This window comes from Bacillus sp. FAU20 (genome assembly GCF_056033865.1).
This window is the reverse complement of sequence record NZ_JBVYHY010000013.1, coordinates 57,672-115,342: the sequence shown is the minus strand read 5'-3', so window position 1 is coordinate 115,342 and position 57,671 is coordinate 57,672. Positions and strand designations below refer to the sequence as shown.

Below are 57,671 nucleotides of genomic sequence, written 5' to 3'. Positions count from 1 at the left end.
TAAAAAGCGTGCTTTAAAAATTGTTATTAAAACACGCTCTTACTATCGTTAAATATTTAGTTATTTTATATTCCTAATCTCATTAAATCATTTGTTACTATAAAAATATAATTCTAGATTGATAATATTTGAATTTTATATATTGTTCAAAGAAGTAATTATCGTGACTCCTAATTTAATGCGCCATCATCTCGTGCGCAATATCATGTCCATCCATATCCGATGGATAGTAGGTAGGCCAGTGTATAACTTCATCGAATAAAGCTTCACGGTTGTCACCCCAATACAAGTGGTAGTGATCAGCTTTATTCGGATAAATGCCATGATCACTGAATTGAACATACTGAGGAACTCCTTCTGTTTTATCTGCTAGTTTAAATATGTATCTTACACCTCTATTCCCTGCATCATATGTCAAAATTTTGTATCCATCATAGATATACTTGGCAGAATATTTTTCTTTGTTTTTGTAGAATGTTACAGTATCTCCTTGAATCACGATACGGTCCACATCTGTTTGATATCCTTCATTATAATACTCCTTGTATTCTTTGGCTGACATTTTACCTTTATGTTTCGCTTTGTGAGCAAATACCTCATCAAGCGTTCCATCTTGTAAATACGGATATACAGATTGCCAGTCTCCTTTCCAATCGGAGAGTGGTCGATCCTTCACTTGACTGTCTTCAAAATATCCTTCATAAATTCTTTCTGTTGCTTTATCATGAGCATGACTATGACTGTGATTGTGATTGTGTTCATTTTCATGTGTATGAATTTCAGTTGTTTGCTCTTGCTTTTCAGAAGGTTTTTCTGCAACCAATGCGAATTGTGTTGCTTCTTTTAAAGAGTTAACATTTTCTTCCATTAAAGTGAAGTAATCTTTATTATTCTTCGCATCGTCTTCAGAAATAGTAGCAAGGTGATTTAAGCGTAAAACTTTTGTACCCGTTTCTTTCTGAATAACTGATGCTACTTTTGGAGTAGAAAACGTTTCGAATAAGATGTATTTTAACCCGTGTTCTTTAACTGTTTTTGTAATTTCACCAAGCTCTTTTTGAGATGGTTCATCAGAAGCTGAAATCCCAGCGATAGGAATTTGTTTTAAACCATAGCGTTGTTCCCAGTAACCATAGGCTGCATGAGAAACTAAAATTTCTTTCGTTTTTGCATTTGCTACAGCAGCTTTGAATTGATCATCTAAATCTGTAAATTTAGTTTGAAGTGCTGCAAAATTCTTTTCGAATTCTTGTTTATGATTAGGCTGTATTTCTACAAGAGCATTTTTGATTTTTTCAGCTTGTTTCATCGCTAGTATAGGATCTAACCACACGTGTGGGTCTTTATCGTGATGATGTTCATCTTCTTTATGTCCATCTCCATGATCATGATGTTCATCTTCGGTTGCTGCGCGCAGTTCGATGCCTTTTGATGCATTTACAATTTTAACATTTTCTTTTTGTAATGTTTTTTCCATTTTTTCAGCAAACGGTTCTAATTCTGCACCGTTATAAATGAATAAATCGGCTTTCGCAATTTTCACTGTTTGTTTTTGGCTTGGTTCAAATGTATGAGAATCTGCACCAGGTGGATATATTGCTTTAACAGTTATATAGTCACCACCGATTTTTTTTGCGAAATCAGCAAGTGGGAAAATAGTTGTATAAACAGAAAGTTTCTCATCTTTTTTTACTGCACCTTCTTTTTTATTAGAACATCCAGCAAAAATTAAAGTAAAAATAAGTAGGAATGAAAACATAGTTAATTTTTTTGGCATGAAATTCTCCTCTTTTCTTTTTTACAAGTTTATTTCCTCCAATTCTATGAAGAAAATATCGTTTCGACGCAAAGCGTAATGATTACGTTTTAGTTTGCGAACCTAGTATAATACATCTTTTCGAAATTCGCAATAAATAATAATCATTACGATTTATGTTTGTTATCAACTTATTAAAAAGAATGGTATTAGTTTTTAGTCTTTTTTAGCCTTCCACATCGCAATTAGGGGTCACCATACATGCCCATCAACCTAAAGTTTTATTACACCCCCAGAACGAAATTTTTAGGATTTCTTGTAACGAAAAAGCTTATTTATCGTTTTGGGGATGAACTGTTTTCTTAGGTTGATGGCAATGGGGTAACACCACATGCCCATCAACTTAAGAAGAATAAACGCCACCAAAACAAAAAAAGCCCCAACTTATTTTTCTTGAAAATAAGTTGGGGCTTTTGAAACAGAAAAGTATATTTTTAACTATGAAAACTACGATAAATTTTTCCTTTTTTCCTACTTGCTAAATTCAGCAAGTAAAATTTTTTTAAAAGGATTAGGACTGTTAGTTCTACCCAAACTATTCCAATTGACGACCAACGTATGCTTGCCTCCAAGTGTACCTCCAACAAGAGTAGTAAACCCTAGAATGCCACCTGTGTGTCCCCATATCGAGACACCGCTTGGAAGCTTAGTTTCATAGATTCCAAGACCATATCCATCGATTCCTTCTTTTCCTGTAGGAACTGTAGTAAGCATTTGTTTTAGTTGCTGTTCTTTCAGTAATTTGCCACCGAGCAAGTAAGAGAAGAATTTGTTTAAGTCGTCAGCCGTAGAAATCATATCTCCAGCAGAGCTAGCTGCACTTGGGTTATAATAAGTAACGTCTTTTAGCTCACTTGCTCCGTCTGGTTGGACATACCCACGGGCATGGTTAGTGCCTGGAATAACACTTGAGTTGCCTGGTAGGAATGTATTCGACAATTCAAGTGGTTCAATAATTCGATTTTCAACCTCTTCCGCATAGCTGTTTCCAGTTACTTTTTCAATAAGGATACCCAGTAATACGTATCCTGTGTTTGAATAAGACCAGCCCTTTCCTGGAGCAAAGTCTGGGGGAAGAGAGATCCCAATCTTCACTAACTCTTCAGCCGTATACGATTTTTTTGTATCCGTAAAATCAACGTCTTTTGACCTTGAGTATTCAGCGATACCACTTGTATGGTTCAATATCTCCCGGATAGTAATCTTGTTACCATCATACCCATTTCCTTGAATGACACCAGGCAACCAGTCTTCGATGTAGTCGTCTAGCTTCAGGCGATTCTCTCCAACTAATTGAAGTACAACTGTTGCGGTGAACGTCTTCGTCACACTCCCAATGCGAAAGCGAAAATCTGTTTTCATTGGTTTCTTGGTTCTCAGATCCGCTATTCCAGCGGCATACCCCCACGTTTTTCCACCCTCAGAAGTTTTAGCAAGTATCCCCGGGTATCCAAGTTGCAATGTATCCCGCATTGCTTGCTTGACGGAAGTACGATCTCGTTGAGTATTTGTTTGTAACGAACTAGATACATTTTGAGTGGGCTCTGCTTTTACAATTGAGGTTGGTGTTGTATATAACAGGGAACTTCCAGCTATTAAAAGGGCCAGACTTGCACATGTAATTTGACTACGTATTTTCATATGGCATTCTTCTCCTCTATTCATATTGTATAAGTGTTTGCTTACTGTTCCTTACTTCCTGACAAAACTTAGGGCAAGGCCCTCACGCATATAGATTAAAGCCCCAGTACAAAGGTATCTATTAATACCAACAATTTGAGCCAGTTAAATCTCCATCCCCTTCTATAACAAAATTATTCAAAGGTATGAAAGTATATTATGTACCCTTAGTTATTGTTAGGATTAACACAACATGAGACATAGCCCCAACCCATATTTTACTTTATTTATCCATGATATGTATTGAGAAAGAATGTAAATTCGAATCCTTTCCGTACCCCAACTATTGATCGTTTTTCTCACCTATTATAATTAGTTATTTAGAATTTCATAATAAAAAACTGTAAAAAAATAACGAGTTCCTTAACGAATAGGAAATGGTTGAAAAATATGTCTAAACGTACAATTATCTTTTTTTGATATGGTGACCCCATCGCCATCAAGCTAAGGTTTTGAAGTACGCACTAAATGAAATTTTTCTTTCTCTACATAACGTGACCTAATTGATACTACGAAATACAAAAACATCCTGCATGTTTGAACCATGCAGGATGTTTTCTAGTCTTTGTTTTTCATAATGTAAGAAACCAGACGAAGGATCTCTAGGTATAACCATACTAATGTCATCATAAGTCCTACTGCGCTGTACCATTCCATATACTTTGGTGCTCCACTATGAGTACCATGTTCAATCGAATCAAAATCTAGTAATAAATCTAGTGCAGCAACAACAATTACAATTGCACTTATGATAATACTAATTGTCCCACCTTGATGAATATATGGAACAGTCACCCCTAAGATGCTCAATAAGAAAACAATAAAATACATAATAAAAATTCCAAGTGTTGCAACCGTTACAACCGCACGAAACTTTTTAGTTACTTTTACTATTCGAGTTGCGTATAACAGTAACATGGAAAATAAAATCGAAATTGTTAGTAATACGGCAGTTAAAGCGATAGAATCACCAAAGCGCATTGTATAATATGATGAAATACTTCCTAATAAAACCCCTTGTAATATTGCGTAAATCGGTGCGCAAATTGGGGATATGCGCGGAACGAATATAACCACAAAAGCGACAATTAGAGTAACTATTATAATTCCAATTAACACGGGTATTTTCATTGTCTCTTGTGTCATCTGTACGTATGAATAGACAGACGCTGCAAGAAGTAAGATAAGCAAAATGAATGTTTTTCCTATCGTTCCACCTATTGTCATCGTAGAAGCGCTTGTCTTCTCTTTATGGAATTTGTCTTTTTTTAACATTGGATTAGATGTTCTCATGCTTTCCTCCCAAAATATCTTTTACTTATAAAGTGATTTTTTATATCTCTAATTTCTTATTGATAATGCGACCTGTAATCGCTACGAGTACAATTATTAACAAGCAAGTAAAACATAGACCCAAAATAGTGAAATCTTCAATAGGGTAAAATGATGTATCAAAAAAATCATTCTTATCCATGAACCCAGAACTTTTAATAGTAACTGCATATTTCTCTAATTTATTTAACACATCCATTACTATTGTTTGTATTGTTGAAAAGATAGCAACGAAAATGATGAATAAAATTATTTTACTCATCCATGACTTCACTGGAAACAGCCTTATAATGGCTATGATAAAATAACAAGAAATAAGGATACTCATGAAATCGATTCCCCATAAAAGAAAGGCAAATATGTGTTGGAAGATTCCATAACTATACAACTTGTGATATTCTTGTCGAAATTCTCCGGTTAATTCCTCACCATAAAGACTCGGATTATAACCAATTACTTTTCCATCATAAAGACTTTGTGAAAAATAATATGAAAAAATTAAGCCTATACCTAATAAAATAATAAACATTAATGTAAAAAATAATAAATTCGTATATATATATATTCTGGTTTGGATGGCTGTATAACGAATCATAGAATTTTTTAATATTTTATTGAAAGAAGGTAGCGCTATTAGAAGAAGTAAAAATGCAGCTATACCAATTATTATTAGGTATATGAGTAATACTAAATCCATTATAAACGGAGGTAGTACTCTTGAGAGACCTATCGTACTAAATAAAAGAAGTAAAGAAATAATAATAAAACCAGAATAAAAGACTGCTATTTTTTTTCTATTGCATTTATATAAATAGAGAAAAAGTGGATTCATTGCTTAAACACCTCCCTAAACAACTCATGTACTGCTTTCCCGTGATGAAAACGAATTTCCTCTACGTTTTCATGTAATATAATAGTTCCGTCTTTTAAAAAGATTACTTCATCAAATATATTTTCGATTTCTTCTATTAAATGAGTTGAAATGAGAATGGTACAATCTTCTCGGTAAAATTTAAGAATTAAATCTAGTACATGTTTTCTAGAAACAAGATCAATTCCACCCAATGGCTCATCTAATATATATAACTTTGCTTTCCTGGAGAAAGTTAAGATAAGTTGTAATTTTTCCACTCCACCTTTTGATACAGCAACTATATGCTCTTCTAATGGCATTTTAAACTCAGCTATTAAGTCCATTGCTTGATGAAAATCAAAATCACTATAAAAATCCCGATAGAAAACTACAGCATCTTTTATCGTCATCCACTCGTCAAAAACAGGACTATCAGGCATAAATGAAACAGTTTTCTTTGTTTCTATTCCTACCTTCTGACCTTCAATTGTGATAGTTCCTTTAGAAGGATAACGCAAACCAGCAATCATTTTTAATAATGTCGTTTTTCCGCTACCATTATCACCAACAAGACCAATAATTTTCCCTTTAGAAATTGTTGCACTTAAATCTTGAAGCACTGTTTTTAAGTTATATCGTTTCCACAGATTTTCAATTTTTAATAACTCTGTCATTCGTTTTCCTTCCTTTTCTTTTCTAATGAAGAATGGATGATTGGAAGAATTTCTTCTTTCGTAAATCCTAAATTGTCCATTCCATTTATAAAATTATCAATCAACTCTGTTGCCATTTCTTTGCGTAGTTCAGTAATCTTTTCTCTTTCACTCGTTACAAATCTCCCTGTTCCTCTTCGTGTCACAGCAATCCCCTCTCGTTCTAGCTCTTGAAATGTACGTTGAATCGTATTTGGATTCACTTGTAATTCACTGGCTAGTTCACGTACAGCTGGGATTTTATCACCCGGTGCTAAACGACCTGTTACAATTTCCTTTTTTATGTATTCCATTACCTGAATATAAATCGGGATATTAGGAGAAAACTCGTTTTCCATTTCTCCCCCTCCTCAGTATTAGTGTACTAGATGAATAATACACTAATACTGATTGTGTGTAAATGGTAATTTTTCCAAACTATACATAATAAATATATGATATATACATATATAAAATATTAGTAAACAATAGTTATGGAGGTGTCCTTTCATGACACAAGATTTATTGTTCATTACAAAACCTACTGTAACGACAAAAGAGGCAGCCAACTTATTAGGAGTAACGGTACAAACAATTTTAAAGAAAGAAAAAGATGGATTAATAGAATGTGTATATAAAGATAACTGGAAGCAATTCGGTAGTAAGATTTTCTATTTAGAGGATATTGAACGTTTAAAAAATATCGAAGAGATTGAGGGTTATAGTACAAAAAAAGCAGCTGAGATTCTTAATGTAGCACCATCTACTGTGTTTACATATATCAAATCTGGAAAACTACCTGCTTCAAAGATTGAAAAACGCGAAAAAGAAGTATATATCATTGATAAAGATGACCTTGAAACTTTTCAACTTACTTATGAAAAAACTACATCAAAAGAGCGAAAAACATTCATTGCTAAGATTCAAGACAAAGATATATATTTATATCAATTATTAACACATCAACATACCGGAAAAATAGCGAGAGTAATAGAAATCAATGGAGCAGACGGCAAGATTCTTACAGAAGACGAAGAAATTTCCCCTCTATCCACGTATAAAGAACATGATTACTCCTTTGAACCTTTCCGTAAGCAAGCTGTGATTACAAAACGGGGGTATTTATCTTTTTCATTTAAAAAACCTCAGCTATTTAATTCCATTATTTATAATCTAATAAATTTATTTTATAAAGAGCTAGGTGTCACAAATATGCGATTGACTGAAGGTGCTTATATTCATTCAGATCAAGGATCCCACTACACAAGCCCTACCTATCAAAAGCTAGTTAAAAAGCTAAACCTTGGACAATCCATGTCAAGAAGAGGAAACTGTTGGGATAACGCCCCACAAGAATCATTTTTTGGTCATCTGAAAGATGAAGCTCATATAAAACCTTGCGTGTCCTTTAATGAATTGAAACAAGAGATTAAGAAATATATGACGTATTATAATCATTATAGATATCAATGGAATTTAAAAAAGATGACTCCTGTTGGATACAGAAATCATCTTCTTGATGTTGCCTAACTTTTTTCAAAATGTCCTTTACAAAGGGTACAGATTAAACCTTTCTACACTTTTTTTTATTACTTAACCAAATCTAATTTCTCTTATTGAAATTTCTAATTACCTTATTCTAAATTTTAAAAATAATATATACATATTTTGTTATGAACAAGATTATCATTTAATTTACCATAATATTATTATGAATAATATTTTAATTATACATTCTATATACTATTAATTCTTTTTAATAAATCATTTTCTTATTTTAGATTTTCTTGTTTTGGCACGATTTTAATAGATCTCTTACTAATCCGTATAAGCATGCCAAAAGAGAGAAAAATAAAAAATACGCCAAATAGAGCAAATACAACTGTAGGCTTAAAATGTGCTAATAATAATCCCGAAACAATTGGTCCGACAGCCATTCCCATATATCTAATAAAGTTAAACATTCCCATTGCACTTCCCCTATTATGTTCAAATTCATTTGCAATCATAGTAGCAAATAAAGGAGTGAGGATACCAATTGATATTCCGTGGAGAATTAAAGAAACTGTTACACCAATTAAAGTATTCGAGTGTGTCACAGCAAATAATATTACGCTTAAAGCTAAGACTACATTTCCAGTTATAAAAAGATTTTTTTGTGAAATTTTTGATTGAATTTTTTTAAAGGTCATACTGCCAATTATTAAACTTATAGCCATTGGTAAGTAAAGTAAACCCACTACCTGTAAACTTAATTGATAATGATCTGTTAATAAAATTGGTAAGTAAACAATGAAGGAGAAATAAAGAAAAAATGCAAAGAAACTTAATATTAATATGGAGCTTCCCACTTTGCTTTTAAATATAGAAGCATAGTGAGATATAAGTGTTTTTCCACTCATTTCTTTTTTACTCCCCATACGATCTTCAGGGAAATATAACCAATTAGTAATGAATAGAATTATAGATACTACTACAAGTAGCCAGAAAACACCTGGGTAATTATATTTTTTCCCCAATAAAACCTCCTAACACAGGTGCAACAGCAGGGGCAATGGATAACATGGTTTGATATGTACCCATTGCACTTCCTCGTTGTTCTCCTTGAAATACAGTACCAATTGTAGTTGCCGCAATAAGTGGTATTGCAGCTGTCCCTACAGCCTGTAAAATCCTACATATTAAAAACACTGTAAAGTTACTTGTAATTGCACAACCAATACTTGCTATAATTGTTAAAATAATACTCGGAATAAGAATGGTCCTAGCACCTTTAAAATCAATTATAGAACCAAAAACAATTTGCATAATTGCCGTAATAAAAATAAATATGGAAACCGAAAGGTTAACCATTGTTACAGATACTTGGAATGAATCCCGGATTATGGGGATTATTGGAGAATATATATTTTGGTTTAAAGAAGCGAAAAAAGCACTAATACACAACAAATATAAAAGAAAAGAAGCACTTGATTTAACACGGTTCATGCTATCCCTCCTAAAGATTATTCATAATTAGCTAATTTATTTAAGTTATAATAACTTTATTTTCCCAACATTTTATCGTTTATATTTTGTAAAAACTTCAATATTGCACTTTGTTCAATTTCAGAAAATGAATCAACGAACTGATAAAATTCATTTTCTTTCTGGTCATGAATTTTCTGATGTAATTCACAAAGTGATTGTCCTGCCGGAGTAAGTTGATAATATACCTCCTTTTTATTATCAATTGACTGAAAACGGGTGATTAAATTTTCTTTTATTAATTTGGTATTAATTTTTGTGATATTCGCTTTAGATAAATTCATTTTCCTTGCAATTGTAATATTATTTATTGGTTGATTCTCACCAATACAGGCAATTACGTGTATACTTGTCATATTTGTCGGTACATGTTCTATTTCATCCATTTTTGCTTGCTTAAAAAAAGTCTCAATATCCTTATCTGCCTTTTGTTCATTGAGGTGTAACAAATGTAGATAATTATCGTAAATTTTCTGTTTTATGCCCTTATTCATTTAAATGCTTCTACCCTTCTTTATCTATTTTTTTCTTTTTGTTTACCGGTAAACTATTTTGATTTTATATCTTCACTTATCAATTGTCAATTGATAAGTTGGAATTTAACTAATTATGTAAGCACCTTTAATGTATACATTTTTCATAATTTAACCTAATAAAGCCCTATTATATTAAAGAGTTAGTTTCAATACATAAAAGTCCTTTTTTAAATTGTTGACCTAATTATTGTTTACTGGTAAACTTTATATTGTTAACTGGTAAACAATAATATTAGATAGGAGAAATTATTATGACAAATTTGGTCCATAAACAAACCTTAAAAGCTATTGAAGACTTTGTCATAACAAGAGAAAAGAAAAAATATGCATCTCAAGAGATGATTAAAGAATTAGTTAGTGAATATGAAAATATAAATAAAAATTGGACTCTAACGCAACTACATATTGTTTCGGTGATTCATGAGAGTAAACAACAAATAAATAACACTCTATTATCTATGGAACTTAATATTTCTAAAGCAACCATCTCCAAAGCTATTCGCGTTCTTATTGATAATAGAATTTTATTGACGCATCAAAATACAGATAATAAGAAGGAAATCTTTTATACTTTAACTGATAAGGGAATACAGTTAGCCATTGTTCATAAAAAGTTGCACAAAATTGCACATAAGCGTTACAGTGAGTTATTCCAACAATTTGATGATTCCGAGTTACAAGTTGTAACTAAATTTTTAGAAGCATGGAAACAATGTATTTAATTTTTTGTTATATTAGCTTAGAAGGTATAAATGTTAACCTTTTCATAAAAATAAAAAACTAAGGGGTTGTAACCCCTTAGCAAAATTGAATTATATTAGTAATTAAAATCGCAATCTTATTTTTAAACTAACTTATCAAAAAGAATAGGCATAGAAATAGGTCCACGTGTATAAAGTCCTTTTTCAATATATTGAAAATCTTCCGCTAATTTAATGTTTTTCATATTATCTAAGACTACATTTACAACTATTTCAATTTCTGATTTTGCAAACGCTGCTCCTACGCAATTATGAATACCTGATCCGAATGCAAGATGTCTTGCAGCACCACTAAATGCCTTTTTAATATCAAGATCAGGACGATAAATGTTGAATTCATCAGGTCTTTCAAATGCGTTGGGATCACGGTTCGCTGCACCAATCATACAAAATACTGTAGTTCCTTTGGATAATTGAATACCATTTATTTCTGTATCTTTTGACAATTGACGAGGAATCAATTGCACTGGTGGATTGTAACGTAAAGTTTCTGCAATAGCTAATGGTACTAATGAGCGATCATTTAATACATCTTGCAGTTGTTTCGGTTGGTTAATTAAATTATAGATTAATAAAGCAAGTGTTTTATCACCAGGTTCTGTTGCAGCTAATAATATATTTAATATCAATGCTAGAATATCAGTATCAGTCATAGCTATTCCTTCATATTTAGCACTGCATAATTTAGAAATTAAATCTTCCTGTGGGTTTAATCGTCGCTCTTTAATAATTGGTTCTAAATAATTAGCCAACTGTTCACTGCACCAAAGAGAATGTTTTTTGGCCTCTGGTGGTTGATTTATACTGGTAATAAACTCAGCTACACCACTATGCCATTCTCCTATCTTCTTATGATCTTTCTTATCTAATCCAATCATATCCATTGTTACATAAACAGCAAATGTTCTGCCAAAATCATTAATTAAATCTATCTTTCCATTTGGAAGGTGTGGAGATAGTAAATCTTCTGCATTCTTTTTAATTAAAGGCATTAATTTTTGTAAAGCATCTCCCATAAAACTCCTTAAAACAATTTTTCTTTTCGCAACATGCTCTTTTCCACGCATTTGTGCTAATACTGGTCCACGCATTACTGGCTCAGCACGTTCAGCTAATGATTTTGTTGTAAATGTTTCAGTATCATTCAATATATTACGGACATCTTGATATCTGCTAATAAAATAACTATCAATCTCTGATTCATAATGTACTGGGTCATTCTGACGTAGGTATGAAAAATATTTATATGGATCTTCTTGAAATTCCTCTGTTAATATATTTACCGTTTGCATAGTATTTGACATATTACTTCCCCCTTGTATTGGTTACTTATCATTTGCTAAGATAAATCTTCTATTTCTTGTACCATTAAATAACCTTGATTTGGTTTCATCTTGATAGAAAAATCATTTCTAACTATCTGTTCACCAAGTTCCCATGGTTTATGATAAATAAGTACAGTTTCTTGAGTTCCTAAAATTTCAGCTCCGCCAATGAAAAATGGAAGCTCTGCAATTACATATTCTACTGCAATATTTAGCATGTCATTTGATATGTGATTAATATCTATATTGGTACCTCTTGCCCTACCTAAAATGGCTGCATGTGACATTTCTAAGCAAGCATTTCGAAAGTGAGTTTCGTTTGAAAAAATATTTTCCGCTTCAGCTCTCATGCAATTATATGCATTGTTATCATTAAAATCAGAAAAAGTATGGATAGCATTTACATTACCACCATGCTCTTTAAGTGCCTTTTCAGCTGATCTTCTATTTCGAGATACTTCTTTTCTAACTTTTCTTTCCGCTTTACCTTTTGGTGTTCCTAAAGCCTCAAGTAAATTTGCAGCTTCTTTTCCAGCTAATAAAACACTAACATCATCAAAAGTATGTAATGCCCATTCAATGAGTCTATTAATATATTCATCAGAAAATCTACTATTAAACGGACTAATACCTATTATTGCATGCTTACTACGTTTTAATATTTCAGCACAATTAGTAGATAAGGGGTGAGAACTAAACTTTCGTACATTTCTTACCGCTATAGCATTTGTCATACAATCATCCCTTTAAATAATTTTATCAATATAAACCGTTTTATTGATTTTAAATAACCAACAATATTTCAAACTATATGCAAAGGAGATAGAATATCTTGATGTTAAAAATAATGAATAAAATGATACTAAACAAAAACCCTATATAATGTTCACCGGTGAACAAAACCAATTCTATATTGGCACTGTTGTTTTGTCAATACGTATTATTCAGAAAAAATAAACAAAACAAAAAAATAAAATAAAATTCTGTTCACATTTGTTTACAAAACAGAGTTTTATTTCACAACTTACAGTAAGTCATAATAAAAAAGTACAAACCTTTAATTAAGAACTTGTACTTTTAGGGGTAGCGCCACATCTCTATCAAGCTAAGTTTATGTAAAATCAATTTTAGATGAGATTGTTTCTTTTTTCTATAGGGCAAATGTAGGTGATTGAAAGATTTGCATACGAAATAAACCCTAACGGGTTTCACTTTTTTGAATTAAGCGGCTTGATTATCAGACAGGGTACAATTGTAAACGACACCTAATATGTCAAAGATTGTTTTCTTTTCATACCTATGAGATTTTCGCCCGTTTTGCTGTAGGAGGTTGAACAGGCGAATGAGAATCTTTGATAGCTCTTGGGTGTCTTTCTGTATAGCTTGGAAAAAAAGAAGAAAGTAATCTTTAATCATATATATGGCCTTATATTCACTCAGTTCTCGTTTCTTTTTCATAAGAAGTAATTGCCGCATTTGAAACATGGTAGAAGAACAGAGTAGAATGGCAATCAATTGCCCATACAAATGGCATTCCAATCGTTCTCGTTTTATCTTTTTACAATGATGAATACGAAAGAATGATTTCCACGTTTTAAATAAAATCTCGATTTGCCAACGTAAAGAATACCAATCATGTACTTGTCCCATTGGGACAATATCTATAGGAGTATTTGTCATATATACATTGATACCGCTAAGTCGTTTACTACGAGCAGAATACTTTGTTCCCTTCTTTTTTTCTCTTATAGCCTGATCTTGTAATCGTTTTTGTTGCTGTTCTTCTGTAAGTCGATGAACAATGACACGAGCGGACACTTTATCAATCATTCCTACATAAGCATCAGATATTTCGTATGTTTGCCCTGGTTGAAGAGAATTCATTAATACCTCCAAATCTATCTGTTTATATTCTGTTTTCTTCTTTAGTTTTCCGTTTTGATAATAATCAGGATTAGGATTTTTTTTATAAATACGTGTATTTGATTTAATACGAGAGATATAGTAAGCCTTTTTATCTTGTATATGTTGAAGATCTTTCAGATGAAAATAGCCTAAATCCCGAATACACAAATCATTTTCTTTCACGGTTGGAACACACAGAGAACCATAGGTTCGATCATGTTGTTTTCCTGGACCTGTATGAATATGTAAAAACTGTCCACTTAATAGATCATACTCCAATTGGATTTTTAATCCTGCTGTATGGCTACATCCTCCAGCACCTGGATAAGCGCTTGAAAAGGAATCAGGTAGTTGAAATGCTGTTGAATCTAAAATACGAATACGCTTAAAAATAGAAGTATATGTAGAGGAAATCGGCATAGATGAAACCAATTTTTTGTTTAAAAGTTCGGCTAATATGTGTTGTAAAAATTGAACAGCTGCTTGATTAAACCGTTGATGATTCTAAACGGCTAGATAACTGAGTTAAAGAAGTCGTAGCGACATTTTGGCTCATCCATACACATAAAGCGACTAAATCTTTTGCTTGGTACTTACTCATTCGTTGGACAAAACCAACATCTCTAGCAAGATTCTGTAAGGCATTTGGAGATAAAAACCTTTGAATCTCTTGAGCAAATAATTGTAATTCATCAGGTATAGAAATAGACATATGAAAACGCCATCCTTTCCTATGATTCTACAAAAAGAATAACGTATTTTTTTCATATTGAGGGTATTTCTTTTTAGTTGACAGTAACGTAGCGTAATACTTTAAGCTTGTAATATGGAGGTGAATTACGCTGTTTACAACGGGGGAAGTTTACAAAGTAACAGGGCTTACTGAACGTTCTATACGATACTATTCTAATTTAGATTTATTAAATGCAAAAAGGAATGACAACGGTCAGTTGGTTTTATTCAAGTCAGACTTAGAAAAAATTGTGCAAATCCTTGCTGCAAAAATAACAGGTTATAAACTTAAAGCTTTAATAGACCGACAACCTTCATTAACCTTTATTAAAAATGATATGACTCAAATGATTGCAGACCTAGAAAATATATTATTACATTTGGAATTAACTGACTCCGAAGAAGATCTTATGAAAAATATAAAGTTACTTCAAAATTACAATACTAGATATTTGCGAAAGAGGTGATTGAAATGAGTATGGACTATAAATTAATTAACACATACGAACAATACAAGGAATTACTTGCAATTACGGATTTAGAAGAGAGAAAAAACTTTTTTCGTTATACTATGATGGCGCCATTAACGGACATGTGGAATTTAATAAATGTTCCTATAAAAGCAAAACAAGAAAATGGTTATGACGTATTAATAGCTACGAAAATGTTAGGTTATGCAGACATTTCTAACGATGAACAAATTCAACAGGGTCTCTCCATCTTAAAAGATAATAATGCCTATGTGGTAGCAGAGAATACTATCAAAACTTGTATAGAAAATGCTAACAAAGCAGGTTTGAAAGTGAATGCAAATGAAATAAAATTTGGATTGTATGTTGCAGACCCATGTAAATTGAAACTCCAGCAGGGATATACGGGATTTGGAGGTATTCCAGGGTATATTACTGTGAATATATATCCAAATGATTACAATTTACCTAAAATTCCTGCTGTTATTGCCCATGAGTTCCATCACAATATTCGATTTTCCTATTTTGATTGGGATCATGGAAATGTAACAGTGGGAGATTACCTTGTCATAGAAGGCCTAGCGGATTCCTTTGCAAAAGAACTGTATGGAACAGAGCACCTGGGACCTTGGGTGACTAGTATGGAAAAAGACGATTTAGAGTATTCGATCTATGTTATTGGAGAAGCGTTAAACATAAAAGGATTTGCAGAAGTAAGTAGCTATATGTTTGGTGATGAGATTGCTAAACAAGAGGGATATCAACCTGTAGGTCTTTCTTTTTGTGCAGGTTATGCAGTAGGTTATGAGGTTGTTCAATCTTTCATGAAAAAGCATAATAAAACCATATTTGAAACAACGTTAATTTCTAGTGATGAGATCATTAATGGGTCTGGCTTATTTTCTTCTTGATGGAACGAGGCTGTTCAATAAGAAGTGAAAAAAGTTCGCCATTTAATACAATAAGAGCATGTTTTTAATAAACATTTTAAAAAACATGCTCTTTCAGTTTATTAATATTTTTGAATCTTGGAGTAGCACGCCATGCCCATCAAGCTGAAATTCTGAGACATCTCCATAACGAGAATTTTACCTTTTTACAATTATTTATGAGAATTCGACTCATTTTTTTCGTTTTGGGGGACAATTAATTTCTTAAGTTGATGGTGATGTGGTGCTACCCCTAATAGATAAAATTCCATGCTTCTTTGTAGGAAACCTATAGGACTTAAATGCTTTTGAATATTAAATACAAATTTATACATGAAAAAACACGATCTATTTTTATGTTTTTATAGAAAGAATAGATCGTGTTTTTTCATTTTAGGGGGGATTTTATTTTGTTAGCTTGATAGCGTTGTGATTATACCTTTTTTAGAGTCATACTATCAGTATATCCAAGGTTAGGAGATTACTTGCAAGAGTCTTGGAAGTATTGCAACTGTGCTGTGTTATAATTCTAAAGTACTAACATTTCATGTAGGATTTATAGATGTCGGTTTGACATATGAAATGTAAAATCAATCTGTTATTTTGAGGGTTCAGGCTACCATTATTTAAACTAACATTCACACTAAAAGAAGTACAAGGAGGAAGGTATATCTATTAAAATAGTGAGGTATACCAAATTAGAAATGAACATTAAATTTAATAAAAAAGTAGTAGCATTCACGGCAGGATTAACGGTATTATCTTCACCATTGGTATCGTTTGCAGAGGAACAACAATTAGTAAACAATAAGCAACCTACAAACGTTCAGGAACAAAGTAAAACAACATCAGATGAACAGGCTTTAAAAAGTATTGAAGCTAGTTTTAAAGAGGTAGACGGACGTGGTGGAGGTACTGTCGACAATAAGAAAGTAGATAGTCTTCAACGTTCAGAAGGTATTCATGAAGAAACAGGTACACTAACTGTTCCTAACAATTCAAACAGAACAAAACGTAGTCTGTCTCCCATATCACCTAGCACCTCTAGTACAATAAATGGTGTTCTATTCACTGAATGGATTGTTCCAGCAGGTAACGATAATATTCGTCCTCAAAACTATATGAACCCAAAGTACATTACAATTCATGAGACTGATAATACAAGTGTAGGAGCAGGTGCTAGAAACCACGCCCAATACCTATATAACCAAGCAGTAGGCAACACAGACCGAGCTGCATCGTGGCATTTTACAGTAGACGATAAAGAGATTTATCAACACCTACCATTAAACGAGAACGGATGGCACGCAGGAGACGGTGATGGTCCAGGTAATAGAGAATCTATTGCAATTGAAATCGCAGTTAACAGTGACGGTAACTATAGTAAAGCGGTAGATAATGCTAAGAAACTTGTAGCTTATTTAATGAAAGAAACTGGTGTACCGTTAAATAACATTGTAAAACACCAAAGATGGAGTGGTAAAATCTGTCCTGCTAATATGATTAATAATGGACAATGGGATGCATTCGTAAATGGTGTTGGTGGGTATTATAATAATCTTTATCAACCAAAAGATGACATTACTGGAGGTTGGTATGAAGAAGCTATACGAGAGTTAAATAGAAGGGGTATTATGATAGGGGAAGGAAACGGAGTTTTCGCACCTAATAGAGCGATAACAAGAGCTGAATTTGCTCAATTAATCTCTAAATCTCTAAACCTGCCAGCTGGAGATGCTTCATTTAAAGACCTAAACGATGCAAACTCAACTTTACGAGATGGTATTAAACGTGCTGCAAGTGCAGGTATTATTCTAGGTAGAGGTGATGGTTATTTTGACCCAAACACACCTATTACAAGAGAAGAATCAGCAATTATTGTAAACAAGGCTTTACAGTATAAAGGTATATGGGGACCGGTTGTAAACCTACCATTCTCAGACAAAGACCAAATTAGCTATAAAGAAGACGTACAAAGATTGTATGGCCTAGGTATTGTAAGAGGTAAGGGTGACAATCAATACGACCCTAAAGGAACAACAACTCGTGGTGAAACAGCAACATTCATTCTAAATATGCTACAAGTAATTGAAAATAGTAGTGTTGAAAAGTTAATTGGAACGGCTCAAATTAATGGTATTGGGGTAAATGTTCGAAGCGGATCAGGGACAAACTATTCTATTGTTAGAAAGACAAGTAAAGGCGATAAAGTTACAGTATATGAAGAAAAGAATGGTTGGCTAAGAATTGGAACAGATCAGTGGATTTATTATGACTCTAGTTATATCGACTATAACAGATTATAAAAGACTAAATAGTTAAAAGAACAGGTCATATTTGTATATATAACTTACTCTCAGGTTGTGAAGAAGACTTTCTCCACAACCTGTTTTTGTGTCTGGTCCCCTCTTTATTACTCCCTTTACGTATAATTCCGCTTTTTTCCGAGCCTCTTCTTTACTGACCGTTATCTGTTTAGAAGCTTCTTCTGCTTTAGAAATAATAGGGTTATTTAGTAATACCCCAGTTGAAAGTACACAACTCGCAAGAAATCTATCCAAAATATACAATACCTTCTCCATTTAGCTGATTAAGTCTACACAAGATTAAATGTAGACTATTGTTTGGGAAAATTATTTTTTATAACATATTATGATACGTGAAATCTAATTTTCTTTATTAAAATCGCCTCCATAGATTTTACACCTATGAGAATTGCCTAAGGATATGTCGACTCTGCACCATACATGGGAATCATAATGAACAAAAAAATGACGATTATAACAAGAATTTTTTTAAACCTTTGCTGAAAGGAAATACAATATTCTTCCATTCTACACGCCCTTTTTGTTGGATTAGAATAAAGTTTTATCAGAACTCATTTAGAAATCTTTAATTAAAGACATAAAGTATTGCGTCTTTTTTATAAACGTCGCAACTTTATTCAAAACTTGTACAAAGACATGAAAATGGATACTTTTTAGACAAGAAAGTAGATACTTCTATTTCTATCATTGTTTTAGGACAAGAAGGTGAGTACTTTTTTATAAAGGAGTTGCTTCAGTTATATATAACTACGTGTATCATTATCATGATTTTCAATATCTGTATTACTAATCTAATATGTATAAGAAAAGAGGATATATGCTCGTATATTGAACATAATACCCTCTTCTTTGTTTATCTATTTAAACGGAATTATGAGACTCTATTTTTATTTTAGAAAGGACAGCATAACTTTCTCTGTTTCTTCTTTACTTAAATCACCTGCAATAATAAAGACTTGAAAAGCGCTATTCTTTCCTTTTGCAGGAACAATCATTTGCATTACTTTATAGGTTTCCTCTGTATCAAGACTTTCAACTAAGGTTATTTTTGTACCTTCTAATTCATAATTTGTTACCTTTTCATTATAATCCGCTTTTTTATTCGAGAATTCTATTCCCTCAGCAGTAACTGCAGATTGGTGCACAATATATACATTATCTTTACTTTCATTTTGATATTCATAAATAAAATCGGGATTCATTTTTCCAGTAGTCATCGGTGTATTAACACCTTCTCCAGTTAATTTAAACCCTTTTACCACATAACTTGGGGTGTTAATTGGAAAATCAACATATTTCTGTGCTTCCTTTTTAGTTAATCTAAAATGCGAATGAATTTTCTCTCTAAATGGTCCAATTTCTTCACTGTTTTTCTCATATTTTTTTTCCTCTTCTGGGTCTAACTTTTCAGGACTTCCTACTTGCCTTACTTTTTTATCTAAAATATGTGCTTCTGTTTCCAATGTAATGAATCGATCAAATTCTTCTTTCGTAAACAGATTCCTCGCCACTCCAATCTCTGTAAGTAAAGTATTATAGTCTCCTTCGGAAACAAAAAATTCTGCTTCTGCTTGTTCTTTTGTACCAATCATTTTTTCTACAATTTGCTGTATAGGAATATCGGTTTGTGTTTTTAATTCTTTCATATTATTTTTCACTTCTATTTGTTGTTTTTCAGGGTTAGTCGGCTTATCAGCACGGGCGTTTAATAAGGATACAGATGAAACTGCAATAACTGCCACAGCCCCTATCGCAGACCAACGATATGATTTTTTTTGGAATTTTTTAATCATTAAAATTCTCCTTTTTAACGCTCTCTTGTTTTTACTAAAATTTGCTATACTTGGTACTTGATAATAACTTGAGTAGTGCTCCAATAGACTAATAATAGTATGTCCATACGCGATTTGTTCCTCTGCATCTATACATGTAAGAGCTAATGCATCGCATGCTAGTTCTTGATCTTCCCGCATACATGAGTAGGCATACCATAGAATGGGATTAAACCAATTTAAAATTAGTAAGCTATGCATAAGCCAGTTCACACCGACATCTCTTCGCTTGATGTGAGCTAATTCATGATAAAAAATATATCGTAACTGTTGCTCATCTAATATTTTTATATGTACAGTTGACAATAACAACTTGGGACGAATAAATCCAAACACTGTTGGACTGGAAACCTTTCCAGATACAAATAGAGGGATATTCCGTTGAATAAACATAGATTGCTTACACTTTTCAAAAATCTGGACAATCTTCTCGTCTGTAATAACAGGTTGTTTTTTTATGTAAAGTAATAAACGCCTGTTCATTATAAAAGTAGCAACACTTAGAAGGATAACGCCAGTAAGCCAAATATACATACAGATTGTATAGAATGGAATCGTCTCATCATCCTGCTTTTCATTCATGCCTGTTTGTGTCTTGTTTGCCTGACCAGTTTTTGTTGAATTTGAGGTATAAGTATCTTCTTTTGTGAGAACCTTTGTATCGTCTACATCTTTTAATTCTTGCATACGTTCTTTTGTAAGAAAATTAGCTACAGGATTTTGACTAGAAATAAATGCATCATCATTCTTGTAAGTAAGAACAGAATAGATACTATAGGGGCTATCTGGCGACCAAGGTAATACAAGTCTTATAATTAATATGATCCATAGCATATACTGCCAGCGTGGAGTTAACTTATTCCTAAACAAGACCTTAATACACAAGATTAGTACCACTAATATACTAGCCATAATGGAAGTCTCAATTATCCAATCAAAAAAAGCAGGTAGATAGATATTTATAAATTTTTCTATCACTATAATCTATCCTTCCTCTGATTTTCCTCAGTTTTCTCATCCAGAATACGTTTAAGTTCGTTAATATCTTCTGAAGACAGCTTTTCTTCTTTTAAGAAATTTACAAGTAAAGGTTTAAATGCTGCACCATAGAAACGTTTAAGTAAAGATTTCGTTTCTACTTGTAAATAACTATCTTGAGATACCAAAGGATAATAAGAGTATAAACGCCCTTTATCTTGATGGTAAGCCACTGCTTCTTTGTGAACTAATCGATTAATCAGCGTTCGAATCGTTTTGGGTTTCCAATCCATTTTCACCTCTAACGCTTCAATCACCTCATTCGCTGTTTGTGGAGATTTTGACCATAATATTTTCATTACTTCTAATTCGGCTTCCGAAATTTTAGGTAATTCTTTCATTGTTTAAAATTACACCTCCCTGTATTACACTTGTAATCCACAACTGAATATTACACTTGTAATCTCGCGTTGTCAATCGTATTTAATGTTTGTAAAATCCTTTCCTATGCCCATTAACATAAATTTAGACTATCATGTTCCCCTAATGAGGCAAGAAAGCAGATCTTTCATAAATATTTTTTGTTACTAATATGGGGTAGCACCAACCAAACGCGAATTTCGTACGTTAAGCAAAAATTCATAAAGAAAAAGCCGATTTCCTGTACGCTAAGGACTCGACTTTTTTAGATTGATCTATTCAGCTAAAACTCCTGATAATACAATAAGATTCATCATAATTTAAATATAGAATGGTTCATGTACCCTAGCAGTTAACTACATTCCCTCTTACAAAAGTATTCCTGTTTCTTTTGCCTTTTGCACGGCTTCTTCTCTATTTTTGACTCCTAGCTTCTCATAGAGATTCGAAGCGTAATTTCTTACTGTTCCGTTTGACAAGTAAAGTGTCGAAGCTATTGTTTTATAACGGCTGCCTTTTGATAATAGTTTCAAAATCTCTAGTTCGCGTTTCGTTAAGCCATACTCTTCTCCAATTGATTTCGATCCAAAAGGTTCTGTTTCTTTATTTTCTTCCCACATTCTATGGAACAAATCATGATTGATCAGCGTACCTCCCCGATAAATCAGACGAATTGATTCCGCTAGTTCACGCGAATCAATGGATTTCAACAAATATCCATCCGCACCATTTCGTATGATTTCTTTTACCTTTTCTGTATCCTGAAATGTTGACAGAATGAGTACACGAATGTCCGGCCATTTTTCCTTAATCATTTTTGTAGCATTAATTCCATTCAGATTGGGCATCTCTAAATCCATTAATACTACATCTGGTTTCAACTTTTTACACAATTCTAAAGCCCGGTCTCCATCTTCAGCCATTCCCACTACTTGTAAATCCTCCTGACCATCCAAAATTGTATGAAGACTTTCTCGAATAAAAGAATGATCATCGACAATACACAAGCGAATTTGTTCATTAGACAGTTGTACTTGTTTCGGTAATACACATGAAATTAACGTCCCTTCCCCTTTTTTGGAATAAACAATGACTCTTCCTTGCACCTGACTCACACGCTCTTTCATTGCAGTTAATCCAAAACCATCCTTCCACTCTTCCGCCCCGCATCCATTATCCTGTACATCCAATCTTATCTGTTGTGGTTCAAAGTGAAGTGACACAGTGATTTCTGTGGAATGCCCATGGCGAACGGCATTTGTTAGTGATTCCTGCAAGCTTCGATATAGTGTCATTTTTGATTGTTTGGAGACCATATACTCTTCCCCTATTATTCGAGTACGTACATTGACCTTTGCATGTTTCTTAAATTCCTCTGTCAATTGTTGTAATGTGATAGGTAAGGGAAGCGACTCTTGTGATAAATCCATTTGATGCAAATACAGTCTTACTTCTTCCATACTGTTACGGGCCAATTGTAATAATGAATCGAGCTGTTGCTCTCCTTCTTTAGTCTTTAATTCCGTACGTAATGTTTCCATACCCATAATAATTGAAGTATAGGAATGTCCCATTGTATCGTGTAAGTCTTTTGAGAGCCTATCACGTTCCTCCAGTAATGTAATCCGCTCAACTTGGGATACGTATTGTTCTAATACACGTTTTTGGTTCCGAATGGTTTCACTTTGACGGTAATTAATAGCCAGTAAACGAAAGAAAGAACCCATAGCAAATGCTAAACTGAGTTGTAGAATGATTACCCATAACTCTGTTACTTCGGAAAATATCGTTATAAGCGACGGGAACAAAATAATTGTGAAAGGGCCCGACCAGCGGTAAGATTTTTGCGCGCTATTTACCGCAATCATAAAAGTTGGCATTAAAAAAGCAAGATACGCTGACGGAAATAATAAAGTTAAATAGAAACACACTCCGCCAAATAATAATATTTCAGTAAACAAATAATAGCGATAACTAAACATTAAACAAATCCAAGGTACTGAAAATGAAACGACTTCCCAAACAATTATAATCCAAAGTGGTACTGTCAAATGATCTTGTTGTTGGATAGTCGTAAATATCAATGATAGCCAAACGATAAAACGTATACAAAGTAAGGCCCAATCATACCAAAACCATAGTTTCAAAGTCTTAAACAAATTATCACTCCTTTATAGCTTTAAACATGGAACACGTGTACATTCCAATCATTCGAACTAACCAGTTTCCAATAAGATTATGTATCCAGATGAGAATGAAACCAGCAATCATGACAAAAATTGCTGTCTCCCATGAATTCACAGCAATGCCCAATAAGTATATATTAAAATATCGAAAAAGTAAGGGGGTAACGATACATACTAGTGGCAGTACATACAGTAAAACAGCACACATAAGACTCATTATTCCGACAAAAAATTTCTGCATGAGCCAAAAAATAGCCCTCCAGTTGCTATTATTAAGGATTGTATCTCTCGCTTTAATCCATTTATCTCCCTCCTCTATTTTTCTTGGTTCGAATAATTCTATTGATATATCTGTATAAATCTTCGTCTGAATACGCTCATACTGAACAAACGTGTGAGTTGTTTGTAGCACCCAAACCAACAAGGGAATACCCAAAAAGATAATCGTCATTACTAATGCAAATGTAATGATGACCAGATAGAAAAAAAAGTAAAAGAATCCGGATACAAAGGTAAATAACAAGAAATAGAAATCTTGCAAAGTTTTTTGAGCTGATGCTTTCGTCATCAAAATCTTTCCTCCTCGTTCATTGCTAATGCGTTAAAAGTCACTTTTTAATTCTAAGTATTTCTCTGTCACATGCGTTAGTGTCAAAATGTCATGGTTTGTATGTCATAACTATCAATACATGCTTATCCACTCAATTTTTATTATTTTTTATAAATATGACAGAAGTTCACTATCGACTATGACTCGCCTTTTGTTACACTCTGTCTATACGCTAACCAACCGCTAACTCGTTGTGTTTCCGATCTTATCTTTTTTCTTTGCAGATTTTTTGATACAAAGAAGGAATCCTTAAAATAAGGATTCCTGAAAGAAACGAAGTGTCATAATCAATTCCTTAATTTCGGGCATTATACTTATAAATTCCTTGCCCCCTCATTTTATCTACCAAATAATACGTAATATTAGATTTTAAGAGATTCAATTTTTTTGTATTTCCAAATAAACCTTTCCCTACTTGCTAAATTCAGCAAGTAAAATATTTTTAAAAGGATCAGAATTACTATAACTAGTTTTATGGCCATTCAAATTGATGGCCAATATATGCTTACCTCCAAGTGTGCCTCCAGCAAAAGTAGAAAAGCCTGGAACACCACCTGAGTGTCCCCATATCGAGGTACCATTTTGAAGTTTATTTTCATAGATTCCAAGACCATATCCATCGATTCCTTCTATTCCTGTAGGAACTGTAGTGAGCATTTGTTTTAGTTGCTGTTCCTTCAGTAATTTGCCCCTAAGCAAGTAAGAGAAAAATTTATTTAAATCTTCGGCAGTAGAAATCATATCTCCATCCGAGCTACCTGGGTTAGAATAAGTAACGTCTTTTAGCTCACTTTCTCCGTCATATCTTTCATATCCACGGGCATGCTTGGTGCCTGGAATAACCGTTGAATTACCCGGTAGAAATGTGTTCGACAATTCAAGTGGTTCAATAATTCGATTTTCAACTTCTTCCGCATAACTGTTTCCAGTTACTTTTTCAATAAGGATCCCCAGTACTACGTATCCCGTGTTTGAATAAGACCAGCCCTTTCCTGGAGCAAAGTCTGGAGGAAGAGAAATCCCCATCTTTACGAATTCTTCAGCTGTATACGCTTTTTTTGTATCTTTCATATCAAAGTCTTTTGATTTTATGTAGTCAGCAATACCACTTGTATGATTCAATATCTGCCGGATCGTAATCTGATTACTATCATATCCGTTTCCTTGAATAACACCAGGCAACCATTTTTCAATAGAGTCGTCTAAATTCAAGCGGTTTTCTCCAGCTAATTGAAGTAACACTGTTGCAATGAACGTTTTCGTCACACTACCAATGCGAAAGCGAAAATCTGCTTTCATTGGTTTCTTGGTTCGCAGATCTGCTATCCCAGCGGTATAACTCCAAGTTTTACCCCCCTTAGAAATTTGAGCGAGTATTCCAGGATATCCAAGTTGCAGTGCATCCCGCATTGCTTTCTTAACGGAAGTACGATCGCTTTGGGTACTTGTTTGTGACGAACTAGATACATTTTGCGTGGGTTCTGCTTCTACAATTGAGGCTGGTGTTATGTATATTCCAGCTATTAAAAGTGATAGACTTGCACATGTAATTTTACTGCGTGTTTTCATAAAGCATCCCTCTCCTCTATTTAAATTGTATAGTTAGTTGCTTGCTGTTTTGCATTAACCACACAGCTATTATCTCCACCAATGACAAAAAGTCAGAATTGAATTCGTCATCATATTCATAAATTTTTTTACAAACTCCATTCTGCCCTAAATAAGTCCCTCTTTTTCCACATGTATGTTAACCGTTAACCTTAGAAATTATTTTTATTCTCGAAATACTCTTGTTACTAATTAGTTTTTCATAAATAGGTCATACCTGTTTCCACTTTCATGCCTCTTTATATTTTCAACATACACAATGAAGCCCTTCCCTCCTTATTTATTATTTGTGGATAATAAACTGCTCCTTGATTCTAAGGGTTTTTCTGTCACATACGTTAGTGTCAAAATGTCATGACTTTTATGACATAACTATCAATACAGCCTTATCCACTCAATTTTTGTTGTTCTTTATAAATATGACAGAAGTTCACTATCGACTATGACTCGCCGCTTGCTACACTCTGTTTATAAGCTAGCGAGCCACTAACTCGTTGAGCTAACAAAAAATCCTAACTAAATAAAGGAGCGTTCAAAAATGAAACAAGCAATTAACAAACTGGGGATCGTTGCAATTCTTCTTTCTTCTTCAACTATGATTTCTGCATGTTCCCAACAATCATTAAAAGGAGAAACATCAAAACTATCGGCATCCACAACTAATATTGAAATGATGAAAGGACCCAATAATAAAAAAGAAATAGAATCTTTTGCCGATGCATTATTTGAGGAAAAAATGAAAAAGTATAATGTGAATGGTTCTAGTTTTGTCGTCGTTCATGATGGGAAGGTTGTTGTTAATAAAGGGTATGGATATGCTGATAAAGAAAAGAAAATTCCCGTTACTAAGGACACGGTCTTTCAAATTGCTTCAGTCTCAAAAACTTTTACTGCCTTGGCTGTGATGCAACAAGTCGATAAAGGAAATATTAAACTAGATCAAGACGTACAAAAATATCTTGGTGGACTACAAATACCTAATCAAACAGGGAAACCTCTAACACTGTTTGATATGCTCACTTATACGAGCGGATTTGATTTTCCCGACCTTACAAATATAACCGGACCTGAATATACTGATAATGAAAAAAGCATACCAATGAAAGAATTTTTCTCTAAACATATGCCAACGGTGGTACGGCCACCAGGGGAAGCCTATACGTATGATAACGTCTCATTTGCGCTCGCAGGGTTGGCAGTAGAGAATGTTACTAATAGTCCTTTCTCCCGATATATGGAAAATAATATTTTCAAACCATTAGATATGAAATCTACAAGTATGAGCTTCACGCCTGAGCTTCTAGAAAGAATGGCTACACATTATGGTCCCACTGGCGAACCAATCCCAACAAGCGGGAGCGGTTTAAGGGATACACCACAAGGAGGCATTTTATCTACTGCAGAAGACATGTCAAAATACATGATTATGCAACTACAGAAAGGAAAGTTTAAAGACAAAGAAATTGTAAGTAATAAAAGCATAGATATGATGCATGCCTATCAAGTTTTTGATGATAAAACCAACCCTGTTGCAACAATTGGATTTGAAACGCCTTTTAATAAATTCGCTAACGGTCAACACGTTGTAATGAAAGGGGGAAGTATGCCTGGACATCAATCACTGATGATTTTAGTGCCTGAACAAAAAACAGCATTCTTCATGTCTTATAATAATGATTCAATGATGAGTATAGACGTATATGAAGCTCTCATGGATCACTATTTCCCTACTAAGAAGAATGAAGTAAAGACAAGTTATCTCCCATTAGAGGAAAAAGAAGCTCATAAATACTTGGGCTTATTCCAAAATACGCGTTTCGCTGCGATTCGCACTCATTTTACTTATGAAAATGGGAATTTAGTCATGGAGGGTGGAATAACTGGAAAACAAGTTCTCAAAATGATCCATCCGTTGTTATTTGAAGATTCGGAAGGCAACAAAGTTGCTTTCAAAAAGAATTCAGCTGGAGAAATCACATATTTTCACTACGATTCTCCTAAAAGCCTTGATTTTGTAGCAGATGCCCAGAGAATTAACACCAAACCATCTTTTGATGACATTCCACAAAAGAGTAACTATAGAAGTCACATTGATAATCTTCATGCTCTAAATATTATGGGTACTGAAACAGGTAATCTATTCAATCCGATGGAAACCATGACACAAGGAGAGTTTGCGGATACGTTGTTACTTGCCCATGGATGGAACGGTTTTCCAGACGAATCAAAAGAGGCAAGGGAAAAAATTATGAATGGAATTCCAGAGTATAACCGTGCTACTCCGATTACCCGACAGGTCGCAGCAACCATGATTCAAAACGTAAAACAAATTCAAGACTTGAAAACAATTCAACCTGACAAAGCTATTAAAGTTAAATTACTGGATGCCGCAGATGACTGGGCAGTCCAATCGATTCAGGCACTTGCCTCCCAAGGAATTCTAGACCCTGATACTTCCATTAATGCTGACGGATCTTTTATGTTCCGTCCGAAAGACCTGTTACTGCGTCAAGAAGCAAGTGCTTTGCTGGATTTAGCTTTTAACTATTATGCACCGCCTATCAAACGAAAGTAGATATTCATCCTAAATTGAATCATAAAAAAATTGGATGATGCTATCTCATCAGCATCAAGCTAAAATATAACAAGAAATTCAATTTTATAAGATTTTTATAAAAACTGAAACGCTTCGAAGCATAATCTGATGCATTTGAATTTTTTGTATTTAAAATAGGAACCTATTAGGAAATATAATAGGTTCCTATTTTGTTATATAAATGATTTTAACTTTGATATACGAGGTTAATTAATTTAATATTTTTTATCATATAAAAACTCTTTCCATTTAGGAAAGAGTCTATATAATAACTTATACCAGTTTAAAACACTCCACTTTATGGAGTAGAACCAACGAAACGCGAATTTCATACGCTAAGCGGATTTCAAAATGGGGAAATATAGTTATGGTAGCGATGAGAATGAAAGATGTATACAAAGCATTAAACTATTTTGTTTTCATGTGTGTATGTATATTTAATTTTTGTCTTGTCTAAGAGAAAACTCACAGCTTTACTGTGTCATGGAAGGATAAATGCCTGGAAGAAACTGTTTAACAGTTTTCTCTTAGGCTTTTTTGTTTTTTTTGGTAAGAATAGAATTGGAGGTGTCTTTTAGATGAGTAAAGACTGGATTAAAGTATTTATTGCTGCTTTCTTTGAAATTTTTTGGGTTATTGGTTTAAAAAATGCTGATAACTTTTGGACTTGGACGGGGACTATCATTGCTATATTTTTCAGCTTTTATTTAATGATCATTGCAGGAAGAAAACTTCCCGTGGGAACTGTTTATGCTGTTTTTGTTGGGTTAGGTACAGCTGGAACTGTCTTTTCTGAAATCCTGTTCTTTGGTGAACCATTTAAAGTGGGAAAAGTACTCTTGATTTTATTTTTATTAGCTGGAGTAATTGGCTTGAAATTAGTTACAGATGACAAAGTTCAGAAAGGTGATGAATCCTAATGGCGTGGATTTCTTTAATCTTAGCAGGTCTTTTTGAAATGTTTGGTGTTGCTATGATAAATAAATTGCATAAAAATCGAAATTGGCAATCATTAGCTTTGTTAATTCTGGGATTTGGATTAAGTTTTATATTTCTTGCTTACGCAATGGAAACACTACCTATAGGAACAGCTTATGCAATTTGGACCGGAATTGGTGCGTCTGGAGGTGCAATTTTAGGCATGGTTTTTTATGGTGAATCAAAAGACTGGAGAAGACTTATCTTTATAGGTATGGTTTTAGGTGCTGCAATAGGTTTAAAACTCGTTTCATAAATGATTTTTTAGATTGTACTATGAAGAAGATAATCTGTTTTTATTAAGCAAATTATCTTCTTCATTTTTTATTGTTATTCAACAAAATGGTCTAATTGTTGTATAACATGACTTGCATTTTTTTAACAACTTTATAAATCTAATAAAGTCTGTTTTTTGAATGTATACTTTTGTTGGTGTTTTCTTAGAAATATGGATATATAGAAGAAACTCAGTGTTTGCAATGAAATGAAAGTAAACTTTTGGCTAAAAGTTTACTTTGGAGTTTTGAATCATTTATAACTAATTTTGTAATAAATTTCTCAATATAGATATACTTGTTAAGTATGGTTCTAATATTCAAAATTAACAAAAAATAAATTATAATAAAAATATGATGGTTATCCTTTTGTTTACTCCTTGTGCTAAAGATAAGATCGTGTTCGCCGATCTTATCTTTTTTTTATTTGTGATTTTTGATAGGCGTATCACCAACATTTTAACGAAAATATACGCTAAGCAAAATTCAACATGAAAAAACGTTGATTTTACTACTCTAAGAGAATCATCTGATCTCAAAAACGTATGTATTTGAGACAAGTGCGTTCCAATGTAAAAGGTGCTGAAAAGAGCCTAAATAGTGTCTCAAAACTCATCCTTAAATCAAAAACTCAATTCAAATCGTGTTATTAAGTTTTGAGAATCCCTTAGCGTATAAAAAAGTTAAAATGTGCGTGCTACCCCTTAAATCACTTAATCTCTAAAATCATTGCTAGATCGATTGCATAATTCGTGCGAGTTCTTTTTCTAAAGCAGCGGGCTCGTTTGCATAATTGTAAATCCCTAAAAACTTCTCTATAGCCTCTGGATGGGAACTGATTAGCTTGTTGACAGCATCCTGTTGTTCAGATATGCGTTCATTCTTCGAAATTTGGCATCCCATGTGAAACCGAACCATAAACTCATCTTCTATTGCCTTTTGATATTCTTCAGACATTTGATTTGATTGATCGGATTGTCCCTTATATTTTGATAGAATATTGGATAATATACGTGCTCCACATATAGCATCATGGATACCCTGCGCCATGCCAGGATCTTTAAAACAAACTGCATCTCCAACCAACGCCCATCCTTTTCCCATTCCTTTATACCAGTAATTATCATATCCGAGAATGCCTTTGACCGGTTCTACTAGTTCTGCATTTTTCAAGCGCGCCCCAATTGTTGTATTCGGAAAGTTATCTGTAAAGAAATTGCGTAGACAGCTTTCCGGATTTAATTTCAACCGTTCTATCAATTCCTTATTTTCTAATGGGAAAATGCCGACAATTACATATAAATCATCATTCGTTGGAAAGAGAATGGCTGTGTTATCTTTTATCTTGTATACTTCAAATTTAGGGACATTATCGTGGCGAAATCCAGAGAAATACCCGAAATAGATGCCGACTGTTGCCGGAATACTTATTTTGAGTTCACTTTTTACCAGCTTGCGAATAATAGAGGATCGGCCGTCTGCCCCGACTACCAGGCGAGCTAAAAATTCTTGTTTCTCGTTGTCGCCGTCTAAACCTTTCACGCCTATCACTGTTTCGTCATCACGGATGACATCCGTCACACGAAATCCTTCTAAAACAGTTACATTCATTTGGGATTTGGCTTGTTCAAGTAGAATATGATCGAGATAAGTTCTTCTAATACAATAACAACTTTCCTCTCCGTAAACCTCAGGGATGAGACCTTCTATCACGGTATCCTCAAATTGAAATTTAATATCCCGTACCGGCGGTGCTTTTGTTTCCAATAACTTGTCCAGGACACCGGTTTCTCGAAGAAGAGCGACAGTATTATTGAAAAAGGTATGGGTTGATAATGTGTCCCTTGGAAAATTCGCTCGGTCCACTAACAACACATGGAAACCTGCCTTAGCAAGATAAATTGCCAGGGTAGAGCCGGCACATCTAGCACCGGTAATGATGACATCATACGTCTTATTCATCGTATCACTCCATTTTCAAGTATAATTATTAACTTGCTTATCCATTAGCAGAGTTCTAAAGTTAATGCCCCTACGAGTTAAAGTAATGGGGAAAATTGATAAGAATGCACTACATACATAAAGTATGGAAGCTAAAACGAAATAAGTACAGAAAATTCTCACCTGCTATACAATTAAAAAGAATTTGTGGTAAAAATCGGAATGATAATTTAAGTATTAAATAAAGGTCCGTTTACTTGTCTCGTGAAGAGTTAATAGATGTATATTCACAAAAATGGTTGTTAAAACATCGACTCCAAACTCCTTGTATAAAGTTTTGGAAATCAAGTCCATTTGCTATGTTAAATGCGCTATAATTTTGGGGTAGTCGTCCTTATCATATGTCGAATGAATTATATCCAAATCGTTTTAAAGAGTGGGAATTAAAAAAAAACGCCTACAGGATTCTGGACAAAAGAGAAGGGACTCCATTTAGCAGATGAGTTCAACATAAGATTCAATGTAGACTATTGATTATGTATCTTGTTTTTTATTAAATATTACGGTACGTGAAATTTTAAATATCTTTACTAAAAAAGCCCCTTGAAAGGAGCACTTATTTTACAAGATACTGTTCTATTTCTTTTATTAATAGTTCTGCACCTTCTGGACTTAATGTGATCTTACCATTTGCTAATGCCATGTTACGATTTGACACTTCTCCTGTTAATGCACAAACATGACCAGGCTGATACTTCTGTAAAATGATGTCTTCCCCTTCTACAAAAATCTCTAATGGTGATTTTTCTTTAATCCCAAGCGTATTTCTAAGTTCCTTTGGAATCACTATACGCCCTAATTCATCCACTTTTCTAGTTACTCCGGTTGCTTTCATCCAGCATATTTCCCCATTTCATTATCAATTTGTACCCAATTTATTCTTTACTATTGTAACAGGCTTTCACCATACATGAGAAACATAATGAACCAAAAACAGACAATCATAATAAGAAACTCTTTAAACCCTTGCTGAAAGGAAATACGACCTTCTTCCATTCTACACGCCCCTTTTCTCTACAACTTTTAATATGTTAAAATATAGAGGAAAGAAATCTGCCAATTTCTTTCCTCGACGGTCACTCATGACTTCTGCTCTTTGTTTGCTTTTGCAAATGAAGAGCTTTTATTTTGCGTACTTATACTTGCTTTCTAACATCGCATAACGCAATAACTTTAACTTTGTTTCTTTTTTCAATGCTTTCCATTCCGATACAGCAATCTTCATTCTTCATTCCTCCATTACTTTGTTATTTATTTAGACTTATAAGTTCCATTTGTAAATTTTTTTAACTTTCCGTTCCATGTAATAACCTCCTCAATAAAGTTATATAACTTTATTGAGGAGGTTGCTATATGGCTGTTAATAAAGACAAGTACACTCAAATTTTAGTTACTTTTACAAAAGAACAAGTAGAACAAATAGAAAATTATTGGCATGAAAATAAGCTGAAGAACCGAAATGAAGCAATTCGTCAGATCGTAGACAAAGGGTTAAGTCGTAAATAATGGCTACCCTTTTTATTTTTCCTAAAAAACCTAAAAACGCATTTAAATTCCCTCTCTCCCTTTACATGCGTTTTTATAACAAATATGACTTATTGTATTAATAACCATATCAAAACCTCATACAACTAAATCTGAAGATTCATTTTTTAGTTAAACTGATTTTTTTCATGAATTCTTTAAACAAATGAAAAAAGAGCCGGATTTTCATCACAGCTCATGTATTAATTGGTTCTGTATGTGTACATGTCGGATATTGTGAACAGCCAAAAAACTTATTTCCTGTTTGATTTGAATTACGAACGACTAAATCATGTTTACATGTTGGACATTTCCGTGCTGCAGGCGTTACCCCTTGATACACATCTTCAGCCGAATATTCGGGATTGATTTTATTAATCAATTTCTGAAGCTCTACACGATCTATTAGTTTTACATTACAAGCTTCCGCTAATTCTTTCGCCTGTCTTGTATACACACTGTTCGTTACAACCCAGCCCTCATTTGCTTTGTAATAGGCTTGTGCTGCATATATCTCTTGTACGGCACTAATACCAACTCTATTTTTCATCCCGTATCGTTTCGCCTGGATTACAATACGATTCTTCCCCTTCAATACCAGATCTGCTCCGAAATCATTTGACTGCTTTGTGACTGTTGGAGAATAACCCAACTCTCGAAAGAGAGCTTTTAGATATACTTCGAATTGATGTCCGTCCATTTTGTCTATATAACGAATACCAGACTTAGCCATTCGCTTTAATATTCTTCGCTCCTGGATCTTCCGGTACATAAATTTACAAATACGAAAAAGAACATAAAGGATAAAAATACAAATCAAAATCTGTAATATGTTTGGCATTTTTGGTAGATTAGACACTTCGCTCCACCTCTTTAATTGGTTTCATTTTCTTTGGTTGGGCTGTTTCTTTTGCCTGTTGCTCACTCACTTGTTTCTTCCGGACATCGTTCCAATCTTTTTCATTCGTTGGAATATCCTCTTTAAGATCTACAAAGCATTTCATTGTCTGAATAAAGTCTTTCCCAGCTTTATCATTATCAACTGCCATAATGACCTCTTTAATATCGTGCCCTTCTTTTTTCGCATCCATTAAGGATTGAATTACTGTTTTTGACTTTAATCCATGCATAGAAACCAGGCGAGCGTTTTGTATGTTATTTTGCTTGATACTCCAATGAGATAACATATCAATCGGATCTTCATAAAAATAAATTTTATCCGGCTTACCCACGTCAACTGTAAAACCAGCATTGATTTTTTCATAATTCGGGACAATTTGCTTAAAGCTTCCTCTTTTATTCTCCATTTTTACTGTACCTTGACGGTTCATACCAATGACTTGCCCTTTTCCTCCTTCTTCCCTCCATTTAAACACCACATTATTTTTCTTATCCTGGGCGATGAGATCCTTTTTAATCAGCCAATTCACCAAGCGAGGATCTATTTTCCGTTCATTAACCAGATATTCTTTAATCTCTGTTTGCTTATTTACTTCCAGGTGTTTGGGATAACTAAATGGCTGCTGCTCTTTTTTGCGCTCCTCTTCAGCTTTTGAACGATCAAACTCTTTGTAGTCCCCATTCTGAATGTCCATCACAGCTTGTGGAAATGTCATGTCATAGTACATCATGGCAAAGCTAATCGCTCCATATCCTTTTTCTCCTCGACTATTCCAGGCGTACTGATTTCCTTTAATGATGAGACTATCATGCTCCGTATGACGATAATAGTTACCTTCTTTCTTAAACGTTTCTCCTTTTGCTTCCAGATATGAAATCAAGTCAACGTTTCTTGCTTTCATCGCATCCTCCGCACTGACATATGCCATTACGGAATCCCCCCTTTACTCTATAAAATGAAATAAAAAAGAGGACTATTCCGTTTCCTAGTCCTCTTTTGCTACTTATAGTTGTTACATTTCATTTTTATTTGCCGAATAAGAATTTTAATCGCTTCTCCTGTACGCTGTATGATAAACGAGCGTCAAATTTCTTCCCGTTTTTGTTTGAGATAAACCCTTTGATCTGATCCGTTACATTCTTTTCTAATAACTTTTTCACATGGTTACTACTTAAATTTTTACCAGAGAATGTACCAAAAATAATGAAATCACAGCCTTTTTTGTATTTCTCACATAAGTAGTTACTTTTCCCTACAAGAACCCTACTCTTACACAATGGACATTTACCAATGGTACGATCTTCAGTCGTTGGAAAACGGAATTTCAAACTTCCGTCCGCTTCCATATAGATAGCTGCTGTAAATTCTCCCTTTTCTCCTTGAAAGCCGTTGATAAAATCCGTTGTTTTATACTGAATTAGCTTCTTCATTTGATTACCAGGGATTGCTTTCCCTTTCATTTTGGCTGGTAACATAAAATCACATCCGTTTTTATGCTCCGTGCATCCATAAAACGTTTTACGATGAAGCATATCCCCTTTTTTACATTTTGGACATTTACCAAATGACAGCTCCTCTTGTGTTGGGAACTGAAATTTAACTTTCCCTTCATGTAACACAAGATAAGCGGAAAACTCCTTCTCATTGGACTTAAACCCTTTTAAAAGGTCGGTTTTCTTATCCTCAAACAGCTTTTTCGCTTGCGCTTCCGGAATCGCTTTTTCTTTAATTTTTTTCGGTAAGGAGATTTCACATTCCGGATAATTACTGCATCCGTAAAAATTTCCTTTATGAAGGATTTTTCCCTTTCTACAAGGGCATTTACACACTTCAATTTGCTGATTCCAAGTATAAATAATGCTATCCGAAACCTTATCATCCATTGCGCCTAATTGTTCCACCGTATCTTTTACAAACGTATTTGTTTTCTCTACAAATTCCTCATATTTCATTTCGTTCTTTTCAATCATGTAAATCATCCCTTCCATTTCAGCCGTATAAGCTGGATTTTTAATTGTATCTACCGGAAAAGCATCTATAAACGCACGACCAATAGGTGTTGTTCGAATTTGATTATTAGTGACATCAATATAGCTACGATCTAACAGTTTCGGAATAAATGTTTCTTCCGTTGCGACTGTCCCAATCCGTTTTCCTTTCATAAGTTCCTTCAAATGTTCATCATCTAATTTACGCCCTGCCGTTTCCATAAAGGTTAAAATGGAACTTTCCGTATGAAAGGCTGGTTTCTTTGTTCGAGACTCAATCAAGTCATACTGAACGATTCTGAAAGAATCTCCTTCTCGTAAAATAGGTATCTGAAATGCTTCAACTGATCCCTCTTCTATATCCTCTTGAAACACACTTAGAAACCCTTTCTCTTGTAGGATCTTTTCTTTTGTACTGTATGCATTAGCCTCTTGATCTATAAAATGTACTTCTCTTACCAGATAGATTGCTGGTTTCATAAAATTCCCGATAAATCGTTTTACAATTAAGTCATATAACTGTTTTTCTAATGGATTTCGGTTGGTCCCGACATATAATTTTGTTGTTGGAATGATAGCAAAGTGACTACTGACTAATTCATCATTAAATGTAGTGTGTTTTTTTGTAATAGAAGATGGGATTACTTGTTGTACGAGATTTGCATAGATGCTTTTTTCTAATGCTGCCATTACTTCCTTCACTCGTTCCACTTGCTCAGTAGGTAAATGCCTGGATGAAGAACGAGGATAAGTAATAAAGCCTTCTTCATACAAACTCTGAATTTGTTTTTTTGCTGTTTCCGCATTTATCTTCAGTTTGGCGTGAGCATCTTTGTAGATATCCGTTAAGTTATATAATAATTTTGGTTTCTTTTTTCTATTGCTTTCTTTAAATTCCGTTACAATTACATTCGTTTCTTTCAAGCTATCTCCAAGCTTTTGTAGTGGCGATGGATCTATCAGTTGATCTTCTGTTTTCATTACTGGTGATAAACCGTTTTCCGTTAGTAGCTTTAAATTGTAATAGGTTTGTTCTTTATAATTTTGAATAGCGATTTCCCTTTGACGGATTTCATTCAAGATACACATTTGAACACGACCAGAAGCCAATAAGAATTGGTTTCTTGCTAGTTTGGATGTACAGCCTCTTGTAACATTAATCCCTAGAATATAATCCAGGTATTGTCTTGCTTTAGCCGATTGTGCAAGCCCGTTATAGTCTGTTCCTGGTTCTAATCGGTTTAATGCTCCTTCTAATTCTGCGGCTTCATAGGAAGAGATAAAAAGACGGGATTCTCGCTTGTTCACACCTGCATATTCATATAATTCACGATAGATAAGCTCACCCTCTCTATCTGCATCACAAGAGTTGACCACATGATCCACATCGGGACGATTTAACAACTTAACTAATATTTGAATTTGTTCTAGACTATCCGATTTCTCTTTATATTCCGGCTCTAAAATAATGGGTAAGTGATCAAATTTAAATTCTTTGTATCTCTCGTCCATCTCCTCCGGATGTTTTAGTTCTAATAAATGCCCCCGGCACCAACTAATAATGTAATTTTTATTTTCATAGTAACCATAATAAGGCTTGCTCCCTGGATATCTTTTTGAGTTTTTAAATCTAGGTGATTTTAATAATTCAACAGCTACCTTCGGCTTTTCTGCAATAAATAATGTTTTTCCCATACGTATTACCTCCTATTAATCTGCAATTTCAGTTTTACGCTTCCATTTCTTATTTCTGCGCTTTTTCATTATTCTGTGACCAAATAATAGCAACATGTTCAAAAAGACAGCTACAAGGAACATACAGCCCGCAAACAGCCATACATTCATGGCATTATCTCCTTTCGTTCTATAAATAAGAAAGAGGGCTTTTCCTTTTACCCTCTTTCATTTTTAGATATAAAAAAATCACTCTCCGCTATCTCAATTGAGTAACAAAAAATGATTTAATCTGGTATTCCTGTTATTAAATTTTTCATCGTTCCATCTCCATTGTTTCTTTTTTTCTACCCGATTTCTTTGTAGACTTCGACTGATCTACATTACCAGGATCTATTTTCTTGTCTTTTTCTTTATCATTCGTTTGTTTTCCATTCAATGGCTGAAAATTTTTATCAAAATCCATTTCCTTTGTAGTTGTTGACTGATTCACCGTTATTCCTTCTTTTCCAAGCTTCTCATCCACCTGGTTTTCTAATTTTACTACGTGTTCCTGGCTTACCAGCTCATTATCAATCGAAACATATTTCGTTGTATAATACCGTTCTTCAGCTTTTACACGAGTGACAATGCTATCAATATTATCTGGTGTCTCTTCATATTGTGAACGTCTGTATGCTTCGAATTTTCGGCTTAAATCTTTATCTAATGTAGTTGGCTCCTTTTCTTTTAAAGGCTGAATTTGTTGATCTAGAGAAGCAATAGGTGCATATCCATCTGTCTTCATTTCCTTATATAATTCCACTTCTTTCTCATTAAATGAGTAATCTTTTTGTGCCTCCGCTTTATCAACCAAGAGTCCATATCGTTCATCTTTTACGATTTCATCTAGACTCATATTTGCATCTTTTTCATAAACAACAAATGACAAATTCCCTCTTCCATAAAAGATAGAACTTTGAACCTTTTCATATAAATCTGGTTTCAAAATGTTATCTAAATAGACATTTTCTCGTTTCCCGTTCTTTTCCATGAGGGAAACATATAAATCGTCCCGATCTGTTTTATCTTGATTCCATACAGACAAATAACTGATATCTTTCGTAACGGCATCCATCATGTGGATTCTTGCAAGCTCTTCATCTTGTATACCGTTTGCTAATACTTCAATTGTAACTAAGTGATTGGGTGTCTCTTTCGGTTTTTCTATTGTATTTTCCTGTGCTTTTTCCATCGGTATTTCTTTGTTATTTCTATAATTCATCACTTCATCTCGTAACGCTTGTTTTACTTCATCCGATAAATACCTTTTCTCGTTTAATACTTGTTCATATGGTGTCTTGTAGTCCCCATCCCCCATATCCAAACGATCCATACTCACAAGCTCCATTCTCCCAAAATCTCTATCTACTTCTTTTGGAATGGCAATATGATAACGAGTTTTATCATATGGTACGTATTCATCCCTTTCTCTTGCTTCCTCTTTTGCTTTTTCAATATTTTTAATGACTTCAGCCATTTTTTCATTGGCCTCTCCAAATGGAATCAACTGACTACCTTTAAAATTTTCGTTTTCGCTCCACTGAACTAACATAGTTGGACGATTTATTTCATTTTGATTTAGTGCTGCATACTTTTCTTGATTCGCTTCGTTAAATGCATCAATAAATTCTTTATCACTCAATTTTTCTGCGCCTTCTACGGGCTCAAACGCTCTGTTTCTATCCGCTTGTTCCCTTAACTCCGTAACGGAAACAAGCTCTTGTGTCGTGTTACTTAAACTCATAAATTCAACCAACAAAATATTTTTTTCGTCCTGCTTTTCATTTCTATTTGCCATACTTTCCACCTCTTTTTCATTTATTTGTTCTTTGTCCTTTTCTAGTGTGTTTTCAATTGTTTCAATAAATTCAATCGAAGTTTCATGTACTTCTTTTAATAATCTTGTTTTATCCTTCATTTCTTTTCCTTGTGTCCAGCTCGCTAAATATCCTAGTGAATATTCGCTTGTATCAATTCCAAAATAAGAAGAAACGGCGTAAGCTGTCATTTCTGCTTGAAACTCTTTTTCTGGTGCTGTGTAATTCATATGTGTCTCTGCTGTATGAAGTTTGGCATGTGCCAATTCATGAAGAAGTGTTTTAACATTTTGTAATTCACTGTTTCTAGGATTCAAAGCAACCTCTTTTGTTAAGGTGTAACTAACCCCCTTTGCGACCCCAAGTTCTTGCTTCGGCTCAATAATTTTCACACCGTTTTTTTTTGCAATGGCTTCCATTCCCTTGTACAAACTCTTGTAATCTGTTACGCTCCCGTCTAGCCAACGATTCGGAAAAATACGAGGAAGATCTTCCGCTTTTGCGTTTGTTTGGGACACATCAAACACATGACCGATAGCAAAATATAAGCGACCTGGTTTCACTTCTACGCTTTTAGATTCAATTTGTTTTTTCTCTTGCTCACTCGCCTTTGTAACGGATTTCCATGTCCCATCTTTATCTTTAAATTTTGCTACAGTTCTGTTTGGAACAAGAATTTTAATTCCTTTATGTCCTACGCCTGTAACAACAGGGAAGCCCGCTTTTTCCCAAAAAGAAAAAGAGCCCACTGCTTGGGCTCCTGGAAATTGTGCTTGTATTAACGAAACATTTTGTGGTGAATATTTATAAAACTTTGCCATAAACGTTAAATATTCTTTCATATCTTCTGGTGTACGAAAATAGCCTTCTACGTTTTTTTCCATCTTTTTTGTTAAAGCTTGAACCTCTTCTCTTTTTTCTTCCGGTGATTTCTTTTGATACTTTTTCTTATAACTTTTACTCATATTCTTCTCCTACACTTTCACTCGCTTTTTGTAATTCCTCCATTTCTTCTTCATTCCATCTCTCAGCTGTATCAAAGAAAAGCTCATGAGTTTTCACATTAACCGGAACTAACATATTTTCTTGATTCATGACATGGACTGCAAGTTCTTCTTCTTGTTCTCGTGTAATTTTGATTGTTAGTTCTTCCTCTTTTACAAGTAAAACAAGTTCACCTTCTCCAACCTCTTTAATGACTCCTAATGCGATATCTTCATGAAATAATAACATCCTACTAACCTCCTTTTTTTTTATAAAAAGAAACAATGTAGCTTACGTTACATTGTTCTTTGATGCCTCATGATCTATACGTTTTTGTCTTGCATTACTAATCCGTTCCGCTACAACTTCTTTTGCTATCTTTACGCCACCGACTTCTATTTTATCTGTTGTAATAATGCTTTCTAAATCCAAGTCGTTAGCAAAAAAGTATCCATTCATTAATTCAATTAGAACTTGTGTATTTCGATCTGCACTATTTGCACCAAGACGAATTTTTGTTAGTTCACTTTTCAACACATCGTGTAGATTCTTTGATACAATTTCGGAAATATAATTCAATGACCATTCTGAACTTTTTGATGCTTGATGCTCCATACAAATTTTCGATATAGCATCACCAGGATGAGTAATATTATTTTCATCCATGTAATCTTGAATGTATTGATGGATATTTTCATTCAATGATATTTTCATTCGTATTTTTTTATTCTCCATGATCTAACCCCTCTCATTTTCATATGCATTTTCCCTTTGCATACGCTCATAATACTTTTGATTTTTCCAACTTTCATATTCACTTTTAAAAGCGCCTTCCACTTTTCTCATAGAATACTGTATAGATACATTCTGCTGAAATTTTCGAAATGACTTTGATTTTTTCATGTGATGGATTCTTTTTTGTTCTTTATCATATGCCTTCATTTCTTGTAAAAAGGCGTTCCCCATTCGTTTATACAGGTCACCGATTTTATTCGTTTTATAATTTTCATATTGCTTCTTATCATACTTTCCTTCCCCATATGCTTCTTTAAAAACTTGCACTTCTTTATCTAACTTTTGGAGAAACTGATCGTAATCTTTTTTATGATGATGTTGAATATACCGACTGCTTAATTCATCAATTTGCGGCTTTAATGGTTGAATCGTATTGTAGCTATATTGCCACTGTCTTTTATCACTTGGTAACTGTTTATAGATTTGTAAAAACAATGGTTTCAAATGTTGATTACGCCAATCAAAAACGGAATCTTCTTTTTTCCTTCCCACCATATTGTTTCGAATTAGATCATTAATTTGTTTTTGTTCCTGCTTACGATCTAACAAATTATTTACGACTTTACCCTTCATTGCATCTAATGTTTTTGGTTTTCTTTTACCACGTTCTCTCGTTGGAAATGGTTCAACAGTCGCTACATGAATGTGAATATTATCCGTATTAAAATGAATGGCTGCCGACCAGATAGAGCTTTTTTCCAACCCCTCTCTTTTTTGCATTTCCTTCATCGCAAGCCGTGTTACATCCATTAACTTTTTTTCATCCAACGTTTTTGTTTTCTCATCATAAATTCCTTGTTTCTCTAACCAGGGATTATGAAAAGAAATGACATCTTGCCACATGATACTTCCATTCTCATGAGCGGTTTTAAACATTTCCTTTAAGGACTTTTTTTCACTTTCTGTTAAACGATTTGCGTGTTCCGTAAATAGTGATGATGTCTTTTCTGAATCCCCCATGTAGTCTTGATACGTTTCAAACATTTTCGGATTCAGCTTCACTTCACTTTTCGCTTCCTCCCGATCTACATAATCAATATAGTTTTGAAAAGCATCCGAACTTGGCAACACAAATTTCGTTTTTAAAACAACACCTGGTGTGACGGAAGATTGAACAGGAATGGCATTATTCATTTTCAACATCCTGCATCATCATTTGAATAAACTCATTCATTTTTTCCATTGCGCTATAACAATCACTCATCATATGGATATTCTTTTCAATGAGATTTTCTAATTCCATTTCCCTTTTATTTTGTTGCTGAAAAAATGCCAACATTTCAATTTGAGCTTTCAAAAATTTTTGTCGGGATATTCCCTTTCTCTTTGCCATTTCATCTATTTTCTTTAAGGCAACTGGATCTATATCTCTTATTTTTAGATTCACAATTTCGGCTCCTTTCTGCAATTCTGGGTAGAGATCAAAAAATAGTGAGAAGAGCATAAGGGGTTTCTGCCCCCACCGAGGGTGTGGGGCTAGGCGGAGCCTAGCGAAACGATGGGGGCAAGAAAAGAAGTTGAATGTCCCCATAGTGTCCCTACCTTTTTTATTAATGTCTCCACCATGTCCCGTTATTTTTTCTTAATGTCCCTTTCATGTCCCCTTATTTCACCTCAATGTCTCCATCGTGTCCCTATATCTTTTTTCACTTTTTATTAATTTCTTGTGCCTTTTGCTCTAATTTTTTGATCTTATCTCGTGCGATTTTTTGTTCGCCTTTAAACAATTCCACGTTCTTTTCTGATGATTTTATTTTTGATTCTAAAGATGCTATTTTTGATTGAGTTTCCGTTTTTTCTGCTTCCGTTTGGTACTTCATTTCATCTTGTAATTCTTTTACTTTTTCATAAACTGTCTTCGCATTTTCTTCTTCCAGTTTGATTGCTTTCCCATAATTTTTTATCTTTGTTTCGATATCCTTTTTGTCCCATTCTATAAAATCTAGCTCATATGTTTTTTTATCTTCAGCTATCAATTCGTCATTCGCTTTTGTTTTTCTTTGATCGGTAAAAATCGTCTGAACTAATTTATTCGGACTTTTTGTTGCTGCATTTTCTTCTTCAGATTCGTTTACATCTTGTGTAAATTTACGAATATCCATTTGTTCTTTTTCACCATTTTTATTGTAAATATCGAAAGCTAACGCTCCCCAATTCGGAGATAAGTCTTTTACTTCTACTACGTATTTTCCGTTCTCCTCATACAATACTTTGACAGGTAATTGAACACCTGGATTTGCTTTTTGCTGTGCTTTAAATGTATATCCTATTTCCTCATATCCTTCTAATCGAAAGTAAATTTGCATAAAATTTTTGTGTGGATTGTATTCCCTTTTCTCTACAATCAATTTCCCCATACCCGACAACTTAATTACTTTATTTGTCTCTGTATGAAATAGTTTTTCATCGTTTGGCATGTAAATTTTAGATGTTAGGAAAGCGAAAAAACCTAAAAATAGAAAGCTTATAATTGTTAAGTAGATCCACGACTTATTTTTTCTTAGATTGATTCTTTCACTCTTCTTACCAATTGCACCTATCACACTCTCACCCCACCTTTTTCGTTATAAAACTTTCATATTTAACTCTTCCACACTTGTAACTCGCCATGTTTCATTTTCTTTTTTAATGATGATTCGTAGCACATTGTTTACTTTTTCTTCTCGGTTTTGCGTTGCATCTGTCGTGACATTTATAAATTCAGCTAACACATTTACTTCCTCTTTATCCGGTTCATTTTCTTGTAAATAAAACTTCATTTCTATTGGTTTTGTTTTATAGGTATCTCCTAGTTCGTATTTATCAGTTGGATAAAATTGTTGTAAAAGTTCTTCACTCATAATGGATTTTGCCTTTTCTTTTCGCTCGCTGTACCCTTCTTTTTCTCTGTGAAATGATAATTGAATAAACGTTTCGGCTGTCGTTAAATACGCACTTCTCTGTTGTTCTTGTGCGGAAGGAAGCACCTTATCCAGTCGTTTTTTTAAGTCTTCATTTTGTTTTGTTAGTAATTCATTTGAAAGTTTTAACTGTTTTTCTTCGCCATCGCTCATTGATTTTTTGCTCAAATAGATATTAAAAGCTGTTACACCTACAACTAAAATGACAAACACAATAAACAAAGATTTTCGTTTATCTTTCATTCTTTTAGTCTCCTATTCTTTCGGTTTTTAGAACCTTCTTACATGACCAGAAAAGACTTTTTTCCAATACGGATTATTTAAATCTTCAATAGAAACACCTTTATTCGTTTGACATCCAATAAAAGTATTTTTATCAATTACAATACCAACGTGTCCGTCATGTTTGTAGGTATCAAAGAAAATAACGTCACCTGGTTTCATATCATTTGCTGATACTTTTGTACCAATTTTATTTAATGTTTCCGTACTTACTGCTCCTATTGGACTGGTATACATACCTACTTGTTCGAACGCCCAGCGTACAAAACTTGAACAATCAAAAATCCCTCTTGCGATGTCATTCGTGTTACGTCCTCCACCAAATACATAGGTAGAACGTCCTATCCATTGGCGACCTACATCGGCAACTTTCGAACCGCTACTTCCTCTACTTCCTGGATTTCCTCCGCCACCAGAAACGACAGAACCTGGCTGATAATATTTTAAAACTGCGTCAACGTACAAAATATCGCCGTAGCACGCTTGATATGGTACGGCTTCTGGTCTAAGGCAATGATACATTCCGGTATGTTTTACTTTTTGATACTGTTGTTGTGAAAATTTGATTGCTAATTCTTTCGTGTACTTGCCACCATTTGCGCCAACAAAATCAAAAAATCCTGTCCCGAAATTGTAGGCTTGAAGGGCGGTTTTGATATGATCCATATCCCCAGGACTCGTTACTCCGGCTCTTTCTATCGCATGTTTAAACTCCTGTACACCAGCCCAAATACTGTAGTCTGGATCTGTAATACAGTTTGGTGATTTACAATATTTCGTATTAAATGCGCCTTCGGAACTCTGCATCGGATCACTACCACGTCCTCCGCTCTCTTGCATCATTTGTGCAAGCATTAAAGCGACAAACGGTTCCACGCCAAAAGCTTTTGCATGCTTCCGAATCGTAGGTTCCCATTTTAGAACTTCAGGTGAAACATTCATGACTTGCCCTTCACCTGTATACGTAATATCACCCGTGTCTGTTCCACTATCACTCCCCATTGCCGCAATAAAAATGCTTACTACTCCAAGTAAAAGAAAAGAAAAAAGACCCATCACAAGTAGTGCTAAAGTGATGAGCCATTTCTTTGGTATAATCTTTAAAACTAGATGCATAGTATTAAGCACCTCCCCCGAATAACATCAATTCTTCATCTGTTACTTCTACATGAAAATGAATGTTTTTTACAGCCCCAATACTTAAGATGACATCCCCTGTTGGCAAATGTGGAATCGCTGCAATCTCACTTTCACTTAACTGTCCTGCAAATACTTTTCGTAACATATCTAAACTGTTATTATCTTGCTGCATGATAAATTTGTACTGTGTAAGTTCAAATAGTTTTTTAATTTCATCAATCATTTCTTGTGAAGATCCTTCCGGTACAAAATCACGAATCGTGTGACTTGCATATAAAAGCCCTGCAAAGTATTTTCGATCTTCTCGGCTAAGTTTCGTTAAAAATTGTAGCGCATGAGCACTTTCTTTTTTCGTGTTGATGATATGGTGCGCCTCGTCAATAATAATGAAATAACGAGTTACATCTTCAAAAGCAAGTTGCTTTTTATTAAAGGCTTTTAATTGAGGCGCACCATTTGAAATCATTTCATCCCAAAGGAGATTTAACACATTAAAGATCTGTGCCTGGAATACTTCTGGTTTAAAGCTGGATATATTCCGTAAGGAAAAGGATACAACTTGTTCTTTCTTGAAATCTTCAATTGTAGTATGACCATCAAATAATTCTGCATATGCTTCTACTAAATTTGTAAGATTTAATTCAATTAATTCTAAACGATGAATTCTACTGTCTCCTAAATTATCATGATGCTTTCTAGCTTCTACATCTTGATATAATTCTTTACGAACAAACATTAAAAAGTCAGAGAAAATCGGATATTCTTTTGATTTTCTTGTTGTAATTTCATTTTTCGCTCCTTTTTCGTCATTCCATAATCCCATACGAATATATAATTTACGAAGCAAATTTTCATATTCTTTAATTTCATCATCTTTTGCTTCTGGCGCAATGAATCGATAAAAAATTGTCAATTTAGATAGATGTTGAGTGAAACTAACTTCTTCAAGTTCTGCTGTTTTGTACACTTGAAGTGGGTTAATTTGACCTTGAGAACCGTCTAATGAGATGGTCTTTCCTCCTAGTTCTTTCACTGTATCTGTAAACTCTTCTACAACATCAAATATCCGAACAAAATGACCCTTACTTGCATAATCCACACTTTTCTTTTTTAACAATGTTGATTTCCCCGCACCAGACTTCCCAATCATTACACCGTTATAACTCTTTCTTTGATTGTCTTTATGGAAGATATCAAAAATAACATTTCCTTTTGTTTTCGTTGTTCCATAATACGTACCGTATGGATCGTGCAAATAGGAATAATGAAACGGACACCCACCAGCCAAACTGACTGCCGGAATTTCTTTCCCTTTTCTTCGGTTCACATAATTTTTTTGTGTATCAAAGCTCGTTACGAGTGCATCCCATTCATACTCTTGTTCATTTAAAAAGACAGCTCCTCGAAAGTTATAAGGTTCTAATGTTTCCAGGATTTCTTTTACTTGTTTTTCTAGCTCATCTATTGTTCTAGCGGAAACATAAATACGAATGTGAATACGTTTCATGACCTCACCTTGTTTCAAATCCGTATAGAGAGCTTCCAGCTCTAAAAATTCATTTTTCGCATCGATCCGATCTATATTATCCTTCGCTGTATCATGCCGAACACTTTGTTCACTCATGGATTTATTAATCGATTCAACAACTTCATTTCGATTATCACTCATGACATCTAATGTTGTAATCACATTTGGCATATTCATAATTTGCTCTAACCAAAAATCATTTACCTCTGTTGGATAATCATAGACATGAATGCAAGTACCTAATCCATCACCTGTTTGAAAATAACTTTCTTTAAAACTAATTCCCCCTTGTGGCTGAACTCTAGCCACTAAATAAGGGTTGTAACCTTTCTTCTTTTTTAGTTCTTCTTGTTTTTCCTTTTTTGATTTTTTACTTTTGAACGCAAACATATTGTTGCCCCCTTACTACCATATATTTTTCGTTCCTAATTTTGCATTTTGATTGAACAATTTAAACATAAGCTCTAACTTTTTCTCTTCATCCACCTCTAATAGTTCAGTAGAGCGCTTGATATATCGTTTTGCTGCATCTACACGTTCTTTTACGATTAATTCTGTTTCTCCGTAAATAAATAAGAAGGCTTCCCGATTGGTTCTGCCCCATTCTAAAAACTGAAGTTCTTTTAACTTTTGATTTAAAATTCGTTCATACAAAGGACTAGTACATTCTTTAATTTTCTTCTCAATATATCGTTGTTGTTCGGTTGTTTGACATGGGAAGTTTAAAAAAACGAGTTTAATGGACTGTTTGTAAGCTTGATAAAAATACGCATGTGAGAAAATAACAAATGCTTGCTCGTCGCTATTCTTAGAGAACATATCATCACCTTCCACTTGAAGAATTTCTAAAAACTCCTCATTTTTCAGTTCAAATATGCCATCCTCTGTCATGTCTACAATTTGCATAATTTCCGCAATGCTTTTCTTTACCTTTGGTGGCGCTTCTTTCTTTTTTCTAGATAAAAAACCTAACAGTTTTGGATTTTTCTTTTTTGAAACATCTTTCTTTGGCTTTTCTTTCTTCTGTTTTTTTACTTGTGGTTCTACCTTTGGTTTTTCTTCTTTCTTTTTGTCGGGTACCACTTTCACAATTTCTTTTGGTTCAGTAATTGATTCTTTTACATTTTTTTCGTTAAATCGAAATGCATTTTTCTTCGGTCTTTCTAGTTGTTTTGGCTTTTCTTTCTCTATATCTTTTTCGCTAAATAACGCCATATGTGATCCCTCCCTTATTGATCGTTATCAATGGCGCAATATGCACCTTTCCTTCTTAGCAATGTAATAATCAATACTTCATACATTCGTTTTTGTGGATTCGTACTTGGTCGCCAAATCATGATAATTGCAATAGCTACCATGAAAAGAATAAATGGTAACTGAAAGGACTCATGTACGAAATTCCTAAGAATCATTGTTACAACTAGTAAACCAATTAATAAAAAGAAATCTATTAAATAAAGTACTTTATTAATCCGTAATTCTGTACTGATTTCCTTCGGAATCCGATAGCTTCTCATCGGGATTCCCTCCTTTTCGACAATAAAAAATAAGCGTACGATTACGCTTATTTTTTATCCGTATTCTTTTTATTTTTGCTCACGATATCTCTCCAACTTTTACCCGTATTTTGACCCATTTGATAAAAACGCTTTGTATTTTGTACCGTTTCAGAATTATGAATTCGTTCTTGTACTCCTCTTACTTTTTGTTTTACCGATGATGTAGTATTTTTAACCTTTTCGGTTGTATATTGTCCTAATGTCCGTGTTTCTTGACTTCTACTTGCTGCCACTTCTTTATCACTTTCATAAGGAATAATTGGGCTACTATGTGTCACCGTTACTATGTCGGCTGATGCCGGGCTACTTCCGCTTGGTGTTGATTTTGGTGCTTCCACTGGTGCCGGGCTACTTCTACTTGGTACTGATCTTGGTGCTTCCACTGATGCCGGGCTTCCTCCACTTGGTACTGATCTTGGTGTTTCCATTGGTGCCGGGCTACTTCCACTTGGTACTGATCTTGGTGCTTCCACTGATGCCGGGCTACTTCCACTTGGTACTGATCTTGGTGCTTCCACTGGTGCCGGGCTTCCTCCACTTGGTACTGATCTTGGTGTTTCCATTGGTGCCGGGCTACTTCCACTTGGTACTGATCTTGGTGTTTCCATTGGTGCCAGGCTTGATGTTTGATTTCCTTCATTTGTTCCCTGTCTTACTGTTCCTGGTGTTTGACTTCCTTCATTTGCTCCTTGTCTTACTGTTCCTGGTGTTTGACCTCCTTCATTTGCTCCTTGTCTTACTGTTCCTGCTGTTGGATTTCCTTCATTTGCTCCTTGTCTTACTGTTCCTGCTGTTGGATTTCCTTCAATCGCTCCATTTGATTTTCCAGCTTCTTTCATTTCATCTTGAAGACTTGTTGTTCCCGATTCTTGCCCATTCGCTCCCCCTGGGTTTTCGTTCCCTCCTTTTTTCATATCTTCTTGAATAGATGGCGTACCACCATTCTTTTTATCTTTTTCCTTATTTAAGTTACCTTTTTCTTTTTTTGCTACATCATTACTATTTGCTTTTTTCTGATCCGCTTTTTTCATTTGATCTTGCAAGGACTCTTTATTTTCAGACTCATTCCCTTTTTTCAAACCGCTTATAAGCCCTGCCACGCCACCTGTTGCCATCGCTGCCGCACTTGCTGTTTTAGCTGCTGCAACACCCGTTCCTTCTGCTGCACCTTTCGCTCCTTTTCCAATCATATTTCCGAGACTCTTCATAGGTTTTGAATTTGCAAGACTGCCAATTCCTTTGCCAAGTGCGAAACCACCTACTAACATACCCCAACTGCTCTTTAATCCAATATCTATTCCAAATAACCTTTCTACGGCTGCTGGACCATCTAGAACAGCCATACTAAATGCGGCTAATGCAATCAGATACGGTACACCATTTAATTTGTCATGGAGAAAAGCTGTTCCTATTAGGTATAGCTTCAAAGATAGGAATATCATAATCGTTGCTATAAATATATTGAGGATATTAGATAATACAGCTTTTAACTTTTGACCATTCGCAACATCGGCTGGTGCTAATATATTTGCTAACAAGTAGTTAAAAGACAATTCATAAAATAATCTAGCTAATTTAATACTTACTAATAACAAAGTTAATCCTGTTATCAGCAAAGTAAAGAATATATTCCAGAAATTCCAATGCCAGCGATAATACTTTTCTGGGAAGAAATCAAACCATCCATCTTTTAATTCAGCTAAAGATGCAACTCCCATCCCATCCATTACTCTTTTATTTTTTAAAATTTCCTGTCCGTCATCTGATAACTTTTTATCCTTTGCAAATTCAAAATCTTTATCTATTTTTTCAGTAATATCTATCTGCCTGATGTTTTTTTCTGGAATATGATTCTTCGGATTCATGTCTTCTTTCTTTTTCCATTTATTTTCATCTATTACTGCTATATCTGTTATATTCTTCTTAATAATTTCATCACTTAAGGAACCTTTTTGTTCTGATTTTACAACTGCTATGGCATCATCGGTGAACTTATCAACCTTTGTCATACCAGTACTTAATAAACAAAGTACACTCAATGTTATGAAAATATTAATGATAATTTGAGAACGGTTCATTTGTTTGTTCATAATGAACATATAGCCAATATATAAAAACGATATGGCTAAAAGAACGACAAACAATGGATATAACATATCAACAAAATTTTGTATTTCCGGTGAATTAAAGAATCCTTTAATCCCCAGTATGGCATCTGTCACACCCTCTAAAGCATCTACAACTAAAGATAAGCCTACAATTAGGAACCATCCTAGCCAACGCAATACATAATTCACGATGTCTCCTACTTGAAGATAATCCGAGAACGCTTCTATAGTTTTTAAAATCTCTTCATCTTTCACGATTTATCCTCCTCTCATGCTTATTACTGCCCTAATACTTCTTTTGCTGCCCAATTCACTCTTTCATTCAATCTGTCAATACGAATAATCAATTTCCCTTTTTGTTCCCGATCTACTGAAAGGAAAAGAACCGCATCTTCCAGACCAAGAATGACCTCATTTTCTTCTGTTACAAATGGCGAGTAACTATCTAAAATCAATTGCATTTTATCCGTTATTGTTGGTACACCCATTACCTCTTCCCCCTTTATATTTGGATTCAAAAAAGCACTCAATCATTTGAGTGCTTTCTAACTTGTTATTTGTTCTTTTTCTTCTAAATCACGCAAGATTCGATTAATCTTGTTTTCGACTGCTTGATAAACACTTTTGTCGATGTGGTCATTGTGAGCTAACATTTGAAATTCACTGTAAAACTCACCCATTTCTTGATTTTCAACTTCATCTATTGCTTTTCCTAACTGCGCTAAAAAGAACTTATCAACCAGTTTTAAAACAGCTAAATCAGATTCAAAAAATTCGCTAACCGTTTTTTCTTTCCAATTTTCAATGGAGAGGGAATCAAATGGGCTATCTTCCTGCTGAAACGCCTCTTCCGGAATTTCTTCATCAATTCCCATCATTGTTGGTTCTTCGACTGGCTGCTGTGTCTCTATTTGAGAAGAAGTTTCTTGTTCTGGTTCTGATGTTTTGTTCTCAATTTGTTCTGCTTTTCTCTGTCCTAGAAAATCTACAATAAGTGATTTTGGATTTACATCATCATGTAGAGAATCAATATCTATATCTAAAATAGATTTATCTGTATCGAACTCTACTCCTAAGTACTCCCATCTGTATTTTAAGGCTGTTTCCCCCGTATTATAAATCGGGCGAGGTCTGATCCGTTTTCTGTTATTATCCTGACGTTTTATGACACGAATAACGGCACTTTCTCCTTCTTTAAAATTCATAAGTTCATTTGCTGTTAACAGTGGGCGTTGGTCTAGACCTTCCGTTTTATTTTTATCAGTAGAAAGACCTTTCCCACTTCGGGAAGGTAGGTTAATCGTCTGATTCCCTAGTTTTTTGGATACTTTTTCGGCGGTTTCTTGATCGTTCGTTAGAATGTAGATGGTATTCCCACAGTTTCCATCAATCGTATCTGCATCTTCACCATACTTATTTTTTAATTGTGCATATGCCTGGATGATAAGGTTAAAGCGAACATTCCTACCAAGACAAACCGTGATAATATTTGCCATTCCTTCAATACTCGGCATATTTCCAAACTCATCTAGGCAAAAAACCACTTCACGGTGACATTTCCCTCCACGAGCGAGAGATGCACCCTTTGCCAATATAAAATAAAGCTGTCTTACAAAAATAGAAGCAATCACATGGTTCGAAGAATCAAAGTCTGGTGTAATCATAAAAATAGCGACTGGCTTATCGAAATAATCCACTTTTGTTATTTTCATATCTTCATTTTCTTCTACTACTTTAAATTCTGTATGACCCGTTTTTTCATCTATTTTTGTAATAGTAATAGATGTTTTCGTTTGAGGGTTTTCTTTTTCATTACATTGAATGGTATCTCCAACTTGTATTACTTGTTTGAAATCTAATGCAAAACGTCCTGTAATATCTGCCTTGATAGACTCCTTTGAGCCATCTGGAAATACAATGTCTACTCGTTTTCTAGGTGTCACTTTTCCTTTTATCGTTTTTCCAAAACCGACACGTTTTAAATCCACACTATTTTTTGCTGTCATTTTAGCGATTTCATCAAATGTAAAAATAGAAAGTCCGTTCATTGTTTGAGTGAAAATTCCGCCTCGTGTCGTTCCTTTTGAGAAGTTTGAGGTTGCATATTGCATCTTTGCAACGCTATCCGCTGGTAAGCCTTCAAAGTATAAATCTAATGCATTTTGTGGATCTGCTTCTGGATCTACGATTACCTCTTTTGAACCAAGTTCTGATAACATATTTGCAACTGCATACATTGTGATTTTTTCTTCTGTACCTTCCGCAATACATTTATCTGTAACGGCTAATATCATGGCGTTACACAAGCTCATAGCGCACTGTTGCCAAAAAGGATCTTTTACAGTTGGGTTGTAATACAAAGTGTGTGAGAGTGTCTTACATAATGCTTGTGCCGTTGAATAATCTCCATCTTTATAGGCATCTTTGACAAGCTGCAATAAGTTATAGCTCATAGAATCAAGTGGAGTTAACAGGTTCAAAACTTCAATGTGATAACCTCGTTCTTCCAGCGTTTCTTTCGATGCGCTGAACAATTCCCCCTTTGGATCATTAAAAATTAGGGAGGGTTTATGTTCCGCTCTAGAATAGACATCAATTGTAGGAAATACATAGGTTTCTCCTTTACCAGAGCGTGTTGTACCAATAATTAAGTTGTTTACCGGGCTATCATCAATGAATACCTTATCACCTAGTCGGGAGATAACAACACCACCGCCACCTTTAAATGATTCCTCTCGATCTGGTACAGCTCGGTATTGCTTTTTCAACTCTTCAACTGTTGTAAAACGACTAGAACCTTTCTGATGATTATTTAAGTTTTTAAAGGAAGATTTCAGCTTATACACCGTTCTTGCAATAGTTCCCATCACTACAAGGAAAACAAACAAGTAGTAAATTGGATGCTCTGCAATTGGCATCCGAAAAAAAAATCCTATCTCCATATGAAACGGTTTGGGATGTAATAAATCACTAAAAGTTGTTTCTATCAGCTCTAAGGATAAGTTGAGTAAAAAATTAGCGATCAATAACATTCCAACAAACAAAAAAGCACTCAATGGAATGAGTACTTCTTTTTCAGCTAATTTATATTTGATTGATATTTTTTCACTATACATATCAAAGCATCACCTCTGTTCAATCTAGCTTCAAATTAAAAAGGTACTCTTTTTATGAGTACCCTTTTTGACAATATCAGTTGGTTTTTCTTTATTTACTCGCTACCATCTTTTCATTTTGTTTCAGAACTGGCTTTTCTGGATTTGTTGGTTTTTCCGACTCTGTTGGCTTCTCTGGATTTGTTGGTTTCTCCGGTTCTGTCGGCTTCTCTGGTTCTGTTGGTTTCTCCGGTTCTGTTGGCTTCTCTGGATTTGTTGGTTTTTCCGGTTCTGTTGGCTTCTCTGGATTTGTTGGTTTTTCCGGTTCTGTTGGTTTCTCCGGTTCTGTTGGCTTCTCTGGATTTGTTGGTTTCTCTGGTTCTGTTGGTTTTTCCGGTTCTGTTGGCTTCTCTGGTTCTGTTGGTTTCTCTGGTTCTGTTGGTTTCTCTGGTTCTGTTGGTTTCTCTGGTTCTGTTGGTTTTTCTGGTTCTGTTGGTTTTTCTGGTTCTGTTGGTTTCTCTGGTTCTGTTGGTTTCTCTGGTTCTGTTGGCTTCTCTGGTTCTGTTGGTTTTTCCGGTTCTGTTGGCTTCTCTGGTTCTGTTGGTTTTTCCGGTTCTGTTGGCTTCTCTGGTTCTGTTGGTTTACCTGGATCTGTTGGTTTTTCCGGTTCTGTTGGTTTTTCCGGATCTGTTGGTTTTTCCGGCTCTGTCAGTTTCTCTAGATTTGTTGGTTTTTCTGGCTCTATTGGCGGCTTTGGTTTTTCTGACCCTGTATTTTCCGTATTACCATTCTCACCCCCCGTTATAATTGGTGGGTTCACAATTGCATCTGGTTTCTTCTCTGGTGGAAGAATATCGCCTATACTCGCTACTGAAGAATCAATATTTTGATCACCAAATGCAAAATGATCTCCATTCACGGTGACTTGTGGCTTATTATCTGTAATAGCTGCAATTACATTATCCTTTGCTGTATCTTGAATTGATTTATCTTTCGTTTCTTTATCAAAGAGTGCTAGAACACGAGAAGTCGTTTCATCTCCATTTTGAAGATTACTTACAATAGATTTTTCTTTAAAATTAATTTTCGATTTATCCAGCTCTTCGAGAACATAAGCAACTTCATTATCTTTACTTTGAATTGCATTCTCTGTAATTGCTTCGAAATCTTGTTTGTTCAGATCTTCTTTCTTTTCATCCGGTTTCTTCTTATCTACCTTTTTTGTAATGGCTGTTTTACTTTTGGATGATTCCTTACTTCCAAACCAACTGCACCCTGTCGTACTCAATATTAATGAACCACCAAGAAAAACAATTCCCATTTTTTTGTACAGATTCTCATAATTTAAAGGCATGTTATTCTCTCCCCCTTAGATGTTCTGTAGATCTTTATCAATTTTTTCAATCTTAGCTTTCTTTTCCTCTTCACTTACCGTAGATTGTTGAATATCTCGTTTCTCTAATTCTTTAACCTCTTTCATTACGTTTTTATTTCCTTGCGTTTTAGCGAAGGAATAACAATCTTCATATTTTTTTAGATTTACAAAAGCTTCAACAATGAGTTTTTCACGTCTACCGTCCATATTGACTTTCCCCTTAAGCTTAATTACCTCCTCATATTTCTTATTAAGTGCTGCCTTTTCAAAGTCGATTACATCATTTTTGACATCAATATCATTGATTTTATTCATGTTGTCTATCCCAATAAAATAAGCAACCACACTTTCTGCAAATTTCGGCTCATATTGTAATGCTTTATTTGCCTTTCCGTTTAATAAATAAGTAAATAAAACTGCCTTCTGACTATCTTTATCTAATTCTGTGTAATTGACCTTATCGAAGTATTTAACGGCTTCTCCATACTGTTGAATAGCTGCCTGTTGTAATCCCTTTACTACATATTGTTCAGAACCAGCATTTGCACTCGAAACTGGATCGGAAGAGAGTAACTTAAAGGCAAATATGGCACCAGCTCCAATTAACACCATGCTCCCTATAACACTCGCAATAATCTTAAATCCTTTTCTATTTTCCTTTTCAGGCTTTACTTGTGGCTCTATTTCATTCGATGGACTAGAAGGAGGTTCTTCCTTCCTTACTGGTAATTCTTCTTGATATTCATATTCTTCATGAAAAGGAGAATCATTGATTTCCCTTTCTAACGTTTCTAACAGCTCCTTTTTTTGTTCCTCTTGTTCCGGATCTAATTGCATCACATTCATTTTTTTAGAAATGTGATCAAAAATGTGATCTGCATATCTCGAGCCAAGCGATAACGTACCGTTATAAATTTCATTAGAATGACCATCTAACAAATCGAAATCAATATGTTCTTGCCGCCCTGCCTCTCTATAAACTCGTTCTAATCGCTTCGTTAAGATATAAGCTTCATGAAACGAATATTGCTTACCCGAATCAATTTCTGTTCCATTGCTACTCTTAAAAATGACAAACATGGCTTCTCCTTTCTTCCGTTTACTTTAAATTCACTTCGACTGATCTCTTGAATTATTATTTTCAACTTTATTGGTTGCGTACTTATGATAGATACAAAAAACAGAAATCAATAACCAAATAACGATGAAGAATATCAAAGCTCTTAACAGCCCATCTGTTGTTGGTACTGTCATAATCGGTTGTATATTACCAATAACCGAAACGCTCTCCAATACACTTGGTAATCTCATAATTAACACCCCGATTGCTTAATAAAACTAAAATTCCATGAAAAAAAGGCAACAAAAAAAGCCATACCCTTTGCATAGCCTCCTCATTGCCTTAATTATATTTTTCACTATTTCATCCAGAAAAACGGGAATAAGATTTGACCAAATTTCACATTGCTATTTACGCTCTCTGCTAAGTATTGGCATCCCATTACGATAACAAGTCCGGCTGCCCCACCAATAAACCACCAAATACATTTATGTCTTCCTCGTTCACCGCCCCAAATTAATAGATAAGCGCCCCAGCAAAATACAATTGCTGTACTCACCATTGCTCCTCTTTGCATCCATGTAATAAATGAATTCCCCGTATTAATTAGACCATCCATCGCATCACCTAACACTAACATTTGAGATAATGTTTCCAACATTGACATATACATTCACTCCCTTTTCATTTTTAAATGCTTATACGTTACTAAGCTGACTTGATTCATTCGCCTTGCTGTCTTCCTTTACTTCTGTTGCTGTTGCTTTATAAGCTTGTAAAGCTTTCATTACTAAATCTTGATTTTCTTCAATGTATTTCTGGTGATGTAAATGAAGCCAATGGTTATAATCCTGACCATTGGCTCTTAGTAAGTTTGCTACCATATCTTTTTCTTTTTTTAACTCCCTCTGTGTAATCGCCACTATATCACCACCTTTCAATGATTATGTGATTACTTCTGATATTGTTCTTTGCAATTTTGGACAAAATAGATAACTTCTTTTTCAAGTTCTGACTCTTTAAATGTGGA

At 34.3% G+C, this 57,671-nt stretch carries 47 protein-coding genes and 6 pseudogenes (1 of these 53 only partly in view); 10 read left to right on the top strand and 43 right to left on the bottom strand.

Features of this window, described 5'->3' with window-relative positions:
- Positions 1–175 precede the first annotated feature (175 nt).
- From AC0OM3_RS11785 to AC0OM3_RS11755, 7 genes and pseudogenes are all read right to left on the bottom strand, one after another.
- Positions 176–805, bottom strand: a pseudogene (locus AC0OM3_RS11785) (metal-binding protein ZinT); the annotation flags it as partial.
- A 27-nt stretch (positions 806–832) separates the two neighbouring features.
- Positions 833–1,777: pseudogene (locus AC0OM3_RS11780) on the bottom strand (metal ABC transporter substrate-binding protein); the annotation flags it as partial.
- 510 nt (positions 1,778–2,287) lie between these two features.
- A complete protein-coding gene (locus tag AC0OM3_RS11775; RefSeq protein ID WP_098300500.1) occupies positions 2,288–3,457 on the bottom strand; it encodes a serine hydrolase domain-containing protein in 1,170 nt (389 codons plus the stop codon).
- Between the two features lie 597 nt (positions 3,458–4,054).
- Positions 4,055–4,789, bottom strand: a complete 735-nt coding sequence (locus AC0OM3_RS11770; RefSeq protein ID WP_474211935.1) for a Bax inhibitor-1/YccA family protein — start codon at positions 4,787–4,789, stop codon at positions 4,055–4,057.
- A gap of 40 nt (positions 4,790–4,829) precedes the next feature.
- Positions 4,830–5,660, bottom strand: coding sequence for an ABC transporter permease (locus AC0OM3_RS11765; protein ID WP_474211934.1), 831 nt, complete (start codon positions 5,658–5,660; stop codon positions 4,830–4,832).
- Entirely contained in the window at positions 5,657–6,355 is a 699-nt protein-coding gene (locus tag AC0OM3_RS11760) for an ABC transporter ATP-binding protein (RefSeq protein ID WP_474211932.1), read from the bottom strand. Before AC0OM3_RS11760 ends, AC0OM3_RS11765 begins: the two co-directional genes overlap by 4 nt.
- Positions 6,352–6,732, bottom strand: a complete 381-nt coding sequence (locus tag AC0OM3_RS11755; protein WP_474211931.1) for a GntR family transcriptional regulator — start codon at positions 6,730–6,732, stop codon at positions 6,352–6,354. Before AC0OM3_RS11755 ends, AC0OM3_RS11760 begins: the two co-directional genes overlap by 4 nt.
- A gap of 151 nt (positions 6,733–6,883) precedes the next feature.
- Between AC0OM3_RS11755 and AC0OM3_RS11750 the strand changes: the two are divergent.
- Both AC0OM3_RS11750 and AC0OM3_RS11745 read left to right on the top strand, forming a co-directional pair.
- A pseudogene (locus AC0OM3_RS11750) lies at positions 6,884–7,228 on the top strand (helix-turn-helix domain-containing protein); the annotation flags it as partial.
- 372 nt (positions 7,229–7,600) lie between these two features.
- Positions 7,601–7,903: pseudogene (locus AC0OM3_RS11745) on the top strand (IS3 family transposase); the annotation flags it as partial.
- Positions 7,904–8,145: 242 nt separating this feature from the next.
- Here AC0OM3_RS11745 and AC0OM3_RS11740 read toward each other — a convergent pair.
- Together AC0OM3_RS11740 and AC0OM3_RS11735 are read right to left on the bottom strand one after the other, a co-directional pair.
- Positions 8,146–9,361 (bottom strand): annotated as a pseudogene (locus AC0OM3_RS11740) (MFS transporter).
- Between the two features lie 56 nt (positions 9,362–9,417).
- Entirely contained in the window at positions 9,418–9,894 is a 477-nt protein-coding gene (locus tag AC0OM3_RS11735) for a MarR family transcriptional regulator (protein WP_135277341.1), read from the bottom strand.
- A gap of 293 nt (positions 9,895–10,187) precedes the next feature.
- On the opposite strand from AC0OM3_RS11735, the gene AC0OM3_RS11730 reads away from it, so the two are divergent.
- Entirely contained in the window at positions 10,188–10,658 is a 471-nt protein-coding gene (locus AC0OM3_RS11730; protein ID WP_474211928.1) for a MarR family transcriptional regulator, read from the top strand.
- 122 nt (positions 10,659–10,780) lie between these two features.
- Here AC0OM3_RS11730 and AC0OM3_RS11725 read toward each other — a convergent pair whose 3' ends face one another.
- From AC0OM3_RS11725 to AC0OM3_RS11715, 3 genes and pseudogenes are all read right to left on the bottom strand, one after another.
- On the bottom strand, positions 10,781–12,001 hold the full coding sequence (locus tag AC0OM3_RS11725; protein ID WP_474211926.1) for a cytochrome P450, cyclodipeptide synthase-associated: 1,221 nt from the start codon (positions 11,999–12,001) through the stop codon (positions 10,781–10,783).
- Positions 12,002–12,036: 35 nt separating this feature from the next.
- Positions 12,037–12,756 carry a tRNA-dependent cyclodipeptide synthase gene (locus tag AC0OM3_RS11720; protein WP_474211924.1) on the bottom strand — a complete coding sequence of 240 codons (720 nt, stop codon included), beginning with the start codon at positions 12,754–12,756 and terminating at the stop codon, positions 12,037–12,039.
- A gap of 487 nt (positions 12,757–13,243) precedes the next feature.
- Positions 13,244–14,639, bottom strand: a pseudogene (locus tag AC0OM3_RS11715) (IS4 family transposase).
- Positions 14,640–14,763: 124 nt separating this feature from the next.
- Between AC0OM3_RS11715 and AC0OM3_RS11710 the strand changes: the two are divergent.
- The 3 genes from AC0OM3_RS11710 (at position 14,764) to AC0OM3_RS11700 (ending at position 18,364) form a co-directional block, all read left to right on the top strand.
- Complete coding sequence (locus AC0OM3_RS11710; RefSeq protein WP_081306186.1) at positions 14,764–15,126, top strand: MerR family transcriptional regulator; 363 nt, start codon at positions 14,764–14,766, stop codon at positions 15,124–15,126.
- Between the two features lie 5 nt (positions 15,127–15,131).
- Positions 15,132–16,040, top strand: coding sequence for a DUF2268 domain-containing putative Zn-dependent protease (locus AC0OM3_RS11705; protein WP_087964045.1), 909 nt, complete (start codon positions 15,132–15,134; stop codon positions 16,038–16,040).
- A gap of 722 nt (positions 16,041–16,762) precedes the next feature.
- Positions 16,763–18,364 (top strand): S-layer homology domain-containing protein, encoded by a 1,602-nt coding sequence (locus AC0OM3_RS11700; RefSeq protein ID WP_474211922.1) that lies wholly within the window; start codon positions 16,763–16,765, stop codon positions 18,362–18,364.
- A 12-nt stretch (positions 18,365–18,376) separates the two neighbouring features.
- On the opposite strand, the gene AC0OM3_RS11695 is transcribed toward AC0OM3_RS11700, so the two are convergent.
- The 6 genes from AC0OM3_RS11695 to AC0OM3_RS11670 all read right to left on the bottom strand — a co-directional run bounded on the left by AC0OM3_RS11695 (position 18,377) and on the right by AC0OM3_RS11670 (position 25,980).
- Positions 18,377–18,640, bottom strand: a complete 264-nt coding sequence (locus AC0OM3_RS11695; protein ID WP_474211920.1) for a hypothetical protein — start codon at positions 18,638–18,640, stop codon at positions 18,377–18,379.
- Between the two features lie 632 nt (positions 18,641–19,272).
- Entirely contained in the window at positions 19,273–21,195 is a 1,923-nt protein-coding gene (locus tag AC0OM3_RS11690) for a M56 family metallopeptidase (protein ID WP_474211918.1), read from the bottom strand.
- Positions 21,195–21,596, bottom strand: a complete 402-nt coding sequence (locus AC0OM3_RS11685) for a BlaI/MecI/CopY family transcriptional regulator (RefSeq protein WP_416098804.1) — start codon at positions 21,594–21,596, stop codon at positions 21,195–21,197. The genes AC0OM3_RS11690 and AC0OM3_RS11685 overlap by 1 nt, the downstream gene beginning before the upstream one ends.
- A gap of 387 nt (positions 21,597–21,983) precedes the next feature.
- A complete protein-coding gene (locus tag AC0OM3_RS11680; RefSeq protein WP_474211917.1) occupies positions 21,984–23,774 on the bottom strand; it encodes a response regulator in 1,791 nt (596 codons plus the stop codon).
- Between the two features lie 4 nt (positions 23,775–23,778).
- Complete coding sequence (locus tag AC0OM3_RS11675; RefSeq protein ID WP_474211958.1) at positions 23,779–24,369, bottom strand: sensor domain-containing protein; 591 nt, start codon at positions 24,367–24,369, stop codon at positions 23,779–23,781.
- Between the two features lie 453 nt (positions 24,370–24,822).
- Positions 24,823–25,980, bottom strand: coding sequence for a serine hydrolase domain-containing protein (locus AC0OM3_RS11670; RefSeq protein ID WP_474211916.1), 1,158 nt, complete (start codon positions 25,978–25,980; stop codon positions 24,823–24,825).
- 577 nt (positions 25,981–26,557) lie between these two features.
- Here AC0OM3_RS11670 and AC0OM3_RS11665 point away from each other — a divergent pair.
- The 3 genes from AC0OM3_RS11665 (at position 26,558) to AC0OM3_RS11655 (ending at position 29,849) form a co-directional block, all read left to right on the top strand.
- The gene (locus AC0OM3_RS11665; protein ID WP_474211915.1) at positions 26,558–28,594 is read left to right on the top strand and encodes a serine hydrolase; all 2,037 of its coding nucleotides are present in this window, start codon (positions 26,558–26,560) and stop codon (positions 28,592–28,594) included.
- Positions 28,595–29,193: 599 nt separating this feature from the next.
- A complete protein-coding gene (locus AC0OM3_RS11660) occupies positions 29,194–29,535 on the top strand; it encodes a DMT family transporter (protein ID WP_474211913.1) in 342 nt (113 codons plus the stop codon).
- A complete protein-coding gene (locus AC0OM3_RS11655; RefSeq protein ID WP_474211911.1) occupies positions 29,535–29,849 on the top strand; it encodes a DMT family transporter in 315 nt (104 codons plus the stop codon). The genes AC0OM3_RS11660 and AC0OM3_RS11655 overlap by 1 nt, the downstream gene beginning before the upstream one ends.
- 751 nt (positions 29,850–30,600) lie before the next feature.
- Here the strand turns inward: AC0OM3_RS11655 and AC0OM3_RS11650 are convergent.
- Together AC0OM3_RS11650 and AC0OM3_RS11645 are read right to left on the bottom strand one after the other, a co-directional pair.
- Entirely contained in the window at positions 30,601–31,830 is a 1,230-nt protein-coding gene (locus AC0OM3_RS11650; protein ID WP_001044754.1) for an NAD(P)/FAD-dependent oxidoreductase, read from the bottom strand.
- Positions 31,831–32,425: 595 nt separating this feature from the next.
- Positions 32,426–32,704, bottom strand: coding sequence for an AbrB/MazE/SpoVT family DNA-binding domain-containing protein (locus tag AC0OM3_RS11645; protein WP_000648347.1), 279 nt, complete (start codon positions 32,702–32,704; stop codon positions 32,426–32,428).
- A gap of 518 nt (positions 32,705–33,222) precedes the next feature.
- Between AC0OM3_RS11645 and AC0OM3_RS11640 the strand changes: the two genes are divergently transcribed.
- Positions 33,223–33,375, top strand: a complete 153-nt coding sequence (locus AC0OM3_RS11640) for a ribbon-helix-helix domain-containing protein (protein WP_000290205.1) — start codon at positions 33,223–33,225, stop codon at positions 33,373–33,375.
- Between the two features lie 214 nt (positions 33,376–33,589).
- On the opposite strand, the gene AC0OM3_RS11635 is transcribed toward AC0OM3_RS11640, so the two are convergent.
- The 23 genes from AC0OM3_RS11635 to AC0OM3_RS11525 all read right to left on the bottom strand — a co-directional run.
- On the bottom strand, positions 33,590–34,252 hold the full coding sequence (locus AC0OM3_RS11635; protein ID WP_000067651.1) for a restriction endonuclease: 663 nt from the start codon (positions 34,250–34,252) through the stop codon (positions 33,590–33,592).
- Positions 34,245–35,222, bottom strand: coding sequence for a DUF3991 domain-containing protein (locus AC0OM3_RS11630; RefSeq protein ID WP_474211906.1), 978 nt, complete (start codon positions 35,220–35,222; stop codon positions 34,245–34,247). The genes AC0OM3_RS11635 and AC0OM3_RS11630 overlap by 8 nt, the downstream gene beginning before the upstream one ends.
- Positions 35,223–35,319: 97 nt before the next feature.
- On the bottom strand, positions 35,320–37,977 hold the full coding sequence (locus AC0OM3_RS11625; RefSeq protein WP_474211904.1) for a type IA DNA topoisomerase: 2,658 nt from the start codon (positions 37,975–37,977) through the stop codon (positions 35,320–35,322).
- Between the two features lie 15 nt (positions 37,978–37,992).
- Complete coding sequence (locus AC0OM3_RS11620; RefSeq protein WP_257133851.1) at positions 37,993–38,127, bottom strand: hypothetical protein; 135 nt, start codon at positions 38,125–38,127, stop codon at positions 37,993–37,995.
- Positions 38,128–38,272: 145 nt separating this feature from the next.
- On the bottom strand, positions 38,273–40,780 hold the full coding sequence (locus AC0OM3_RS11615) for an LPD25 domain-containing protein (protein ID WP_474211901.1): 2,508 nt from the start codon (positions 40,778–40,780) through the stop codon (positions 38,273–38,275).
- The gene (locus AC0OM3_RS11610) at positions 40,773–41,048 is read right to left on the bottom strand and encodes a hypothetical protein (protein ID WP_098566832.1); all 276 of its coding nucleotides are present in this window, start codon (positions 41,046–41,048) and stop codon (positions 40,773–40,775) included. The genes AC0OM3_RS11615 and AC0OM3_RS11610 overlap by 8 nt, the downstream gene beginning before the upstream one ends.
- Before the next feature lie 42 nt (positions 41,049–41,090).
- On the bottom strand, positions 41,091–41,534 hold the full coding sequence (locus AC0OM3_RS11605) for a hypothetical protein (RefSeq protein WP_474211899.1): 444 nt from the start codon (positions 41,532–41,534) through the stop codon (positions 41,091–41,093).
- Between the two features lie 3 nt (positions 41,535–41,537).
- Positions 41,538–42,728: a MobP2 family relaxase gene (gene mobP2, locus AC0OM3_RS11600; protein ID WP_001057731.1), complete on the bottom strand. Its 1,191-nt coding sequence runs from the start codon at positions 42,726–42,728 to the stop codon at positions 41,538–41,540.
- Entirely contained in the window at positions 42,721–42,981 is a 261-nt protein-coding gene (locus AC0OM3_RS11595) for a hypothetical protein (RefSeq protein ID WP_002104153.1), read from the bottom strand. Before AC0OM3_RS11595 ends, mobP2 begins: the two co-directional genes overlap by 8 nt.
- Before the next feature lie 259 nt (positions 42,982–43,240).
- On the bottom strand, positions 43,241–44,137 hold the full coding sequence (locus AC0OM3_RS11590; protein WP_474211897.1) for a hypothetical protein: 897 nt from the start codon (positions 44,135–44,137) through the stop codon (positions 43,241–43,243).
- Positions 44,138–44,158: 21 nt separating this feature from the next.
- A complete protein-coding gene (locus AC0OM3_RS11585) occupies positions 44,159–44,737 on the bottom strand; it encodes a MerR family transcriptional regulator (protein ID WP_474211895.1) in 579 nt (192 codons plus the stop codon).
- 27 nt (positions 44,738–44,764) lie between these two features.
- The gene (locus AC0OM3_RS11580; protein ID WP_474211894.1) at positions 44,765–45,892 is read right to left on the bottom strand and encodes a bifunctional lytic transglycosylase/C40 family peptidase; all 1,128 of its coding nucleotides are present in this window, start codon (positions 45,890–45,892) and stop codon (positions 44,765–44,767) included.
- Positions 45,893–45,896: 4 nt separating this feature from the next.
- Positions 45,897–47,834, bottom strand: coding sequence for a VirB4 family type IV secretion system protein (locus AC0OM3_RS11575; protein WP_474211893.1), 1,938 nt, complete (start codon positions 47,832–47,834; stop codon positions 45,897–45,899).
- 15 nt (positions 47,835–47,849) lie between these two features.
- Entirely contained in the window at positions 47,850–48,659 is an 810-nt protein-coding gene (locus AC0OM3_RS11570; RefSeq protein WP_474211891.1) for a hypothetical protein, read from the bottom strand.
- A 14-nt stretch (positions 48,660–48,673) separates the two neighbouring features.
- Positions 48,674–48,961, bottom strand: a complete 288-nt coding sequence (locus tag AC0OM3_RS11565; RefSeq protein WP_001258281.1) for a DUF5592 family protein — start codon at positions 48,959–48,961, stop codon at positions 48,674–48,676.
- 47 nt (positions 48,962–49,008) lie between these two features.
- Positions 49,009–51,366 carry a pLS20_p028 family conjugation system transmembrane protein gene (locus AC0OM3_RS11560; protein ID WP_474211889.1) on the bottom strand — a complete coding sequence of 786 codons (2,358 nt, stop codon included), beginning with the start codon at positions 51,364–51,366 and terminating at the stop codon, positions 49,009–49,011.
- A gap of 23 nt (positions 51,367–51,389) precedes the next feature.
- A complete protein-coding gene (locus tag AC0OM3_RS11555; protein ID WP_474211887.1) occupies positions 51,390–51,599 on the bottom strand; it encodes a hypothetical protein in 210 nt (69 codons plus the stop codon).
- A 57-nt stretch (positions 51,600–51,656) separates the two neighbouring features.
- Positions 51,657–54,227, bottom strand: a complete 2,571-nt coding sequence (locus tag AC0OM3_RS11550) for a VirD4-like conjugal transfer protein, CD1115 family (protein ID WP_474211885.1) — start codon at positions 54,225–54,227, stop codon at positions 51,657–51,659.
- Positions 54,228–54,318: 91 nt separating this feature from the next.
- Positions 54,319–55,560, bottom strand: a complete 1,242-nt coding sequence (locus tag AC0OM3_RS11545) for a hypothetical protein (protein ID WP_474211883.1) — start codon at positions 55,558–55,560, stop codon at positions 54,319–54,321.
- Between the two features lie 15 nt (positions 55,561–55,575).
- Positions 55,576–56,661, bottom strand: coding sequence for a hypothetical protein (locus tag AC0OM3_RS11540; RefSeq protein ID WP_474211881.1), 1,086 nt, complete (start codon positions 56,659–56,661; stop codon positions 55,576–55,578).
- Between the two features lie 338 nt (positions 56,662–56,999).
- Positions 57,000–57,308: a hypothetical protein gene (locus tag AC0OM3_RS11535; RefSeq protein ID WP_016513605.1), complete on the bottom strand. Its 309-nt coding sequence runs from the start codon at positions 57,306–57,308 to the stop codon at positions 57,000–57,002.
- Positions 57,309–57,339: 31 nt separating this feature from the next.
- Positions 57,340–57,564, bottom strand: a complete 225-nt coding sequence (locus AC0OM3_RS11530; protein ID WP_001018796.1) for a hypothetical protein — start codon at positions 57,562–57,564, stop codon at positions 57,340–57,342.
- A gap of 29 nt (positions 57,565–57,593) precedes the next feature.
- Positions 57,594–57,671, bottom strand: partial view of a hypothetical protein gene (locus AC0OM3_RS11525; protein ID WP_474211879.1) — the 3' portion only. The gene runs 366 nt beyond the window's last position; 78 of the gene's 444 nt are visible here — the last part of the coding sequence; its start codon lies off the right edge, out of view — the gene reads right to left on this strand; it ends in the stop codon at positions 57,594–57,596.

Coding starts and splice junctions, on each gene's coding strand:
- AC0OM3_RS11775 (WP_098300500.1), bottom strand. CDS start 3,457: ATGAAAATACGTAGTCAAATTACATGTGCAAGTCTGGCCCTTTTAATA.
- AC0OM3_RS11655 (WP_474211911.1), top strand. CDS start 29,535: ATGGCGTGGATTTCTTTAATCTTAGCAGGTCTTTTTGAAATGTTTGGT.
- AC0OM3_RS11545 (WP_474211883.1), bottom strand. CDS start 55,560: ATGCCTTTAAATTATGAGAATCTGTACAAAAAAATGGGAATTGTTTTT.
- AC0OM3_RS11735 (WP_135277341.1), bottom strand. CDS start 9,894: ATGAATAAGGGCATAAAACAGAAAATTTACGATAATTATCTACATTTG.
- AC0OM3_RS11765 (WP_474211934.1), bottom strand. CDS start 5,660: ATGAATCCACTTTTTCTCTATTTATATAAATGCAATAGAAAAAAAATA.
- mobP2 (WP_001057731.1), bottom strand. CDS start 42,728: ATGAATAATGCCATTCCTGTTCAATCTTCCGTCACACCAGGTGTTGTT.
- AC0OM3_RS11585 (WP_474211895.1), bottom strand. CDS start 44,737: ATGAAAGATAAACGAAAATCTTTGTTTATTGTGTTTGTCATTTTAGTT.
- AC0OM3_RS11695 (WP_474211920.1), bottom strand. CDS start 18,640: ATGGAGAAGGTATTGTATATTTTGGATAGATTTCTTGCGAGTTGTGTA.
- AC0OM3_RS11555 (WP_474211887.1), bottom strand. CDS start 51,599: ATGGGTGTACCAACAATAACGGATAAAATGCAATTGATTTTAGATAGT.
- AC0OM3_RS11535 (WP_016513605.1), bottom strand. CDS start 57,308: ATGTCAATGTTGGAAACATTATCTCAAATGTTAGTGTTAGGTGATGCG.
- AC0OM3_RS11625 (WP_474211904.1), bottom strand. CDS start 37,977: ATGGGAAAAACATTATTTATTGCAGAAAAGCCGAAGGTAGCTGTTGAA.
- AC0OM3_RS11575 (WP_474211893.1), bottom strand. CDS start 47,834: ATGTTTGCGTTCAAAAGTAAAAAATCAAAAAAGGAAAAACAAGAAGAA.
- AC0OM3_RS11660 (WP_474211913.1), top strand. CDS start 29,194: ATGAGTAAAGACTGGATTAAAGTATTTATTGCTGCTTTCTTTGAAATT.
- AC0OM3_RS11610 (WP_098566832.1), bottom strand. CDS start 41,048: ATGTTATTATTTCATGAAGATATCGCATTAGGAGTCATTAAAGAGGTT.
- AC0OM3_RS11665 (WP_474211915.1), top strand. CDS start 26,558: ATGAAACAAGCAATTAACAAACTGGGGATCGTTGCAATTCTTCTTTCT.
- AC0OM3_RS11705 (WP_087964045.1), top strand. CDS start 15,132: ATGAGTATGGACTATAAATTAATTAACACATACGAACAATACAAGGAA.
- AC0OM3_RS11670 (WP_474211916.1), bottom strand. CDS start 25,980: ATGAAAACACGCAGTAAAATTACATGTGCAAGTCTATCACTTTTAATA.
- AC0OM3_RS11675 (WP_474211958.1), bottom strand. CDS start 24,369: ATGACGAAAGCATCAGCTCAAAAAACTTTGCAAGATTTCTATTTCTTG.
- AC0OM3_RS11730 (WP_474211928.1), top strand. CDS start 10,188: ATGACAAATTTGGTCCATAAACAAACCTTAAAAGCTATTGAAGACTTT.
- AC0OM3_RS11615 (WP_474211901.1), bottom strand. CDS start 40,780: ATGAGTAAAAGTTATAAGAAAAAGTATCAAAAGAAATCACCGGAAGAA.
- AC0OM3_RS11570 (WP_474211891.1), bottom strand. CDS start 48,659: ATGGCGTTATTTAGCGAAAAAGATATAGAGAAAGAAAAGCCAAAACAA.
- AC0OM3_RS11725 (WP_474211926.1), bottom strand. CDS start 12,001: ATGTCAAATACTATGCAAACGGTAAATATATTAACAGAGGAATTTCAA.
- AC0OM3_RS11720 (WP_474211924.1), bottom strand. CDS start 12,756: ATGACAAATGCTATAGCGGTAAGAAATGTACGAAAGTTTAGTTCTCAC.
- AC0OM3_RS11630 (WP_474211906.1), bottom strand. CDS start 35,222: ATGGCATATGTCAGTGCGGAGGATGCGATGAAAGCAAGAAACGTTGAC.
- AC0OM3_RS11540 (WP_474211881.1), bottom strand. CDS start 56,661: ATGTTTGTCATTTTTAAGAGTAGCAATGGAACAGAAATTGATTCGGGT.
- AC0OM3_RS11770 (WP_474211935.1), bottom strand. CDS start 4,789: ATGAGAACATCTAATCCAATGTTAAAAAAAGACAAATTCCATAAAGAG.
- AC0OM3_RS11620 (WP_257133851.1), bottom strand. CDS start 38,127: ATGAATGTATGGCTGTTTGCGGGCTGTATGTTCCTTGTAGCTGTCTTT.
- AC0OM3_RS11700 (WP_474211922.1), top strand. CDS start 16,763: ATGAACATTAAATTTAATAAAAAAGTAGTAGCATTCACGGCAGGATTA.
- AC0OM3_RS11755 (WP_474211931.1), bottom strand. CDS start 6,732: ATGGAAAACGAGTTTTCTCCTAATATCCCGATTTATATTCAGGTAATG.
- AC0OM3_RS11650 (WP_001044754.1), bottom strand. CDS start 31,830: ATGAATAAGACGTATGATGTCATCATTACCGGTGCTAGATGTGCCGGC.
- AC0OM3_RS11565 (WP_001258281.1), bottom strand. CDS start 48,961: ATGAGAAGCTATCGGATTCCGAAGGAAATCAGTACAGAATTACGGATT.
- AC0OM3_RS11685 (WP_416098804.1), bottom strand. CDS start 21,596: ATGAAAGAATTACCTAAAATTTCGGAAGCCGAATTAGAAGTAATGAAA.
- AC0OM3_RS11645 (WP_000648347.1), bottom strand. CDS start 32,704: ATGAAAGCAACCGGAGTAACTAGAAAAGTGGATGAATTAGGGCGTATA.
- AC0OM3_RS11550 (WP_474211885.1), bottom strand. CDS start 54,227: ATGTATAGTGAAAAAATATCAATCAAATATAAATTAGCTGAAAAAGAA.
- AC0OM3_RS11605 (WP_474211899.1), bottom strand. CDS start 41,534: ATGGAGAATAAAAAAATACGAATGAAAATATCATTGAATGAAAATATC.
- AC0OM3_RS11580 (WP_474211894.1), bottom strand. CDS start 45,892: ATGCATCTAGTTTTAAAGATTATACCAAAGAAATGGCTCATCACTTTA.
- AC0OM3_RS11640 (WP_000290205.1), top strand. CDS start 33,223: ATGGCTGTTAATAAAGACAAGTACACTCAAATTTTAGTTACTTTTACA.
- AC0OM3_RS11760 (WP_474211932.1), bottom strand. CDS start 6,355: ATGACAGAGTTATTAAAAATTGAAAATCTGTGGAAACGATATAACTTA.